Source organism: Snodgrassella alvi, from assembly GCF_002777855.1.
In the GTDB taxonomy this organism is placed as follows: domain Bacteria; phylum Pseudomonadota; class Gammaproteobacteria; order Burkholderiales; family Neisseriaceae; genus Snodgrassella; species Snodgrassella alvi_E.
The window spans coordinates 1-57671 of record NZ_MEIK01000028.1; the positions used below are offsets into that span (position 1 = coordinate 1).

Sequence of the window (57671 nt, forward strand, 5' to 3'; positions counted from 1 at the left end):
CGGTTTCGGCGGTTTCGCGTCCTTGTTCGTCATAGCTGTAGTGCCATTGTCCACCTTGGGTGTCGGTGACGCTGATGAGTTGTTGGTTGTCGTTCCATTCAAATGCGGTGGTGTGACCAAGGGGGTCGATGTAGCGGGTGATTTGGTAGACTTCGTTCCAGTAATGCTGGCTGATGCGTCCCAGGCTGTCTTTGACGGTGGTGAGGCGTTGCTCAATATCGTAGTGAAAGTGATAGTCTTCCTGTCGCTGGCCATCTGCTTCGGTCCAGTGATGGGTGACGCGCCAGGCGGTTTCGGCGGCATCGGCAAAGTAATCCCACTGGTAGTGGCAGTGCAGGCCGGTGGGCAGGCGGTGGTAGATGAGGCGTCGGCCGGTGTCGTAGGCGAAGGTGCGGGTGTGCCGCTGTTCGGCATCGATGACGTGTCGGAGGTCGCCCTGTGCGGTGTATTGGTATTGTGCCAGTACTCGGCTGTGGCCATTGGCCAGTTGTTGTTTGATGGTGGTGACGCGTTGTGGGTGCCGGGGATGCTGATAGTGCAGGGAGAGACGGGTGCTGCGGTCGTTGTCGGTGATTTCGATGATGCGGCTGTGGCTGTCGCGGTAAAGAAGGAGGCGGTTGTCGTTGCGATCCTGAAGTGCGGTGAGGTAGAGGCGGTGGGGTTGGTTGGGGTCGGGCTCGAACAGGCGGTAGAGGCCGTCGTCGTCTTCGATAACCCAGCGGTTGTGCTGGCCACGGCGGATGGTGAGGTTTTCGTTGATGCCGCGCATGCCTTCGCCGGGTTGCAGGGGGTCGATTTCGAGGCGGCGTCCTTGTTCGTTGATATAGATGGCGGCACAGGAGCCATCGGGCTGGGGTGAGATTTCGATTTCGACTTCGAAGCTGACGCTCCATCCGGTGCCGAACATGTTGTGGGTACGGGTGTCGACGCTGCTGTAGAAGCGTTGCCATTGGAGGGGCAGATGGGCGGGAAGGGTGAAGTCGAGCTCTTCGGTGTCAAAGAGGAGTTTGGCGCCGGTGGGGAGGTGGACGGGGTGGCCGCGGGTAACCGCTTGTGCTAGTTTGGCAGAGGCTAAGCTGGTGCCTGCATTACTGGCGATGGCCAGGACAAGACATTTGATTTTGGAACAGATTTTGCGGGGACGTCTTAAGGCTGAAATCACACCAATGAGCTGGGCAACCGGATGTTTGCCGCTTCTGATTTCACGCACGACGATGGGTTCGCCACCGATGCGTACGTTGTTGGATACTTTGACGCCGCCGGCATGGTCGTCGGTGACTTTGGCTTCACAGGTGCTGCGGTCGTTGCTGCGTACAGCCGGCTGGCTGTTGATGTAGACTTTGCTGGAGCCTTCGGCCAGATATTCATCTGTGCCGAACGGATGCGGATGTTTGCGGCAAAGTATTTTGTCGTCATCTCTGGGTTCTGCTCTGGGATCGGGTGAGGCGACTGTTGGCCGAATAAATTCCTGGGCGATTTCTCCGGCTGCGATAAGTATACCTGCTATATCGGCGAAGTTTTCGGGCTGCTGTGGTTCTTCGCTGCTGTCATTTAGTTCAATGCTTTGATCTATGGTACCTGCGGCGCGGGCGGAAGCTTTGCTGTTGGTGCGGGTATTGGGCGAGCCGGTTTTGATTTTGCCATCTTCGGAGGGAGGAAAAAGGCTACTGACCCAGTTGGCGAGGTTGGATACGATGGTATCACCACCTGAAATGGCCATGAGTACGCCGACAAGGACACTTAGGAGTAGTCCGCCGGTGGTGATGGTGCCAAAAATGGCAAAACCTACTGCGGCGGTGATGGCTGCGTAGCATGCTATTTCTACAGCCGCACCAACGATGTCTGCGAGCATGGAGGTGTGTAATAGGATGTCCCCTTCGCGGGCGGCCCAATACGCATTGCCCATTCGTTAAACCCCTTGATGAAAATATAGAAGTGTATTGCTGTGTTTGTTTTTTGAGTTCGATGCTATGTTTGTTGTTTACAATAAAGCTGTAAAATGCATTGTTAAATTAACGTTTAATTACATTTTATCATGTTTGATATTATGTATAAATAAGAATGGTGTTGGTCATGGATAAGATTACTTCTGATAGCCGGCAATTCAGTATTCGCACTTTTGCTAATTTGTTTGGATTAACTCCGGCGACTGTGCGGTATTATGAGAGTTTGGGGTTGATTTCTCCTCAGCGAGGTACGAATAAACGTCGGTATTTTACGCAGAAGGATGTTGAGTGGATGCGGTTTGTGCTGCATTTGAAGAATACGGGTATGAGTATGGCGCAGTTGCAGCAGTATGTGTTTTTGCGCAGTCAAGGGGATGAAACGATTTCAGAGCGCTTGGAATTGTTATTACAGACACGTGCGGCGTTTATGCAGCAGCAGGCTGAGCTGAAGCAACATGTACGGATTTTAAATGATAAGATTGACTGGTATCAGCAACGTAAGCGAGGTGCTTTGGGGGAGCAGGTAAGCTTTGCAGAATATTTAAGCAATATTGGCCATCATCTTTGAATGTTTGTTTGAATGAGGATGACGGGTAAAAAGCTGATTGTTGACAGGATGTATTGGAGTTTTATAGATAAAATTCCAAAATTTTAAATGGTTATAATAATGACTGATATTGTTTACCGTAATGATGTTAAGCCGTCACTGGCTGAAGCTACTGAGCTCTATAGTCACTGTACGTTGGGCGGGCGGCGGCCGATTGGTGATGAGGAGCGTTTTCAGTTGATGCTGGATAATGCTAATCTGATTATTACAGCATGGGACAAGGACAGGCTGGTTGGGATTGCACGTTGCCTAACTGATTTTGTTTATGTGACTTATCTGGCTGATCTGGCGGTGGACGAACGATATCAGAAGCAGGGAATCGGTAAACAATTGATTCGTGAAGTTCAGCAGCATACGCGTGCTGATGCGCAGGTTGTGTTGATTGCAGCGCCACAGGCAGTTGATTACTATGGGCATATTGGGTTTTCTGCTCATCCTTCGGCATGGACGTTGAATAAGCAGTTGAAATAATGTAAATACGTTTCCTGTGCTGTGGTCTGTGGGTGACGGCAGATAGTTTAGCTAGCGGGAATGGTTCTCTGAAATGTTTTATTTTTGATGCTGGCTATCAGTTTTGTTACTGTATGGGTATGCAAAGTGGGTGAAGAGTAGTTTTAGATTAATCTGGATGGTTTGAGTTTATTTTTAGTTTTTTTGTCAGTTGCTATTTTTGTATGTGCTGCTAATTGATGAAATTAGGGTCATTCTTAGGTGTGGCTGTTTATTTAGAGTTGGGTTTGCTGCAATTGGTCTGATTTTCATGATGGCAGGATAGAAATGAGCTTGCCAAGTCTGCGCAGCAGCCGCAGCAGGTAGCGACACCAAGTTGTGCTTGTAAGTCTGTCAGACTGCTTGCACCGGCAGCGACGGTTTCTTTTATCTGGCGATCAGTGATGGCATTGCACAGACAAATATACATAGTTTTTTTCCTTTGAGTGTGACTTCTTTTTGTGGATAAAGATGATAGTGGATTTCATTATTATTATCAAGTAATGTGTGACAATGAATTATTAATTCTGAATTTATTTGGACAGGTAAAATAAAACCGACTTTTAAAGTCGGTTTTATTTTGGTTCACTGGGATAATCAGTTGTCGTGCGTATCCAGTGTATCTATTTCAGTATTGCTGTTTTCTTCTGCTTCGGCAATCCGCTCGAGGCTAACCAGTTTTTCGCCTTCATCGAGGTTGATGAGTTTGACGCCGGCAGCAGCACGGCCGGTGGCGCGTATCTGATCTACTTTGGTACGGATGAGTACGCCACCGCTGGTAATGAGCATCAGATCGTCGCTGTCGGCTACGAGGGTAGCGGCAACCATGTCGCCATTTCGTTCGCCGGTATCGATGGCAATTACGCCCTGAGTACCACGGCCAGAGCGGCGGTAGTCGTCTACGATGGTGCGCTTACCATAACCATTGGCAGTGGCGGTGAGTACCAGTTTGTTGCCATCTTCTTCTGCATCGTAGGCCAATAAGCTGATCACCTGATTGTTTTCGGCCAGTTTCATGCCGCGTACACCGCGAGCGCTACGCCCCATTGGGCGGACGTTGTCTTCGCTGAAACGTACGGCCTTACCACCGTTGGAAAACAGCATGATATCGTGTTTGCCGGCAGTTTTAACGGCGCCGATAAGGTGGTCGCCTTCGTCGAGTCCGAGGGCAATAATGCCGGCGGTGCGCGGGCGGGAGAAATCGATAAGCGGGGTTTTTTTAACGATACCCTGTTCGGTACACATGAAAACGTATTCGTTTTCGCTAAATTCACGTACCGGTAGTATGGTGTTGATTTTTTCGCCTTCTTCCAGCTGAATTACGTTGTTAACCGGACGTCCGCGGCTATTGCGGCCGCCTTCAGGCAGTTTGTACACCTTTATCCAGTGGCATTTGCCTAGGCTGGTAAAGCACAGTAGGTAATCATGGGTGTTGGCAACAAATAGGGTTTCAATGAAGTCTTCATCTTTGGTGGCAGTGGCCTGTTTGCCACGGCCGCCGCGTCGTTGTGCCTGATAATCGTCTGCCTGCTGAGTTTTGATGTAGCCGCCGTGGGTGAGGGTAACCACCATGTCGCGCTGCGGTATCAGGTCTTCATCAGCGATGTCGCCACCAAAAGCGTTGATTTCGCTGCGGCGTTCGTCTCCAAACTGTTGCTGAATGGCGGTCAGTTCGTCATGAATGATTTGGTTGATACGTGCTGGTTTGGCCAGGATATCAAGCAAATCTAGTATGTTATCGAGTACGTTTCTGTATTCCTCAACAATTTTATCCTGTTCTAGTCCGGTAAGGCGTTGCAGACGCAAATCTAAGATGGCTTGTGCCTGAGCGTCAGACAGGAAGTAATCATTGCCAATGAGTCCGGTATTGTCGGGTGCATCCTCTGGTTTCACCAGCTGCACATCGATGTCGCTGCGAGCCAGCATGTCGGCTACGAGACCAGATCGCCACGGACGTGAGGTTAAGGCTGCTTTGGCTTCAGGTGGTGTGGCAGAAGCTTTAATGAGGGCGATGATTTCGTCAACATTGGATAAAGCAACGGCCTGTCCTTCAAGGATGTGTCCACGTTCGCGTGCTTTGCGCAGGGCAAACAGGGTACGACGAGTAACGACTTCGCGACGGTGACGCAGGAATTCGCTCAGTATCTGTTTGAGATTGAGCAGTCGTGGCTGGCCGTCTACAAGCGCTACCATGTTGATGCCGAAGCTGTCTTGTAGCTGAGTTAATTTGTACAGCTGGTTAAGAACGACTTCGGCATTTTCGTTGCGTTTCAGCTCAATTACCACGCGCATGCCGGATTTATCGGATTCATCGCGCAAATCAGAGATGCCTTCAAGCACTTTGTTGTGTACGAGTTCGCCGATTTTTTCAACGAGTCTGGCTTTATTGACCTGATAGGGGATTTCATCAATGATGATGGCTTCACGGTCGTCGTGCTTACCAATGGGCTCGATGTGGGTTTTGCCGCGCATGATGACGCGGCCACGGCCTGTGCGGTAGCCCTCACGTACACCGGAAAGGCCGTAGATGATGCCGCCGGTAGGAAAATCCGGTGCGGGAATTAAGTCGATCAGTTCGTCAACGCTGAGGTTTTCGTTGGCCAGCAAGGCTTTGGCGCCGCCAATTACTTCGTTGATGTTGTGAGGCGGGATGTTGGTGGCCATGCCAACGGCGATGCCCGATGAACCGTTCACCAATAAGGCTGGAATCCGGGTAGGCAGTACAGCCGGCTCGTTTTCGCTGCCGTCGTAGTTTGGAATAAAATCGACGGTTTCCTGATCGATATCAGCCAGTAGTTCGTGCGCGATTTTTGCCATGCGGATTTCGGTGTAACGCATGGCAGCGGCACTGTCGCCATCCACGGAACCAAAATTACCTTGTCCATCCACCAGCATGTAACGCATAGAGAAATCTTGTGCCATGCGGACGATGGTGTCGTAAACAGCGGTATCACCGTGCGGGTGGTATTTACCGATAACATCGCCGACGATACGTGCTGATTTTTTGTAGGCACGGTTCCAGTCGTTGTTGAGTTCGTGCATGGCGTAAAGAACGCGGCGGTGAACCGGTTTGAGGCCATCGCGTACATCGGGAAGGGCTCGTCCTACAATTACGCTCATGGCGTAATCGAGATAGGAACGGCGCATTTCTTCTTCTAGAGATACTGCTATGGTTTCTTTGGCAAAAAGTGCATCTGACATAATGGCTTTATTACTATAGAGAGCATTGTTTATTTTACCATAGCGGCTAATGGTTTCTGACTATTTTTCTTTTTGGAGTTGTTTTGCTGTAAAAAACCTTGTTGTTAAAGGGTTTAAAGATATGCCCACAATATTTGTGGATAAATCTGTGGAAAATGAAAGTCTGGCTTGCATAATTGCCTATAAATCAAGACTTGCATGGGCTTGCCTAAAAAATAAGCCTAAAATAAATTTCTTTTAAAATCATATATTTAAAAAATATGTTTGTAAAAATTAAAGCCATTCAGATTTTTTACAGACTTTAGCATGACTGGTTTAATTCATGTGGATAAAATCGTTTTGTCAAGTCTGTTTTTATCTTGACAGATGGGAAATTGTCGATTTTCTGCGATGAATCCAGACTTTGGGTAAGGAATTTTTAATGTGTAGTAAGAATCAATCTGCAAATACGCTTCCGGATGATTTGGTTGCTGAGACGTGGGTATTTGTCCGAGTAATTGATAATTTTGGTGATGTGGGCGTGGGCTGGCGTTTAAGCTGTCTGCTGGCAGAGTATTTCTGTCTACGCGTACGTCTGTGGATTGATGATGTGAAAGCTCTGAATAAGCTGGTACCGGAGTGGGAAGGGTATTTGCCCCATGTGCTGGTGGAAGTCTGGCAGGATGAGCAGCTGATGCAGCGACAGCTGGCTGAGGCTAATGATCCGGTACTGGTAATAGAAACTTTTGGTTGTACGTTACCTGACGCAGTGCGGGCACGAATGATCCGGTGTCGGCCTTTGTGGCTAAACTGGGAATATCTGACGGCTGAAGACTGGGCGTTGGATTTGCATGCTATGCCGTCCTTGCAGGCTGACGGACTGAAAAAGTATTTTTGGTTTATGGGTATGGATGCAGCCAGTGGCGGCCTATTGTGTGAAAAAGATTATCTGACTAACCGTGCTGTATTTAGGCAGCAGCCTCAGTTACAGCAGGCATTCCGACAACAGTATGGTTTGCCTGAGCAGCATAAAGGCCAGTTGTGGCTGGTATTTGCCTATGCTTCAGTGTGCTGGCCACAATGGTTGACCATGTGGCAGCAGGGTGGTACGCCGGTGACGTTGTGGCTGGCTGGTGGGCAGGTGGTGGAAAGTTTGCGTGCGGCTTCGATTGTGCCGACAGATGCCTTGCGTGAAGATGGTGCCATATATGAGTTGGATAATGTCACAATGGTGCGTATTCCGTTTGTACCACAGGTGGCGTTTGATCAGCTACTGTGGCTGGCTGATGCGGCAATTGTGCGGGGAGAAGACAGTTTTGTGCGTGCTTTATGGGCCGGTTTACCTTTTTTCTGGCATATTTATCGGCAGAACGAGAATGCGCATGTGCAAAAACTGCATGCTTTCTGGGCAAAGGCTACGACAGGATGGCCAGTAGAGCTGCAAAGGGCGTTTATGGCTTTGTCGGATGATTTAAATGGAGCTGGCAAGCTGGATGAGTTAAGCCGTGTGGTGGCGTGGCAGAATTTGTATGGAAATTGGCAAAGTTGGGTAAAAGCGGCAGCCGCGTGGTCTGAAATGCTGCATGCGCAGGACAATGCGCTTGAAAAACTAGCCAGATTCTGCCATCTTCCGCTAAAATGATGTACTTATTATTTGCTGAACATTTTTGGAAGTTAGATTAAAGATGAAAACCGCACAAGAATTGCGCCCGGGTAATGTATTTATGGTGGGCAATGATCCAATGGTGGTGCAGAAGTCCGAATACAATAAATCCGGTCGTAATGCTGCCGTGGTGAAAATGAAACTGAAAAATTTGCTGACTGGTGCTGCTACGGAAACAGTTTATAAAGCCGATGAGAAGTTTGATGTAGTGGTACTGGATCGTAAGCAATGTACTTATAGCTATTTTGCTGACCCGATGTATGTGTTTATGGATGATGAATTCAATCAGTATGAAGTGGAAGCTGAAAACATCGGTGATGCCATCAAGTTTATTGTGGATGGCATGGAAGAAAAATGTGAAGTGACTTTCTATGACGGCCGTGCCATTTCAGTGGAGCTGCCAACTATTATCGTGCGTGAAGTGGAATACACGGAGCCTGCGGTAAAAGGTGATACTTCTGGTAAAGTGATGAAGAATGCCCGTTTGGTAGGTGGAGCTGAGATTCAGGTAGCTGCTTATATTGAAAATGGCGATAAGGTGGAAATCGATTCGCGTACTTTTGAATTCCGCAAACGCGCCTAACTGATTTTCTGGCTGGCAGGCTGTCTGGAGAAATTCAGGCAGCCTGTTTTATTGTTTGCTGCGCGGTAACAGGCTGCTTGATGGCTGTGATGGTTTGCTGTCTTTTATTGTTTGTATTGTTTAAGTTTGTAGGTGAAAGATGTTGTTTGAACTGAATCTGCATGGACGTGGTGAATTGTGGGCTGAATGCCGCAGGTTGTTGCGTCTGGCGTTGCCGATTCTTGTGGCACAGGCAGCGCAGGTGGGTGTTGGGGTAGTGGATACGGTAATGGCTGGCCATGCCAGTGCCAATGATTTGGCTGGGGTTGCTCTGGGCTCGAATGTGTTCATTACGCTTTATATTACGTTTCTGGGGGTGATGACGGCTTTGCAGCCGATTCTGGCACAGTTGTATGGCGCCGGTAAAACCACAGAAATCGGTGAGCAGGGTCGGCAAGGACTGTGGTTCGGTTTGTTTCTGGGCATATTGGGCATGTTGCTGCTGTGGGCGCTGATTAAGCCGATGCAGCACTGGCTGAATATGGGCACCTATGTGGATGGTGTATTTGGTCAGTTTGTGTTCTTTATTGCCTTGGGTATGCCGGCAGCGATGATTCATCGAGCTTTTTATGCATTTGCCTCTTCTTTAAACCGACCAAAACCGATTATGGTGGTGAGCTTGATTGCGCTGCTGCTGAATATTCCACTCAATTATATTTTTGTTTATGGCAAGTATGGAATGCCGGAGTTGGGAGGGGCAGGCTGTGGTCTGGCTTCGGCTATTTGTTTTTGGTTTAATGCTATTGTGCTGGGCATTTATGTGGTTCGTCAGCGGTATTTTGCACCGTTTGCGCTGTTTGCTCGATTTGAACGTCCGCGCTGGCGTGTACAGGCTTCGCTATTGCGATTGGGTATTCCGATTGGGATGTCGTTTTTCCTTGAAGTGAGCCTGTTTACATTTATCAGCTTGCTGATTGCGCGTTTTGGTGTGACTCAGGTGGCGGCTCAGCAGGTGGTAATTAGTATTACGTCGCTGATTTATATGTTGCCGCAAAGTGTAGGTATTGCGCTTGCGGTGTGTGTGGGACAGGCGGTAGGTGCGCGCAAATGGCAACGCGCCCGTTTTGTTTCTGGTGTGGGTCTGAGTATGGGACTGCTGGGTGCGTGCTTTACCGGTGTGCTGTTGTTATTGTTTCGGCACTTCTGGGTGGGTTTGTACACAGCTGATCAGGAGGTCGTATTGTTGGGCGGCACACTGCTGATTTTTGCGGCCGTTTTTCAGTTATCCGATGCTACGCAGACGATTGCTTCGTACGCGCTGCGCGGCTATAAGCTGACCAAGATTCCGATGCTGATTCATGCGTTTAGTTTCTGGGGTTTGGGTCTGGGTTTTGGATGTCTGTTTGGCTTGTATTTCGGTATGGCTTTGTATGGTTTCTGGCTGGCTTTGGTACTAGCGCTAACCGGTGCGGCGGTGGCTCTGGTATGGTATTTGCACCGGCAGAGTGAGCGATTTGCGCTGATGCAGGCGGAAAAGGAATCATGATGGATGTGACAGAATATGCTGATTTACAGCCGCTGCATACTTTTGCGTTACCGGTACGCGCACGCTGGTTGGTGTCGCTGACTGATGTTGAACAGTTGCCGAAAATCATGGCTTTACCCCAATTTGAACCCGAGCGCGTGCTATGGCTGGGCGGTGGGAGTAATATTCTGTTCTGTGCTGATTATCCGGGGCTGGTGGTGCGTGTAGCCAATCGTGGTATTGAGCTGGTGGCGGATGATGGAGACCGTGTGGTGGTTGAAGCAGCCGCGGGTGAAAACTGGCATGATTTTGTACAATATACGCTGGCTCAGGGTTGGTGTGGACTGGAGAATCTAAGTCTGATACCCGGTACGGTGGGGGCAGCACCGGTACAGAATATTGGCGCCTATGGTGTTGAGGTGCAGTCGTGTATTGAGGCGGTACAGGTTTACGATTTTAAAACAAATGAGCTGTGCTGGCTTGACTGTGATGAGTGCGGTTTTGCTTATCGCGACAGTATTTTTAAACATGCTGAGGGACGTTATCTGATTGTGGCGGTGCGGTTTGTGCTATCGCATGTGTTTAAAGCGCAGCTGCGTTATGGTGATTTGGCACAGGTGGCGTCAGAACTGGCACAGGGACAAGCTTTGACCGCCAGTATAGTGGCACAGGCTGTGTGCCATATCCGCAAGCAAAAGCTGCCTGACCCGCAGGTGCTTGGCAGTGCCGGCAGTTTCTTTAAAAATCCAGTTGTGCCAGCTACACTGGCTTCTAGCCTTTTGAAACAATATCCATCCTTACCGCATTACCCGCAGCCGGACGGACAAGTGAAACTGGCAGCTGGCTGGTTGATAGACCAGTGTGGCCTGAAAGGATTTCAGTTGGGTGGTGCTGCGGTACATGAGCGGCAGGCGCTGGTTCTGGTAAATAAAGATCATGCCTCAGCTGCTGATGTGGTAGCGCTGTCTGAATATGTGCAGAATTGTGTGGCACAGCGTTTTCAGGTGCGGCTGGAGCCTGAGCCCATATGGCAGCCTCAGTAACGGCGACCAGTAGTCTGATAAAAATGCCGTTAGTATGATTTGTGCGGTAAGAGACAGCATAATCTGAAAGAAATGAATATGGTGAAAGAATCACGCCCTAATACTTATAATCGTATTATTGATGCTAGTCTGAAGCTGTTTAATGAGGAGGGTGAACGCAACATCAGTACGAATCATATTGCTTCTTATTTGGGCATCAGCCCGGGCAATTTGTATTATCATTTTCGCAATAAAGATGAAATCATTATGCAGCTCTTTAAGCGCTATAGTGAGGAATTGCTGTGCTATCTGCAGCAAGTGGAGACGCCGCAGGATACAAATGCCATTAAGAATTATATGTTTGGTGTGTATGATGTAATGTGGCGATACCGTTTTTTATTTAGTGATTTGAATGCAATGCTGTCGCGAAGTGCTGAGCTTCTGGGTGAGCACAATAATTTTACCCGTGTAAGGGTGTCACCGCTGCTGCAAAATTTGTTGCAGCAGCTGACAGATACCGGCTTTATTCAGACCGATGAAATTGCTCGTAAGGAAATGGCTGTAAATATCTGGCTAATTACAAAATACTGGTGTGATTATGACAGTGCGCTGTATGAACGTAAGCTAACTGAGGACTCTAAATACCGCGGTACTCATCAGACATTGACTTTGCTGCGTCCGTATGTAGCGCCGGCCTATCGGGAAGAATTTAACCGGATGATGGCTGATTTGCGCAATCACATATAAGATAAAATCAACCCCATTCAGAAGAATGGGGTTGATTTTTTTATATTATCCGAACCTTAGTTTTAGTGTTTTATTTGCTGTGGCCAGTGAAATTTTTCAGAAGCATGAAACGGTTTCTGTTATTGGGGTTAGGAAGAGGTTATTGGGCGGCTGTCCCCCATTTTGATGCTTTCAAAACATTCGGGTAATAATCCATGCCGAACTCTGGCTGCGGCCAGTAGTTGGGGTGGTTCATCCAGCGGTTCATCGGCCAGTTCGAAAGCGCCCCAGTGCATGCCTATGGCCTGACGGCAATGCAGAATATTAAATATGGCTACAGCTTGTTCGGGATCAATGTGCTGATTATGCATAAACCAGCGAGGTGCATAGGCTCCGATCTGGATAGCTGCCATGTCTGTGGAGGTAAAGTGCTCGGCAATCTGGCGGAACATGATTTCACTGAAACCGGTGTCCCCACTGAAGTAAGTATTGCTGCCTTCAGGTGTTTGCATCATCCAGCCACACCATAAAGTGTGATTGCGGTCTAACAGGCTGCGCTGGCTCCAGTGATGTGCCGGTACGGCATGAAAGCGGATATTATTAATGTTTGTTTGTTCCCACCAGTCTAGTTCTGTTACGTTGTTAATGCCCAATTGGTGTAGTTTTCGTTTTAGTCCTAAGGGGACGACTGCGTTGATATTGGGAAAACGTGCGGCCAGTTTACGAATACTGGCTGTGTCTAGGTGGTCGTAATGGTTGTGAGAAATGGCAATGACATCTATATGGGGTAGCTCGGCAATGCTTGCAGCTGGCTGTGTACGGCGTTTTGGTCCGGCAAAGGATACAGGCGATACCCGTTGCGAGAATACAGGGTCGGTAATAATCATGCATTGATTCAGGCGTATGAGTAATGTGGCATGACTAATCCACCATAGGCGATTGCCGGAGAGGGTGAAATCTGGTGACTGCGTCCACTCACGGGCAAAATGTGCATAACCTTGCTGAGGTGGCTTGGGCAGATGGTGGATGTGTCTTTCTAAGCTCCAGCGATAGACGTCAAGCTGTTTGATGGTTGTTGGTTCTAAATTACAGAATCCGTAAGGTGTATGATGCGATTTCTTTGGATTGTAGTAGGGGTTTTTTCTTTTAAATAGCATTATTTGCCTTCTTTCTGCCAGTCCAACACTGTTTGTACCATAATGCCCCTATTACAGGTAGAACTTAAATCAGTGCTTGCTCTGCTGGTGCCACAAGCACTGAAATAAATCGCGGCTTTAGGTGGTGAAAGTTATTGAGTGGCCAGTATTCTGTTCATTTCATAAAAATCACCACTCATCTGTGACCATAGTTTTTGGCGTGTTTGATTAAATTGTTCTTCGCGAGCAAGCAGTTTACCTTCGGTATATGCGGTATATTTTTTGGGTACGTTTCCATCAAACCAGTAATAAGTCTGTGATGAAGTTGTTTTTGCACGGTAGTTGCGATTTAGGGCGTACAGGCCTCTGGTGTGTACTTCAGCCATCATTTCTGCTTCATTTATAGTTTTGACACTATATTTTTTGAAATAGAAATCTTTATACACATCTTGATTGACCATATTACCGTGTTCATCTGCCACCTGTTTTGATCCGACACGCAGATTTTCATGGAGGTTTTGGGTTTCAATATTTTCTTTATACTGTTGAAACTGGCCGCGGCTCATGCTTACATCAATCACTAAATTGGCGGCACTGGCATTATCGACAAAATTAACATAATTTTTTTGTAATGCGGAACGTATGTTATCAGCCAGATAGCTGTTGCCGCGGACGAAAATTTGTATTTGTCCTTTTTGCGCATACATACTCGCCAGTTTGGTAGAATTTTTATAGGTATTGCCATATGGGCTGTATACCTCGCTGGCAGCACGGTATAAGGTAGCAGCTTCGCGATATTCACTCAGACGCTTTGCGCGGCGAATTATGGTTTGTGCCTGCTGGTAATGTTTTTCTGCTTCAATGGTGCGCCATTTTTTTTCATAAATGTCTGCTTGTTTGGCGCTGTCTTTATAATTGCCTAAAGGCAGATATACTTCATGTGCTTTGCGGAAGTTTGCGGCTGCCTGTTTATAATTGCGTTCTCGTACACCGTCCTGTGCCTCTGCATAAAATTCCTGTGCTGCGGTTTTATAGTACATTTTCTGATTATCTTCAGCACGTTTGAGAATATCTTGATAATTAAAATATTCATAACCCTGACGGTATAGTTTTGCTTTGCGCAGATAATCATCACTGTAGGCAGGCACAATTTCGTTGGCCTGCTGATAAAACTGTTTAGCCAGTGATTCTTTTATTCCATTTATTGTGTACAGGCTGAGATATTTTTCTATATATGGACTATAGCTTTTATCTCCGAGCTCGGTTTTTAATGCCAGCAGTAGCTGATAATTTTTAATTCGTTTTTCATAATCGGTTGGTGCTGCCTGCTGAATGTTTTTCTGAGCCATTACAGTCAGTTCTGCTACTGTTGCTTGTAAATATAATATGTCTTTATCTTTCCATGGTTTATTTTTCTGTTGCAGCTTTTGGCTTTTTGCATTGAAGTTATTAGCCAGAATTTTTACTCCCCCGATATAATCACCGGATTTGAATTTATCTTCCGGTTTTACAGATACTACACAGCTTGCCAATATCAGACACAGAAAAGCCAATAGTATTTTTCTCATTTATTTCTTTCCTCGGCTACGTAAACAAAAAAAAGATAAGATATAAAATCAGCATATTAACATTATCAATACTGAAGCGTAAGGAATTATAAGTCTACCAATTATGCAAATTTGAAATGATATTGATATGCTTTATTCTATTTATCTGGCTATTACTGTGAAGTGAATGGAAAGCTCTAAGCACCCTGACTTTTTTCAACGCTTTTTTAGGAGAAAAAATATTTTATTAATAGTTCTGACTAGCTTTGGATAATTGAACAGGAATGATGTAAGAAAACCTGAACTGGCTGTTAGCAATTCAGGTTTTCTTTTGACCAGCTAGCCAGATGTGATGCCTTGATTTTCAGAAGCTTTGATGCTGGCTGTTGTTTCAGTTTAGTTTCGTGGCGTATATGCGTAGACGGTGCTGTTTTGCCAAGCGCCTATATAGTAGCGATTCTGATGATAGGCTAATGCCACAGCTCCTGGTATTGAGTTAACTAAGGTGTTTACAGTTTTTGTTTTGACGTCTACTGTACGCACCATGTCAGCCCCGTTGTCAATCACAGCAACGACGTTTGGAGAAACGGTAACAATGCCTACGCCCGGACGGTTGAATTCTTGACCCAATTCTGTCTGGTTGCCATCTGGTGAGATTAGGGTGAGTCGACCGCTATACTGGGATACAACTAAGCTGTTATCCGGTAATTGGGTGACGCCCACTGGTGTGGTTAAACCCCGGGCAATGATTTCTTTGCGGCCGCTGTTTAAATCCAGTGATACGATTTCTCCAGTGGAACGGTTGGTAACCAACAATTTGCCAGTGTTGGAAAAAGCAATACCTGTAGGGGTATGATAGCCATCTGAAATTTTTTCAGCTTTACCGTTGGCATTGATTTTTAAAATGTAATCTCCATCGTAGGATGATACATAGATATTATCTTGTGCATCAATAACAATACCAGCTGGTGCTTCAATATCGGCATAAACGGTCTCACGTTTGCCGTTGGTGTTTATTTTAGTGATTGAGTTACCTGACCAGTTTGTAACGTACATTGCGCCTTTAGTGTCGAAGGCAATTCCTGTGGGGGCGTTGAAAGAAGAGCTGATGGTCGTTAATCCTTCAGTGGTGCGTGCGCTGGTTTGCTCGGTTGTTAATCTGGCCATATTATTCCTTCCGTATAAATATAGTGTGCTTAATGTAAGAAAAACAAAAGCCATTGCATAGAAAAATTTTTTTTTCAACATGTGTACCCTAGTGTGAGCTGAATGAATAGTGGATGGGCAGTATTTTATTAAAGTGCGTAAAGATTCGGCTGTTATCAGTGTTTTCTATCAGGCAGTTGATCATTGCTTTTCAGTCTGAAGAGCATCATTCTGCTTTTGTCTGACGGTAGAATCTGTTTTGATTATTTAGTTTTTAATATCCCCTATGGTTCATGTGAATAAATAATTTAATGATGCGATTGCTGAATTAAGCGTACTTAAAAATCAGGAAATACAGAAATACGAAATTAGCGATATGAAATAAATATCAGGGATTGGAAGCGCATTGTGCCGGAAGAGCATATATAAGTTCGGCTGGTTAACACAGTTTTGGGCATAGGTATGCTGGCAGTTTGTACAGTTTGCTTGGTTCTAAAGTGCTGTTGTCGCGATAGTTGTGTTACTGCTGCCATGCCTGATAAATCAAGTGTTATTATGCTTATGATGTATATTCGGCTGACTTATGTTTTTTCATGCAAAAATTGATGTATCTCGGTATGCTGTGCAGCGAAGTAAATTATAATCGTTAGCGATAAAATAAATGCGGCGTTTGCTGCTGGTGTTAGTTCAACGAAAGGGATTTTTATGTCGCAATTTTTGCTGGTGCCTACTGGATCACAGGCTGGTTTGACCGGTGTGGGTCTGGGTGTGGCGCAGATATTTTTACAAGCCGGACAGGTGCCGCTGTACTATAAACCAGTTACCGCAAGTACAGCTGCGGATAATACCGTTGCACTGGTGCAGACGGTATTGCAGCAAACTTTGCCTGAACCACAGTCGCTGAATGCTTTGGATGAGCGGGTATATCAGGGACAAGCAGATGATGCTGTGGAAGAGTTTGTTGCTGCTTTTCATCAGCTGGCTGAGGCAAAACATGATGTGGTGGTGATTGAAGGTGCGGTTCCGGAAGCAGGTCGCACTTATCTGCCGGCACAAAATGTGAAAATTGCGGCAGCGCTGAACGCACGGGTAATTCTTGTGGCAGCGATTGCAAATCGTACTCCTGCTTTGGTTGCAGCGCAGTTGTTGCTTGCTGCGCATGATTATGCGCATGGCCATACAGAAATTAGTGGCTTTATTCTGACTGCTGATGCCGAGCATGCTCCTGCAGCTGGTTTTGCTGCCGAGGTACAGTCTGAACTGACCGCACATGGCTACAAACTTGATTGTCTGGGTGTGGTAACTGCTCTTCCGGCGGAAATTGATGTGGCTCAGGCTAAAGATGTAGCCAGTGCAGTGGCTGCGCAATTGAATGCTCAGCTTTTGAGTGCAGCACAGGCTAAACCATTGACAGAGCATCTTGCGCCGGCAGCATTTCGCTTTCAGATGATGGCGCGTGCCCGTGCGGCCAATAAACGTATTGTGCTGCCGGAGGGCAGTGAACCGCGCACGGTTGCCGCAGCGGCCATTTGTGAAAATAAAGGAATTGCGCGCTGTGTATTGCTGGCTAAAAAAGAAGAAGTGGAAGCAGTAGCACGGGAAAAAAATATTCAATTACCGGCTTCACTGGAAATCATTGATCCAGACACAATTCGTGAACGCTATGTTGCACCGATGGTAGAACTGAGAAAAAGCAAGGGTCTGACACCTGAACAGGCTACTGAGCAATTGCAGGATACGGTAGTGTTGGGCACGATGATGCTGGCAACCGGTGATGTGGATGGTCTGGTGTCTGGCGCAGTACATACTACGGCCAATACCATTCGTCCTGCTCTGCAATTAATTAAAACTGCTCCGGGTGCCAGTCTGGTATCCAGCGTATTCTTTATGCTGATGCCGGATCAGGTGCTGGTATATGGTGACTGTGCTGTTAATCCGAATCCAACTGCTGAGCAGCTGGCAGATATTGCCATTCAGTCTGCAGATTCTGCTAAAGCATTTGGTATTGAGCCTAAAGTAGCGATGATTTCTTATTCTACCGGTTCATCCGGCAGTGGTGCTGATGTGGAGACGGTGACAGCAGCTACTAAGTTGGCACAGCAAAAACGTCCTGATCTGCATATTGATGGGCCTTTGCAATACGATGCGGCCAGTGTGCCTAGTGTGGGCAGACAGAAGGCGCCGGACAGCAAGGTTGCTGGGCAGGCTACTGTGTTTGTATTCCCGGACTTAAATACCGGTAATACTACTTATAAGGCTGTGCAACGCAGTGCGCATGTACTGAGTGTGGGACCAATGTTGCAGGGTCTGAATAAGCCGGTAAACGATTTATCGCGAGGTGCACTAATTGAAGATATTGTGTACACCATTGCTTTAACGGCTATTCAGGCAGTACAGATGGGCTAGCCCATATTATTCTTCGGCAGATTATTACTGCTGATAGACAGGCAGATGATATGACAATCATCTGCCTGTTTTGTATTTATGGCAATAAAATTAATTATTTTATTTTTTAGAAGCAATTTAAAATTAAATGTTTATTATAAATGGCATGATTATTGTCTTTTGATACGATAACTTTACGAACTATTGCCAAATCTGTGTTAATAAATTACAGTCTGTAACTGGACATAACGTCTGATAAATTAGCCAAGAATACAAAGGGATAATCTTAAATTAGAGGTATTATGCAGTAATATACTCGCCTGCAGTTTTTTTGCAGGCGGTTTATTTTTTTAAGGCTTAAAACACTACTGCGATATTGGCTGGCTTTTTAAAGCATGAGCTTTATTGTTCTTTTTTATGTTTTGTTGTTTCCAAATCTGGATTGAGTTGGTTGGGGAGATAACGATGAAACTAATCGCATTCACTAAGCTGGTACCAAAATGGATCAGCGTATCTTTTTATGTTTTATTTCTGTAAAATAATTCTCAAATTAAAGTAATGTTTTTACAATAATATTTAACTTGATATTTTGTGTGATTGAAACAGCTTGGAGTTTAGCCAGTGCCTGCGATGCTCTTTAATTTATTCTGCTAACGATGGACGAAATAAATCAGGTTTGAGTAGGTTTTGGCTATTGGTCTGTGTTGAAGATAGGTTTTGTCAATCTGGACTAGTTGCAGTGATATCAGGATAAGATTATTTTTTTAACGTTAGTTTGATATGCGGTTTGTGCGGTTTGATTTCTTTTGCTGATGGCTGGTTAGAAGCGGTAATTTGTTTGCGTTGTGTTTCCGACAGCAACCCGGACCAATCACCCTTAAGATACCATTGTGCACCGAAATCCTCGCACGGATGCGGAATGCGGATACTACCATTGCCGCATTGTAAATCATCGGCACGACAGTATTTATCACACCCCCAGCAGATTCGTTCGGGGTGTTTAGGATGCAGAGGGAAAACCTTGGCCATGGTAAAGTCTATTGTTGAGGAATATCTGCGGTTATACCCGCTAAAGCCGGTTTGTTCAAGCGGGGGAAGACTGGGTGTGGTGTAATGTTTTGTCGGAAAAATATTTTTGCCAAAACAAACTATGCTTGACTCAGGAACAGATAAAAATTCAGTTTAATATGACAGGTGCGCAATGAAACAATATGATGTTGCAGTTTTGGGTGGTGGGTTGCTGGGACGTCTGACTGCGTGGTTACTGGCAGAACAGGGCTCTAAAGTGGTGCTGTTCAATGCCGGTAATCGAAATGGAGAAGGCAGCGCTGCATTTGCGGCGGCAGCGATGCTGGCGCCTACAGCTGAAGCGGTGGAAGCCACGCCGTTGGTGGTTCAGTTGGGATATACCAGCCTGCCAATCTGGCGTAAGTGGGTGGATACATTTCCAACTCCGGTATTCATGCAGCAGAATGGATCATTAATTGTCTGGCATCCACAGGATCGAGAGCTGGCTCAGCAGTTTACACGAGATTTACAACGGGCTCATCAGGATAGCAGTCGCTGTCAGCATTGGCACAGTCAGCAAATTGATGAACAAGAACCGCAGCTGGCTGGCCATTTTCAACAAGGGCTGTTTTTACCAACAGAAGGCCAGTTGGATAATCGTCAGACACTGCTGGCACTGGCAGATGTGCTTGAGCGCCGGCAGGTAACCTGTTATTGGGAACGCGTTAGTGAGCCGGCTGAATGCGCAAAACTAGCTGAATGGACGCTGGATTGTCGTGGTTTTGGCGGTAAAAAAAGCTGGAACAATCAGGCAAGTAGCCGTCTGCGCGGTGTTCGAGGAGAAGTGCTGCGTATTCATGCTCCAGATGTGACGCTTCACCGGCCGGTACGGGTGCTGCATCCACGCTATCCTATTTATATTGCGCCGAAACAGAACCATTTGTTTGTAATTGGTGCTACTCAGATTGAAAGTGAAGATGACAGCCCGCTGAGTGTGCGTAGCGGGCTGGAGCTGATGTCTGCTCTGCATTGCGTTCATCCGGCTTTTGGTGAAGCACGAATTCTGGAAAGTCTGGCGCAGCTACGCCCGACACTCAATCATGAAAATCCGGAAATACGCTATGATGCACAAAATCGTTTGGTAGCTGTTAATGGATTGTTTAGGCATGGGTTTATGATTTCACCCACTGTTAGTCTGGCTACTGTACGGGTTATGCAGGCGTTGATGCAACAGCAGCCACTTCCGGATGCAGACGCGCGCTATCACATAGACGTTGTGCCGGTAAGCCAGAATGGAGAATCAGTAAAATGAAATTATGCGTTAATGATGAGGTAATAGAGTTTGCTGGCCGCACGCTAGGTGAGCTGGTTGTGCATATTAATCCTGAAACACCTTTTGCAGTGGCCGTAAACACTGCTTTTGTTGCCCGTAAGGAATATGGTGGCTATGTCTTGCAGGAGCAGGATAAAGTGGACATTGTGAGTCCGGTAGTGGGTGGTTAGTATGGTAGCAAAATGGTTGTCAGTAAACCCTGTATGCATACAGGGTTTTTTGTTGCCCGTCTTTGGCCGTGCTGGCTGATGCTGAAGCGGGTAATTTGTTCACTTTTAAATAAAGCAGTAAATTTCAGGCTAAATATCCCATAAAAGTAATAGTATTTTATTTGTCGGTAATATCAATATGCTGAATAATCTTTAATGCTATTATAATAATTGATTATGTCATATATACTGTTTTGGATAACGCAGAAGGGTAAATTTGCTTGATTTTGCCTTTAATCTACATTTACACTTGCGCCCCTGTTTTACATGAATAATACAAATTAATAGTTGATGTTAACATATTAAGAGGGCGTTAATTATGTCTAATCTGTTTGCTCGTACCGAACCGGCCAGCCGCAGTTTTGGGGTGGCTTTTTTTGCCGGTATTATGGGGGGGCTGATTTCGGCTTTTGTGAAATCTGGTACCGAAGGTATCATGCCACCGCGCACACCAGACCGTGTGCCGCCTCCAATTCAGATGATTCAGGATATGGGCATTGATATTCACAATATGGTTTACACTTATTCCGACCAAGTAGTGAACTGGGGTGGCAGTCTGATACACATCCTGTTTTCAATTGTCTGGGCTGTCATTTACTGCATGGCAGCAGAAATTTTTCCTAAAGTAAAATTATGGCAGGGAATGGCCTTTGGTATTGGGGTAACTATTTTGTTCCACGGTATTATGCTGCCAGTCATGAATTTGTCGCCTGCTCCGTGGAATCTGCCTTTTGATGAGCTCTTTTCTGAACTGATTGGTACCTTGCTGTGGATGTGGACTATTGAAATTTTCCGCCGCGATTTGCGTAACCGTCTGACTAAAAAACCAGACCCAGAATTTCAATAGACTAAAGTAATGATGGCCGGATGCAGAATTTCTTGATATTCCGGCTATCAACAGAGATAGTTTTTTGTTTTTGCCCATGTTTATCCATATAATGAAGTGTCAGTATGACGCTTGATACTGGATAAGTGTCATGGGCATTTTAGTATTTGTGTCTGAACTCTGCTCTGTTGTACGGTTTATTTCTAAGTTTGATTATTTTATGCATAATAAATAATGAAAATTAGATAAATATTCAATCGACTGCCTGCTTTTTCATTATGTACTAACTGATTTTTTCTATTAATTGAAATCAGATGCAAAGATATTGTTCTGGTTATAAAATCTAGTCTTTCTTCTTCTGGACAGTGCTTGGCGGCTGTTTGGACAATATTCGATATTACTGTTTTGCGGAAAGAGAGCTGATGGCTTTACAACTATATAATGAGCAGTTTGAAAGTCGTTTGCTGCTGGGAACCGCTGCTTATCCCAATCCGGAAATACTGCGGGCAGCAGTTAGAAAATCTCAGCCGGCAATGATAACGGTGGCTTTGCGCCGGCAGGGTGCTACTTCGGCAGAGCATGGTCAGGGTCTGTGGGGATTGCTACAGGAACTAGATTTGCCTATTTTGCCTAATACAGCCGGCTGCCTGAGTGTGCAAGAGGCAGTAACAACAGCGCAGATGGCACGCGAAGTTTTTGCCACAGACTGGATTAAGCTGGAGCTGATTGGCGATGACCATACTTTACAGCCGGACGTGTTTCAGTTGGTACAGGCGGCCGATATCCTGATTAAAGATGGCTTTAAGGTACTGCCCTATTGTACGGAAGATCTGATAGCTTGCCGCCGTTTACTTGATGCCGGCTGTCAGGCTTTGATGCCTTGGGCAGCACCGATTGGCACCGGACTGGGACCCGTGCATGAATATGCCCTGCATGTGCTGCGTGAACATTTACCTGATACTCCATTACTTGTGGATGCGGGGCTGGGATTGCCTTCACATGCGGCAGCTGTAATGGAATGGGGTTTTGATGGGGTGCTGCTGAATACTGCCGTTTCACGCAGTGGTGCTCCGGTGTTGATGGCAGAAGCTTTTGCTCAGGCGGTAAAGGCCGGCAGACTGGCTTATGAAGCGACGCCGGTTGTACCGCGGCATAATGCACAGGCTTCTACGCCACAACTAGGTCAACCTTTCTGGCATTATCCTGACTATAACGATTAAAAATAAAGTGTGTACGCACGTTATTTTTATTATTCTGTCCTGTTTTGGCGTAGTGGCTGCATTAAAACAGGACAGATTTTTTGTCGTTAATGGTTGTGCTTTGAATCGGTATAGGAAATGCGTTTTTTCAATTGCTGCCTATACAGAGGCAAAAACAGGGTCAGCAGGATAAACCAGACCGGAGTGGCTACCAGTCCGGTAAGCGTATCTTTGTCCTGACTAAACAAATACAGCACAAACGCAAAAAATATCAGACACACATAACACATCGGAATGCCAAACGGCATTTTATAAACGGAGCGCGCATGTGCTTCTGGGAAAAGGCGACGATAGCGTAAATAGGCAATTAGGATTACTGCCCAGACAAAGATGAAGCAGATGCTGGAAACGGTGGTCACAATGGTAAACACTTTCATGACATCACCTTCGGCATAAAGCAGAAAGACGCCAATCAGCAATAGTGCACAAGAATATAACAAACCGTTTTGCGGTACGCCGGAGGCCGACAAACGGGCAAATACCTTCGGACCTACCCCGTTGCGGGATAGACCGTACAACATGCGGCCAGTGGAGTACATACCGCTGTTGGCTGAAGAAAGCGCGGAAGTCAGTACAACAAAATTAATAATTGTAGCGGCCGCGCTGATGCCAATGAGCGTAAACATGTTAACAAACGGGCTGCGGTCTGGTGCCACCATACTCCATGGTGTGACGGTCATGATGATAGTCAGAGCCAATACGTAGAAAACAATCACACGTACCGGTATTTTATTGATGGCTGCCGGTAGTGTAGTGGTGGGATCGTCAGTTTCGGCTGAAGCAGTACCAACAAGCTCTATACCAACAAAGGCAAATATTGCAATTTGGAAGGCTGCAAAGAAACCAGACCACCCATGTGGCATCCAGCCTCCGTACGACCACAGATTGCTGATTCTGGCTTGAATACCGTTGGTGCTGACAAAACTGGTTATGAGCAGATAACCGCCACAACCAATTAAAGCAAGAATGGCCAAAATTTTAATCAGCGCAAACCAAAATTCTAGCTCGCCAAAAAGCTTCACAGATAGCAGATTGAGCGTTAGCAGAATGATGATGCAGATGATACCGGGTAGCCACAGGGGTACCTCCGGCCACCAGAATTGGGTGTAGCCGGTAATAGCGACAATATCGGCCATGCCAATCACCACCCAGCAAAACCAGTAAGACCACCCAACATAATATCCAATAGTAGGGTTGAGAATATCCGTTGTGAAATCAACAAAAGATTTGTATTGCAGGTTATGCAAGAGTAATTCACCCATGGCCCGCATGACAAAAAACAGAAATGTACCGATGATGATATAGGTAAACAGTACGGAAGGGCCGGCCAGACTGATGGTGCGGCCGGATCCCATAAACAAGCCGGTGCCGATTGCTCCGCCGATGGCAATCAATTGTAAATGTCTGTTTTTCAGAGTCCGTTTTAATTCGGGCGGCCGGTTCATGTTTTATCCTCTATAAACTTGAAAACAGGAAGTAAACTCATGGTGTGATTTTGACGGATGAATGTAGAGTAACGGGTTATCTTAAGCGGATGTATTTTCATCACTAACAGGCTGTATCACAGCCGTAGCAGTACGTTATTTGTAGGATACAGCACCCAATGATTGGGTAGCGTAGACAGCCTAATGTCCATTACTGTATCACAGTTTTTTACAGTTGCTGGCAATATCTCAATGTAGTGGTTGTATATGGAAAGATGTTGTATTAATGTTGTGGTTTCAAGGTATATTGTATGCGTTTCAGGTTAACTTTAAAAATAATAATTAAACTAATTTTAGGGAGAAATACTCCATGCGCGCGATCCTGACTGGATTGGTGGTAGGCTACGGCTTTATGGTGATGTTTATCAGTACGGCTATAAAAGGTGTCTACCAAATTAATTTTACCGGTCTGGTGCATCATTATGGTGTTGGTATTGAGGCAATGGCTCTGGCTGGCGGTTTCTTTGGTTTGGCGCAAGGGGTGTTTTCAGCAATGGTCGGAAAGTTGTGTGACCGTTGTGGTGCCAGCTATGTACTGCTCTCTGGCATGTTGTCTGCTGCGTGTGCATTTTTGTTGTTTTCTTCTGATAATAGTTTTTTGACTTTTTTGCTTGGTTTTCTACTATTCGCCGCATATGCAATGGCGGCTTTGACTTTTGTACCAGTTAGTATTCTGATTGATATGTATGTGATGCCAGAACGGCGTCAGCTAGCCTATGTGCTGGCCACAAATGGTATAGCCGTAGGGCTGATGGTTCTCTCGCCGATTTGGATTTATTTGGAAGGCTATCTTTCATGGCCCATGCTGTGCTCAGTGCTGGCTGCAATATTTGCCTCTCTGGCTGTTATACCAGCGTTGCTTAACTGTCTCGGACGGACTCCGGTGAAAATACCAGTAGCGTTACGTGCTGTAACAGCTCCTTTAACCCAGCCAAATGCACAGGCTGTCAAACATACTACGCTAGCGTCTCTGCCGCGATACTGGTATTTCGACCGCAGGTTCTTACTGGCTGCACTTGCTTTTTCAGGCTGTGGTACGTCGATGATTTTTATAGATGTGCATTATGTGCCCGCTATTCAGGAAATATTGCAGCATCGTACCGCTGCTAATCTACTGACCGGTTTTTCGCTTAGTCTGCTTGGTTTATCTGAGGCACTGGGAAGTTTGCTGATTGGCTATATAGTGTCGAAAAAAGTATCGCTGCCATTGCTCTTGGGTATGTTGTTTCTACTGCGCTGTGCCACACTGATGGCGTTGGTATTGTGGCCTGAACCAATGATGGTGCCGTTGTTTGGTATATTTTTTGGCATTACCTATATGGGTACCGTGATTATTATCTCGCGTCTGGCCGGTACTATTTTTGGATACCGCTATAAAGGATTTATTTTTGGTGCCTTCTTCCTAATTCATCAGCTAAGTGGTTTGCTTACAGCATGGCTGGGCAGTTTGCTGCGGGTTTATTGTGGTAGCTATTTTCCGGTTATCTGTTTTGTTGCGGTATGGCTGGCCTTATCAGCAGGAGCGTCTTTACTTCTATCGATTATGAAAAATAATACAGATGCTGGTACAGACACTGGGAATGATAGTCGGTTTCAAGTTAAATACGAATAATAGTTCCTGTCTGGAATGAGACAGTCTTGATTGTGGCCTTGTTAGCCGTAAAATAGACACAACAAATTTAAATAGTAAGAGTGTAGACAATGAGTGAAAATAAAGTGGTGCATTACCTGAAAGATTATCAGGCTCCCGATTTTGCAGTGGCAGAAATTGATTTGACCTTTACGATAGAGGAAGCTTATACCCTTGTGCGCAATCGCATGATGATTGTTCCGCATGAGGTAGGTAGACCATGTGTGCTGGATGGCAGTGCTGAATTATTGCAAATTGTGCTGAATGGAAAATGTCTTTCTCCGCATGAATATGCGATAGCCGATGAAAAACTGACGATACATACGGTACCGGATACTCAGTTTGAGCTTGAAATTACCACTAGGTTGTATCCGGCGCAGAATAAAACGCTGATGGGGTTGTATGAATCGGGCGATAATCTGTATACCCAGAATGAGCCGGAGGGTTTCCGTAAGATTACTTATTATTTTGACCGGCCTGATGTGATGAGTCAGTTTACCACTACCATTATCGGTGATAAGCGGCGCTATCCGGTAATGTTGTCCAACGGTAATCTGATTGACAGTGGTGAATTGGATAACGACCGGCACTGGGTTTGCTGGCGTGATCCGTTTGCTAAACCCAGCTATCTCTTTGCTCTGGTTGCCGGACAATTGGCGGTGTTGGAAGGTAATTTTACCACTCGCAGTGGGAAAGAAGTGGCACTGAAATTTTATACCCGTCCAGAAGATCGGGAAAAAGCAGGTTTTGCGCTGGAATCTTTGAAACACGCCATGCAATGGGACGAAGACCGCTTTAATCTGGAATATGATTTAAATATATTTATGGTCGTGGCTGTGAGCGATTTCAATATGGGTGCCATGGAAAACAAAGGCCTGAATATATTTAATACTAAATATGTGCTGGCTAGCAGTGATACGGCAACCGATGCTGATTTTGAAGCCATTGAAGGGGTAATCGGTCATGAATACTTTCATAACTGGACCGGTAATCGTGTCACCTGTCGCGACTGGTTTCAGCTCTCTCTGAAAGAAGGGCTGACTGTTTTCCGTGATCAGGAATTCTCTGCTGACCGCGCTAGCAGAGCGGTGCGTCGTATTCACAATGTTAGGGTATTGCGCAGTATGCAGTTTGCTGAGGATGCCGGCCCAATGGCGCATCCGGTACGGCCGGCTTCGTATGAGGAAATGAACAATTTTTATACGCTCACAGTATATGAAAAAGGCGCTGAAGTCGTACGCATGTATCATACTTTGCTGGGCGAAGAAGGTTTTCAGAAAGGTATGCAGCTTTATTTTCAGCGGCATGACGGTCAGGCCGTGACTTGTGATGATTTTCGTGCAGCAATGGCGGATGCCAATGGTGTGAATTTAGACCAGTTTGCATTATGGTATAGTCAAGCTGGCACACCGCAGATTAAAGCGCATGGCGACTATGATGCACACAATCAAACTTTCAGCCTGCATCTGCAGCAATTCATTCCGCCTACTCCGGATATGGCCGATAAACAGCCGATGGTGATTCCGGTAAAAATCGGCTTGCTAGACAAAAATGGTGCATCTGTCGCTTTTAAAATGTCCGGTACCGCAGATAAAACTGAGGAAACGGTTCTGGTATTCAATCAAACAGAACAAACGTTTGTATTCCATGATGTAGCGAAGGAAGTCGTACCTTCAGTGCTGCGCGGATTTAGTGCACCGGTACGACTAGACTATCCTTACCACGATGCCGATTTGATGTTGCTGCTGGCACATGACAGCGATTCTTTTGCGCGCTGGGAAGCGGCACAAACTTTGTATCGTCGTGCATTTGCTTCCAATCTGGATGCACTGGCTTCTGGCCAGCCACTTCCACAACATGTCGAACTGGCACAAGCGCTAACTTCAGCTTTGAATGCCGATATTGACCCAGCGTATAAAGCAGTCTTGCTACAGGTACCGACAGAAGCAGAACTGTGGGAAGATGTGTCTTCAATTAACCCTGAGCAATATGTATGTGCGCGTCAGGCTTTGTTGCAGAGTCTGGCCTGCAGTATGCAGGATACGCTGACACACTGGCGTGAATGGGCGGATGAACAGGAGCGTAACAGCCGGCATCAGGCACCGCAGGAGTATCATCCTGATTTGGCTGGTGTTCGTAGTTTGCGTAATACATTACTGCAATGGGGTGTATTGGCCACTGCAGATTTGCTACACAACATAGTAAACGAATTCAGTCAGCGTGCTACTAATATGACCCATGAATACGGAATGCTTGCGGCTATAAATCATTTGTCTGATGATAAACGCAATGACTTGCTGAATCAGTTTGGCCAGCGGCATGCGCAGGACGATCTGGTAATGGATAAATATTTTATCCTTATCGGTAGTAGTCAGCGTCCAGACACATTGCAGCAGGTTGAAAAGGCTTTGCAGCATCCAGCTTTCAGTTTGGAAAATCCGAATAAAGTGCGCTCATTATTAGGCAGTTTCAGTCGTAATATCCCTCATTTCCATGCTGCTGACGGTAGCGGCTACCGTTTCTTGGCGGATTATATTCTGCGTATTGATGAATTTAATCCCCAAGTGGCTTCACGGCTGGTGCAAGCATTTAATCTGTATGACCGGCTAGAGCCCCAGCGCAAAACGTTGATGGCTGAACAATTGCAGCGCATTCAAAAACATGAGGGTTTATCTAAAGACAGCCGTGAGATTGTAGATAAAATTTTGCATAGCTGAAATATGTAAATTTATTTTACTGTTGTATATTTATTAAGAGCACTACTGCTAAACAGTAGTGCTCTTAATTATTGGGGTATAAACAACTGAACCATAAATGACGCTGGATTTGAGTGTAAGGCTTCAGCTTTCCAGTAGCTGTTTGCCCAGATAGTCGTTGTCTCTGGCCATGCCTGGCAGGACAAAGTAAAAGCCTCCACCAAAAGGTTTGATATACCGCTCGAGGGGTTCTCCGTTCAGGCGGTTTTGGGTATCGATAAAGCCTTTTTTCAGGTCGTTCTGATAGGCTACGAAAATCAGTCCCATGTCTAGTTGACCGCTGGGTAAAACGCCAAGGGAATAGCTGAAGCTGCGTCGGCGCAGTTTGGCTACGTGCCGTTCGGGAATACGTGGTTCGGCACGACGCATATGTGAGTCAAATAAGATACGGTCGCCATGCGGGTCTCGTTTCATTTGCGGATCATCCATCTCATGCTTCATGCCAATAGGGGCGCCACTGGATTTGTAGCGGCCAAAATCGTTTTCCTGATCTTCTAGCGGTGTTCTATCCCAAAATTCTAGGTTGAAGCGAATCAGGCGGATGGCCTGATAACTACCACCCAGACACCATGCTGGTTCGTGATTATTAGCAGTGACCCATACCAGCTCGTCCATCAGTTTACTATCGGTAATGGCTGCATTGCCGGTGCCGTCTTTAAAGCCAAACAGATTGATGGCGGTGCTGTGATGGTCAATATCCCTTGCCGGTAAAAATCCGTCCATTTTCCAAAGCGGTACCATGTATCGATTACAGTGGTGGATGATGTCGCGCAGGGCATAGATAACACTTTCACGGCTGTTGGCGCAGAACTGGATTGATAAATCTCCGCCACACCAAGATTTCTCCAGCCGGTCGTTGGGGAATCGTGGCATGGGAATCAGTTTTTTTGGTTTCTGCTGAGCCAGACCGAAGCGTTGATCGAATAGGCTGGCGCCAACGGCAATAGTGATAGTGAGGGAATCGGGTGCGAGATTGTGTCCAAGCAGACCGGACTCGGGCGGAGGAAGCTGGTCTGTTTTGTCTGCACTTAAGGTCTGAGGACGGGTAAGAAAGGCAATGCGCTGAGAAATAAGCTGGAGTAATTGTTGCAGCTGAGTTTTGTCTCGTGCGGTAACGTTAAAAGCGACAAAAATAGCCTCTTTGGTATCTGGTGTAATCACTCCGGCCTGATGTCTGCCCCAATAGTCTACGGCTTGATTGTAATCGTGGCTACAGGTTGCAGCAGCGCTAGCTGTGTTGCTGATACCTAATCCTGTCATTCCTAAGCTGCCGGCCAGCAACATTTTCATGCCATGGCGACGGGCAGGACTAGCCGGATTGTCTTTTGCTGTGGTAGCTGTTTCAGATTGTTGAGTTAAGGTATTTTTGTTCATAACTGATATCAATGAGGATATTTGTAGTAAACCTTTACGCCCAGCTGCGCACGTAATTGTGCCAGCCTGCTGCTTTGGAGGCTAAGCAGAGAATAGAGGCGGTCGTGGTCTGTTTGGCTCAGCTGACTGAAGCTCTGAAACTGATTATTGGGTAATTGATAGTGCTGTAGGACGGCAAAAATCTGCTGATATCCACTATCAAGTGACATGCGTTGTTGTGTCGAAATAAAGGGAGTCAGATATTGAACAATTTGCGCTGAGCCAGCTACATTGGCCTGAATATCGGCCAGATCGCTGTGACTGTATTGATTTTCTTTACCGGCTAGCTTGGTTTGTAAAATCATTTCTAGAAAATCGGCTGCGGACTGGACAATTTTGGCGATATCCAGTTCATCGGCAGCTACACGTTTTTGTAGGTCGATGATTTCGTATTGCAGATTGGCAGCTTCAGCCTGTGCCTGTTGCATGTCTTTAAGCACAAATAAATCATATTCCAGACGATGAAAACCGCTAAAAGCAGGGTCGTTAATGCCTTGCAGATAATAATCAGCGCGCGAGTTGATGTTTTCGTCGGCATTGCCAAATAATCTAACAATAATTCGGATCTGTTCGTAACTTTGGTGCGCGCGGATATAGTCCAGCTGAGCCTGTGCCAATTGTTTGTTACGGCAGGCTGCGACGATGGCGTCAAGGTATTGCTGGGTGGTTTTCAGCTGTGTAACGACCTGTTGCTGATAAGCCTGAATGGCCGCATGATATTTTTGCGGGGTGGGAATGTCGCCTTTGGCTGCAACGGCATTGCTATCGTCGATAATGGGGGCTAATAATCCATGTGCCTGAGAGAAAGACGGCAGTAATAAGGCACACAGACAAAGAGTGTGAAACAGACGCCGTATCATTTGGTTTTTTTCCTTAAGAACAATAGAGCCATTATTATCCAAAATAAACCAAAGGTGATCACGCTGATCCACATAGGCTGCGAACGATAGGCAAACAGTGATGAAGCAAAGCTACCGAAAAGGCCGCTATCGTCAATGACATGAGAGGTATCCCAAGCCGGATTGATGAGAAAATCAGGGATGGATACGTCGTGTTCGAGTAACATATTGGTCCCGTCTTCAACAGCTTTCAATAATAGTGAAATGGAAAGAAATAACAGCACAACACCGGTGATGGTAAAGAATTTTTTCCATTGGATGAAGCGGCTGGTGAGGATAAATACATAAAAGGTAAATGCGGATACAATGATGCCGATTAGTACGGCCATGAAGAAGCCGGTGTAATTGTGGCTATTGAGCTGCATAATCTGACCGGATAGAAAAACAACTATTTCACTGCCTTCACGGGCAATAGCGATGGCAATGATGAAGAGTGCTCCCCACCATGAGTTGCGCGCTACCTGCTGCGCCATTTCTTGTTCGAGTGTGGATTTCATGCTTTTGGCATGGCGGTTCATCCAGTACACCATTTGTACAATTAGTATGCTGGCTACTGCGGACATGGCCATCATAAACAGGGTTTGATGGTCATCGCTGAGCTCTTTGAAGACGCCATTGATAATTAAAGCGAGTATGACTGATATCAGTACGCCAAGTCCGATGCCGCCAAACAGATAGCGCATGCCGTTACTTCTGTCGGGGTTGCGGTTAATCCATGAATAAATAATGCCGACTACGAGCAGTGCTTCGAAACATTCGCGCCAGACAACAAAGATGACTTGTCCCATTATATATCCTGTTGTTATTTTACGATTAGCTGCCCTTTGGGCTTATTCAGATGAAAGTCGTCAAAAAAGATATAGGTGCCAGGTTTTTTAGGCGATATGACTACTACTGAAGAGGCGCCGGGTGCCAGTACTTTTTCTTTAACTAGCTGGGTGCTTTCAAATTCCACTGGTCCTTTGCCAATGTTGGTGACCTTGATGCGGATTATTTTATTGGCCGGTGCATTGAGGGTGAGAGGCATCATGTCGCCATCTTTCATTTTTAATTCCAGTGTGACTTTGTCTTCAGCGCTGGCTAAACAGGAAAGCATGAGGCAGACTGAACTGAGCACAATAAGAAAAATTTTTTTCATGATGTTTGCGCTTGTGGCTATGGTGTGCTGATGAAAAGCAGGAAAGGATTATTCTGCCGGTTGAGACCAGAATAATCCTGTCCGTACGACTTAATTCATTAATAACTGCCTTTGCGGCCTACACCGGTGTAATCAAAATCCCAGCTAACTTCAAATGGTTTGAACCATGGTGCTACGCCGGTTTCTTTATCAATATGACGTGCCATTTGATTGGCAGTAGGTGGGGAGATGCGGTAGGTAACACGGTATTTACCATGGCCATCCAGTTTGATGTTGTCGCCATAGTGCGGACCGTCATTGGCCACCATAGACATAAATTTACCTGAATGTTCGAATTTGCCTTTGTTTAGCTTGGTGACGGCATACTCAACATTTAGGTTGGGAATCCAGTCTCCTTCAGCAAAGCCATTGGGGTTGCCTTCTGTGGCATGAATATCGGCTTCCATGTGGACATCGGATTTGCTGGCCGGCAGATGCATATTGCTGTGATCCATTCCATCAGTATCCATGGTGATGGGTGGGAGGTAGACACCGGAAATTTCCATTCCATTTTTGATGATGGGTTTACCCATCGGATATTCTTGAGCAAAGGCAGCCATGGACACTAGGGCTGCGCTGGCGATCGCAATTTTTTGTAACAGCATGTCTGATTTTCCTATTTATAGTTATGCTGAATCGGTAAGAGACAGCATGACTAGATTAAATTGATAAGTATTATCAATATACTCTTTTTACGAATGTTAGAAAACCATTAAATTGTGTTTTTTTGCGCTGGTTTAGTGTTATTTATTGCTATGCTGAAATGTCTGATTTTTGATGGTTTTTTTATTAGACTGGGCTGAGTTCTGTCTGTTGCTGAATAACTCTCTGTATGATGATTTGATTGATAAATGAATGATTTGTGCTGAATCATTTATCTGCCGGAGCTTTGAGCAGTATTTGTTTAATCAACATTGGTATGAAATTGTGATTTTGTGGCTAAATGGTATAAATAATTATTGTTGCAGTGTGCACAAGCTATTGATATATAAGTTAAGTAATGTTAAATTATCGCTTCGGCCGAATAGGCTGCTGGTGAAGGATTTGCTGGCAGCGTTTATCGATCATATTTGTTTGTGGTTTAACTTTCGGAAATATGTTCTGGCTGAAATCTGTGCAGTCTGATGTGGCTGCCTATGGTGTGGTCACCATAGGCAGGATGTGACTAGGATTTTTGTAATACTTGCCAGATTTGTTGCGCGATGGGTTCGATGCCGTTCCACAGCAAAGGATTCCAATTGCGCTGTTTGCAAAATGAAAACACCATGGTTTCGGCACTGAGGATACTTTTACAGGGCCTGAAAACCAACAATCCGCTGTCCTGCCAGTCTGAATCAGCTCTGACGATATAAGGTGACAGGATATAAGCGGTATATTCGGCTGCTTCATCTGGTTCATTGAGCCATGGACTGCCGATTGGTGTGGTTTGTTGTAGATAGTAAAGGGCATAGGGATGCTGCAATTGTATGTTGTCGTGCAGTGCAGTGGACAGTGTGTTCTTGTCTGGTGCAAGAAGTTTCATTGTCTGTCTCCCTGTGTATGGTTTATGTCAAATACATTATTTGTATTTGTCATGTAATATATCTGTGTGTCTTGACGATATCTGATTGTGTGGTGTGTTTGCGCAAACAGGTGATGTGGCAGATTGTGATGGGGGAGATTCGCTTTGTAGATGTTCATATTATTGCCTTTCTCTTTGGTCCAGAAGCCGCAAATGTGCTGTCAAACACAGATGGCGGCAGACAAATGGCAGGGTTGACAGACCGACAAAGAGAACCGGCAGGCGCGAAGCCTCCCTGCCACTGTCCACCATGAATGAGGAGGAGGCAATGGATATTTACAGACAAAAAAGCTACTCCGTGGGTGAGTAGCAGGATGTCTGCCTCTTTGATCAGCCTGTCAAAGCTGGTTGCGCTATTGAACGCAACGTCTTTATCTTGCCGTTAAAGCTTGGTACTGTCAAATATTGCCGTGTACCAGATGTTCCGGTTGTTTGCTGTGTGTTTTCAATCGGGGTAAAAGAGGAGTTTTTACCGTTTTTCTTTTGTCTCCTTGGTAACCATAATGATCCCCTTTAAGGTTTTTTGATTTGCCGGCATGTTGGGCTGAATACCGTTCTTTAAACGGTATGTACAAAGAGTAAACTGACTGATTTACTGTTATATGATGAGTATACCCCTTAATTTTTTTTCTGAAGGTGCCTAAACAAGCTTTGATAGCCGTGGGCTATAAATTCGACGGAAATGCGACATTACTGATGAGTATTGTTGTATTTGAGGAATGTTGCTGTGCAGACAGACTGTATGAAGTTAGTTATGCAAATTATGACAATATTTTATTTAAAGTGTTGTTTATTGGTTGCAAAAGGGTATTCGTAAATCTAAATAAAAGTTGCAGATTAGGGTTCTGATTTGTATGGGAACACGATATTTAAATATTATTGCTTATTTATATGAAAAATGGATAATAATATAGATTAGACTGGTTAGTTATTTTAATTACCTGATTAAGAGACTCATGATTAATGTTGAAATGATAGTCATGTCTGAATTGGTTGCTGAGTAAAGTCTGTGCTTTTTCAGACTTTTTTTGTTTGATCATTCTTTATGATGTCTGCTTGAAATGTAAGCTTGTCGGCTAGTTTAAAGTTATATGGATGGTGCTGAGGTTATCAATATAATCTGAGTTTTGGTATAGTAGATATCTATCTTTTTGTCATGATTAGAACCAATTCGGTAATTTAGGTTTTGTGTTACTGTCAATATGATGATATTACTTGTTGGACTCCAGGTATGATGGAATGGAAATAACAGAAGGCTTTTTTACTTGTAGATAATTGGGTTTTATCAAAATGTTGAGTGAATAACAGTGAAGTGTATGTTATTTATTGATTAGAATTTTTTGTATAAAAAATCGGGCATACATTAGTATGCCCGAGGCTTATGCTGATAATTCAGCTGTTACCATTTATAGCCAACACCTGCGTTGAAACCTGTTTCATGGCCGGTGGTGGATACGCCTGCACCCCATGAGAATTTACCGGTGTTATTGGTGGCTTTGTAGTTGATGCCGACAGCGGTATAGCCATGGTATGAACCCATACCTACGCCTACGGTCTGTTCACCTGCATTAAGCTGTGGCAGATAGGCGCCAGACAAGGCCATGGCCAGTGCGGTACCAGAGTAGGCGCGACGTTCGACGTGCTGAACGCGATCGTTGACGTAACTCAGGTTACGGTTGATGTTTTCCATCTGGGAATTGACACCTTTAAGCTGGGCAACGTTGACTGCATCGGTGTCTGCTGTACCGGCAGCCACGCCAGTAATCTGGCGGTAAACGCCTTTAGATGCATCTCCCACGGACACAGCTGCTTCGGTGCTGGTGGTGGCCATAATGGCTCTTGCCTGCTGTCCGGTAGCCGTTACGGGTATATAACCGCTAATGCCGCCTGCTGTGCTGGCTACTGAGTTGGCTCCCAGTGCGATACCGCCTGCCTGTGTGACACTGGCATGGTTGCCGATGGCCACGCCGCCAGCTGTGCCAGCTGATGCTTGTGACCCAATGGCTATGGCGTCATTACCACTAGCTGAGGCTGCGCCACCGATGGCAACTGAGTTGGTGCCACTGGCTGAAGCGACGCTCAGGGTGGAGTTAACTTTGGCGTATTTGCTGCCTCCGTTGTACAGATTGGTTAAGGCATCACCGACATTATTGGCAGTTATTGTGCTGCCATCGGCGGCTGTGGTGCTGTAGCTTGGCGCATTGAAGCCGCCGTTACCGGCACGTGTAACCGGACTGTAGCTGGCATTGCCTCCCAAGCTGGCAGCCACGGCAGTCAGTGCATCTGCTGTTGAAGTAGACAATTTTTCGGTGTCTGCAATCGCTTTGTTGGCTTTATTGGCAGCTTCCGCGATGGCTGCATTATTGCCGCTGCCGCCCTGATTGGTTAGCTTCTGGTCAAATGCTGTCGACAGGGACTGAATATCGTCCTTAAAGTCATTTCGCATCTTCCACAACTGGCTGCCATTAACGGCGTCTTTGGAGTCCTTATTCTCATCACCAACTGCTACATTGGTAATTTTCTGACCGCTAGACGAGCCACGACCTGCATCGTATACGGTACCATTCCATTGTAATGCGTTTTTCTGCAATGTTTCCAGTGAAGTGGATAATCCAGCCGGTACGTTGCCTGTAGCAATAGTTAGCTGATCCTGAAGGCTGGAGAGACTAGTTGATGTGCTTGTAGACAGGGAGTATAACTGCCGTCCATTTACTGCCTGATTTGAGTCGGCAGATATGGTGCCATCTGCAACGTTGCTGATGGTTTTTTCATTTCCGGCTCGGGTCAATGAATAGAGGCTATTGATCTCGTCATCGTACATTACGGCGTGTTTTTTTACATATTCCAGTTCAGATTTGGTATCAGAGAGATCTGAACTTACAGATGCAATTTGTTTGGATGTGGTGGCCATATTTTCCTGAGTGGTGGAAATTAAGCCCTGAACGGTCTGCATTTTTTTGTTGACTTCATCCAGATTCAATTTGTTCTGACTGGCAATATTTTCCACAGAGGAAGATACTGAACTCAGGATAGAGGATGACAGGCTGAATAGCTGTCCGCCGTTGACGGCATCGGTTGAGTTTTGGTTAACATCACCTGAAGCCACTTGGAGAATTTTCTGTGCAGTACCGGAGCCATGGCTGGCATCGTAACCTGAACCATTCCACATTAGGGCGTCTTTTTGCAAAGTACTGAGGCTGTTGGCTGTGGTGCTCAATCCTGTAGCCAGACTTGAGATGCTATTGCTGATATTGGTGAGGTCAGTGCTGTTTCCAGATGCAATGCTGGACAGGCTTTCACTGAATGAAGATGAAAGCGAGAATAGCTGGCTACCGTTGACAGCATCAGTAGAATCTTTACGGACGCCACCGGCTGCTACATTGGTAATTCTTTGGGCACTGTCTGAACCATGGCTGGCATCGTAAGCATTACCTTTCCATTGCAAGGCATCTTTCTGTAATGAATTGATGTTGTTTGCTGCGGTAGACAGACTATCGGCCAGTGTCGAGGTGGATTTGAATACATTATCAATGCGTAAATTGGTTGTACTCAGGCCGGTGGAAAAGGTATTAGATAAAGTATTAGACAGATTATCCATTCCACTGATGGTAGCTGTGGAAAGAGAATATAACTGTCCGGCATTGACAGCATTGGTGGAATTTTCGCTTACGTCACCGGCCGCTACGTTAACAATTCTTTGAGCATTGCCAGTGCCATGGCTGGCATCATAAGCAGCACCATTCCACTGTAAAGCATCTTTTTGCAATATGCTAATGTTATTGGCTGCACTGCTAACACTTGAGCTTAGTTTGGAGAGGTTGTTGTTAGTGGTGTTTAGATCATTACTGTTTCCAGCTGCCATGCTGGTCAGACTATCATTGAATGATGATGACAGTGAATACAGCTGACTGCCGTTTATGGCATCAGTAGAATTACCATTGACGTCACCTGTTGCCACTTTGGTAATCTTTTGTGCCGAGTCTGTGCCGTGACTGGCATCATAAGCGTTGCCATTCCACTGCAGAGCATTTTTCTGGATAGTACTGATGTTGTTCACGGCAGTAGATAAACTTCCGGCAATGGTTGAAGTGGACTGAGATATCATATCAATGCGGGTTTTAGCATAGCCGAGGCCGGTAGAAAGGCTGTTACTAAAACTATAAGCAAGATTATCTATATCGGTGGTAGTAGACGTAGACAAAGAGTAAAGCTGTCCACCGTTTACGGCATCGGTAGAGTCTTGGTTGATGTCGCCGGCTGCCACATTAATGATTCTTTGAGCAGTACCGGAGCCATGGCTAGCATCAAAAGCAGTACCATTCCACTGTAACGCATTTTTTTGCAGGGTACTGATACTGTTTACGGCAGAAGACAGATTGCCTGCAATGGTTGTCGTAGAATGAGATACTGTGTCAATACGGTTACTCGCTGTATTCAGGCTGGTGGTCAGAGTATTTACTGCATTATTCACTTGCCCCAGACCGCCAGAAGTAGAACTGGAAAGAGAATGCAGTTGAGCACCATTAACGGCATCAGAGGATGTATCGGTTACATCACCAGCAGCTACGTTAGTAATCTTCTGTGGATTACCAGAACCATGGCTAGCATCGAAGGCGGTACCATTCCACTGTAAGGCATCTTTTTGTAAGTTGCCGATGCTATTGGCAGCAGAAGAAAGGCTCCTGGCAATAGTCGTAGTGGACTGAGATATTGTGTCAATGCGTCCTTGAGTGGCAATTAAAGATGTACTTAACTGATCGATTGTATTGTTGATATTTCCAATATTACCGCCTGATATGTTGTTGATGGTATTGCTAACCGTAGTGGAAAGAGAATAAAGCTGTCCGCCATTGACCGCATCAGTAGAATCCTGACTTACGTCACCGCTAGCGACTTTGATAATTTTCTGTGCAACCGATGAACCATGGCTGGCATCATAAGCGGCACCGTTCCATTGCAGAGCATCTTTTTGCAAAATAGTAATGCTGTTGTTGGCAGTAGACAGATTACCGACAATTGCTGTGGTGGACTGAGATAAATTATCAATGCGAGAGATTACTGTACTCAGATTACCAGAAACGGTGCTGGAAAGAGAAAACAATTGTCCGCCATTTACGGCATCGGTTGATTCTCTAGTCTCTTTACCTGCTGCTACCATGGTGATTTTTTGTGCATTGCCAGTACCGTGACTGGCATCATAAGCATCATTATTCCATTGCAGCGCATTTTTCTGTATGTCTGTGATATTGTTTATGACACTGGATAGATTAGTCTGAATCTGGCTGGTGGAATTGGAAAGAGCATTAATCTGTAAGTTGGTGTTATTTAGTGCTCCGGTAAGATTATTCACCGAAGTGGACACCGTATTTAGGGAGCTATTGGTGCTATATAACTGACTACCATTCACCGCATCGGTAGAATTCTGATTGACATCACCTAGGGCTAGATTAGTAATTTTCTGCGGACCATCCATACCACGGCTGGCCGTGAAATTGCCATCTTTCCACTGTAATGCATTTTCCTGCATGGAGCTGATGCTGGTATTAACAGTACTTAGATTGTTTGACAACATAGTAGTTGTACCACTAAGTGTGTCGATACGATTAATCGCACCATTTAGTTTTCCGGTCAAATTTCCGACGGAGCTGATGATTGAGCTTACACTGAGGTTGGTATTGTATAGTTGTCCACCAGTTACTGCATCGCTAGAATCTCTATCAATTTTTCCAATAGCTAGATTGGTGATTTTTGTATATTTAGCATCATAATTGTCACCGTTAATTAGTAAAGCATTTTGCTGCAGGCTATTAATTTTGTCCGTAGCAGTGGATAAACTGCCGGAAATTCTGGAAGTGGAATCTGCGATACTGTTGATTCGTATAGCGTTGTTGTTCAAGCTGTTGGTTAAATCAGCCATCGAGTTTGTGATGGCAGAAATTTTTGTATTGGTTTCAAAAAGCTGACTACCATTAATAGCTTGGGTTGAAGTAGGTGATACATCTCCATTATCAATATTTATTATTTTCTGTGGTTTACCATTTCGTAGCAGATCGTAAGCACCGTACTCAGTATTCCATTGAATAGAATCGTTTTTGAGTGTACTGAGATTATTATTAGTTGTGCTTAGGCCTTTGTTTAAGGCATCGATATTATTTGCCAGAGCATCAATTTTGCTCGTGGTATTCCGAACAGTGCTGATTGTGGTAGACAAAGAGCTGATACCAGTTGAAGCCGAGCTAGACAACTGAAATATCTGGCCAGCATTGACTGCGTCGGTAGAATTGGGAGCCAAAATGCCAGTTTCAATGTTAGTGATTCGTTGTGGTGAACCGCTATCGTGACTGGCGTCATAGGCAATACCATTCCATTTTAGTGCAGAAGACTGCAATGTATTCAGACTAGTACCAACTGTGGCAATGGAATTATTTGCCTTTTCCAAAGTTGTATTGGTTGTATATAACTGCGAAGCATTGACAGCATCGGTAGAATTTGCGCCTAAAGTACCATTACTCACATTGGTAATCTTTTGTGGTGTACCAGAATCATGGCTTGCATCATAGGCCGCCCCATTCCACTTCAGTGCAGAAGTCTGCAATGTGCTTAGACTGCTTGAAATGTTATTTATGTTATTGTAATTGTTAAAATTGGATGTAGAAACCGAAGACAAAATAGAATTAGTGGTGTAAAGCTGACTACCATTAATTGCTTCATAGGAATTAGCTGCTAGCTGTCCGGGAGCTACATTAGTAATCCTTTGCGGAGCCCCTGAATTATGACTTGCATCATATGCAGACATTAATTCGTTCCACTGTAGGGCATTGTTTTGTAATTTGTTTGCAGAAGCAGTAACTATATTTAGGGAGTCGCTAACTGTAGATAGGCTAAAGTTAGTGGTATATAACTGGTTTCCGGTAACTGCATCTGAAGAATCAACATTCAGGGTGCCGTTTGCTAAATTGGTGATTTTGTATCTAGCACCTTGGACGCCGTGGCTGGCGTCATATCCAGCCGTTCCATCCTGATAGCGCTTCCATTGCAAGGCATCTGTCTGCAAATTATTAACAGTTGTAGATACATTATTTGCAGATGATGATAATGAAGTGAGGATGGAGTTGGTTGTAGACAGCTGACTGCCAGTTACTGCGTCTGTAGAACCGGCTAATAATGAACCGGCTGCAACATTGGTGATTTTTTGCGGTGCACCGGAACCATGGCTGGCATCATACGCATTACCATTCCATTGCAGGGCGTCTTTTTGTAAAGCAGAAACATTGGTATTTAATGTGTTGATGTTGTTATTGACGTTACTAAGGTCACCTGCTTTGCTTAAGGTAGTAGAGAAAGAATTCAGTGTGGTAGAAGTTAAGGTAGAAATACTGTAAAGCTGTCCGGCATTAACTGCATCAGTAGAATTGGCTGCCAGGTCGGATGCAGCAATATTCGTAATTTTTTGAGCGGTGCCCGAATCGTGACTCGCATCATAAGAAGAGCCATTCCATTGCAAAGCATCTTTTTGTAGGTTAGTAATTTTATTGTTTAGGGTACTAATGCTCGTGTTAGCGGAACTTAAATTAGTGCCTAAAGATATGACGCTGTTGCTTAAAATGCCAATGTTGGAATTAACATTACTTAAATCTCCGGCACGCTCTAATACAGAGGAAAGGGTACTTAAGCCGGTCGAGGATGATGTAGAAAGAGTATAAAATTGTGCACCATTGATCGCATCTGTAGAAGTAAAGGCTACAGAACCGGCAGCAATATTAGTAATTCTTTGAGCTGAAGTAGTGCCATGACTTGCATCATAAGCATTGCCGTTCCATTGTAGGGCATCTTTCTTCAGACCGGAAATATTGTTGGTTATGGAGCTGATATTGGTATTGATATTAGTCAGGTCACCGACTTTGCCTAAGGTTGTAGACAGCGAATTCAGCGTTGTGGCAGTAGAGGATGAAATACTGTAAAGCTGCCCGGCGTTGACTGCATCAGTAGAATTGGCTACTAGTTCGGCTGCAGCGACATTGGTAATTTTCTGAGCGATGTTTGTACCATGACTGGCATCATAGGCAGTGCCATTCCACTGTAAAGCATCTTTTTGTAAATTACTAATATTGGTGTTCAGGGTGCTGATGCTGGTATTAGCACTGGTCATTCCGGTGTTTAAAGTAGAAATACTATTGTAAGCTGAGCTTAGGCCGGTAGATGCAGACGAAGACAAAGTATAAAGTTGCCCACCGTTGACAGCATCTGTGGAAGATGATGTGACAGACCCAGCAGCAACATTAGTAATTTGCTGAGCAGCATTCGTACCATGGCTGGCATCATAGGCAGTGCCATTCCATTGGAGTGCATCTTTCTGCAGACCGGATACATTTGTGCTAAGCGTGCTGACGCTATTATTCAAAGGGGTTAAATCGGATGCTGCATTGATTGCAGTAGACAGACTGGTGAAGCCGTCCGAAGTATAGTTTGCAAGATTTTTTAATTGGGCAACGTTAACCGCATCTGTATCGGCTGTACCAGCTGCCAGACCGTTAATCTGGCGGGTAATCTGAGAAGTTGAGTTACCGATGGCAACCGCAGCTGCAGTACTTTTCCATGTTGCAGACTGATTAGTGGTGTTAGTATTTTTTCCAGAGGGGTCAAAGCCAACAACACCGGCATCGGTATTGGCCAGAGAATCACTACCCAATGCCACAGATTTTTCCAGAGTGGCATTGGCATTGGCACCTATAGCAGTTGCGCTATCTTTCTGTGCCACACTGCTCAAACCAACTGCTACACTGCCGATACCATCGGAAGTTGCTAGTGACCCCAGTGCTACTGCTGAAGTGCCGGTAGCCTGTGAACCAACGCCCATTGCTATTGAGGTTATTCCAGAGGCCAGAGCTGCGACTCCATATGCCTGTGCGCCACCGGCTGTAGCAGTGGCATTATTCCCGAAAGCGGTTGAGTAGTTACCTGTGGCATAAGATCCGCAGCCAGTTGCAAAAGAATAGACGCCGTAAGCCAATGGCATAATATTCGAGTCTCCTCCGGTAGGTGTACCCATGAAACCGCTTGAACCGTTTGTTATTCCGTTTGTTACGCCGTCACCATTCCAGTTTTGTTGACCGTTACTCGTGCCGTAAGGATTAGTGGTTACAGTACCTCCTAACACGGTTTTGCCGGTAAAGGATGTATTTTGCACAAAACGCAGGTATTCTTCTTGCGCTGAGATGCCTGTTTGACCTATATTTCTACGGCCATTCACTTTGTCTGCACCACACCAGTCATCATCGCCTGAAAGAACAACGCTACCATGGCTTCCATTTGAATATAATACACCTGCGGTGGTACTGCTAGGACTTAACGAACCTGTAATGGCTACGTTTGCTGCAGTAGCTGGTGTAATGATATGCAATTGCAGCATAAGTGCGGTAAGCGTAATGCTGACAATTTTTTTCAGTCCACATTTATTTAGTAATCTTTTACACAAGGGAAGGTCAGAGACGATATTCGATTTTGTATGGCTATTCGCTAATTCTGATGCTGCTACCCATGTTTGTGTGTGTTCATTCCAGACATTACGGTAAACCTTGTTCATAGGTGACTCCTGATTTTGATTAATTAACTAACAAACAAACTAAACCTCTTATTTAAATTTCTTTTTCTGCGGTGTTCTGTTGATACCTACAAATAAAAACTGTAAATCTGAAAACAAATTGCCTGTATTTCTATCCATTAATCATTAATTAATAATTAATGGCAGCTGTGATGGCAGATTACGCTTGAAAAAAAGATGCTTATAAGTTCTTAATTTTTAATTATTTATATTTTCGGAAGAGTGGTTGATTTAACCTAATGATGTAACTATTTAATATAATGGTATTAATTTAGACTTAAATTTAATATTTAAATTAATTAATTAACAAATGTGGGTATTTAAAAAGGGAAATTAGAATAGATGAAGTTTTTATGGTTATGCTGACATTGATTAATGTTTGATTTTGCAGACTATCTATATGAATGTTTGTAAAAAAATATTACTTCTAAAAATAAATATTCTAAACATAAGTTATGTTTTTTTGCGTGTTTTGGTGTTGTATTCTTAAATATTTTAGATTTTTTATAAATGATTTAATGTATGAGTTGTTTTATGTCAAAAGGATAATTTATTACTGTTTTGTGAATTTTTTTGTTTCAGTTGTTAGCTTGTTTTTGTAAAGAACGGTGTTCTATAAAGTATTCTGTGTAGTAGGTTATCTGCATCAATCTGCTTTTGGCAAAATATGATGGTATTTAATTGTTTTGTTATTGACCACTACAGGATAGATATTAGTAGATGATATGCCAGCAGTTTTGCTGTCTGCTGGCGCTGTATTTTGCAGCTAAACACCTAGTGTGGCTCCGCCATCTACCACAATTTCCTGCATGGTTATCTGAGCTGCTTCTTCGGAAAGCAGAAAGAATACGGTGTTGGCTATGTCTGCGGGCTGAGCTAGCTTTCTGAGCGGAATACCGAGGCGATATTGGCTTAAATCGCCATCAATAATGCTGGCCGGTGGCTGGTTATCTGGCCAGAGTTGCTGCTGCATAGCAGTGAGGGTGGAGCCGGGGGAGACGATGTTGACGCGGACGTAAGGGACGACTTCGAGTGCCAGATTGCGACAAAAATGGCTGAGCGCGGCTTTGGTGGTGGCGTACAGACCGAGCTGGGTACGAGGCATGCGTGCGCTGTTGGAGCTGATGGTGACGATGCTGCCTTGCTGCTGCTGATAGAAATGGCGTGCCATATGCTGGCTGATGGATACGGGGCCAAGCAGGTTGACATTCAAGCTGGTTTGCCATTGTGCCTGTGTGGCGTTGAGTAGTGATGTGAGAATGAGCATGCCGGCACAGTTAACGAGTCCGGTGATGTGGTGTTGGACGATGAGGGTGTTGAGTAGGATCAGGGTTTCTTCACAGGCACTGATATCTTGACTAATCCCAATCCAGCTGGGTTCATAGGGCGGCTCAATCATTTGCTGTATCGGCCAGCTTGCTGGCACCGGCTGTTTGTCGATACCGATTACTTTGTAGTTTTGCTGAAGAAGCCGGAGGGCTACAGCTGCACCGATGCCCTGTGCGGCACCGGTGACGATAATGGTTGGTTGCATGTGGTTCTCCTTGCGTTATTAAAACTGAAATACGTTGAGCATGGTTTGCATTTTGGCTTCGGTTTCAAGCCATTCGGTGGCGGCATCGGAGCCCACTACGATACCGGCTCCGGCATAAAGGCGAATTTTGTTTTGGTTGAGCAGGCCATTACGGATGGTGACGACCCATTCGCCGTTGCCTTCGGCATCCATCCATCCATTGAGCCCGCTGTAGTAGTGACGGTTGTAGCCTTCATGGCTGAGGATAAATTGTTTGGCTACTGGGGTGGGTGTACCACAGACTGCCGGTGTTGGATGCAGATGCAGTGCAAGATTCAGGGCATCAGGGGCGCTGGGTTGTAGCTGTCCCTGAAATACCGACGACAGGTGAAACATGGTAGAGGTGGTAAGAATGTCTGGCGTTTCTGAGGCGCTGTATTCATTGCAGTATTTGCTAAGCTGATGGCGAATGTTGTCGATGACAAACTGGTGCTCGTACCGATCTTTGGCTGAGTGATACAACTCATTACGGATGCGGTTGTTTTCTTCTGTATTGCTGCTGCGCGGACGAGAGCCGGCTAGTGGGTTGCTGCGAACTTGTTGCTGCTGGCGTGAAAGCAGGAGTTCTGGGCTGGCGCCAAAGATGTACTGGTTATCTTCAACAGGTATCAAAAAGCTATAGGCATCGGGATTTTGTTGTGTGAGAGTGTTGAACAGTTGTTCAGGGCTGTGCTGTTGGTTGAATTCGAATTCTGTGGCCTGTGATAACACAATTTTCTGTATATTCCCGCTGTTCATGGCTTTTAAGGCTAGCTTGACGCTGTGTTCAAATACCGGACGTTCAACCAGTTTTTTCTGATGCAACATGGTGTTGGGTGCTGCTGTGTGTGCTGGTTGTTGAGCTGAGTTTGGTGTGGTCTGCTCAAATTCGCTGTAGAAATTAAGGGTGGCATTTTGGTTGGTGTCAAAGGGGATGGCACCGATAAGAATGGGGTGAGGATACCCTTGGGCTTTGATGAAATTGAAACAGTCAGTTATCTGCTGGTTAAAAGGGGTATCGGAATTAACGGGCATATGGATTTGGTGAATCAGATGCTGTGCATAGATGTGGTGATTTCTGCTGGCGAAACAGGCCAGTTGATTCTGATAATTTGAAATCAGGGACTGGGAAGCGCTGGATTTTTGTGTCGTCATTTGGGTTACCTGTGGGGTTGATACTGGCCGGGCTGTAATTAAAAATTCAGAAAAATCAAGCTATGTAAGTTTTGTTATATTAATGCAAACAATTATCATTATCAATTGATATGTGTTTATTTAGCAGGTTTGATTGTGTTTGAAGAAAAACTGCCACAGGTTGGTATCAGATGCAGGCGAGGGTGATGATTTCCTGTTGGCTGAAGCGGTAATGGACAATAGCCAGTTGCGGTGCTGCTGGCTGTGCGTGTACCTGAAAAATAAGCTGGTGGCTATCGGCGGTTTGGTAAGTAATGGCACTGAAACTGATGAGGTGCTGATATCGGTGAAACCAAGCTTTGATGACGCTTTCTTTGGCCGAAAAGAGTAGTAGTGCCTGCTGTGGGCTAATCTGCGTGGCAATGAGCTGCTGTTCGCGCGGATCAAGAAAAAGATTCAGCCTATTTTGGCGAGTATCTAGGTTGTGTTGATGTTGCCGGTGTTCGATGTCGATACCCATATAGGGCTCTGCAGGCTGTATTTTTTGTACGCTGGCTACGGCTGTGCAGTGCTGGGCATAAATGCTGTGGCTGATACTGCCTTGGAGTGTTTTAGGAAAAAGCGGTTCTCCGCAGGTACCAGTGGCAAGGGTGATATGCCGATAGCCAAATGGCTGTAATGCATATTGTGCCGCCAGCCGTCCAGCAACGAATTCGAGTTGGCGTTTGGGTCGGCTGTGGCGGATGGGTTCAGGCAATAAAATGCTGTGTGACTGGCATAGCTCATGTAGTACCGTTGTATCCAAAAAGGGTATGCGAATCTGATGGATGACACTGTGGCCGATGTTTAAGGTGCGATGGCTGAACTTTATCGTGGCAGAGGTGTTCCTTCCGGACGCATTTGTGTTGCTGAAAGTATTTTCTTCTATGTGCATAGGGCTCAGCTTTGCTGGATGTTAATCGGCGCTGCATTTTTTAAAGCCTATTTCATCCATCGCTATCAGGACATATTCAGTGTCTGTGTAGGCTGCCACGGGGCAGAGCTGCGATGAGACACGAATATTAGGGTAGTGCATTGTTCAAGTATGGTGTTTATCAGTTGCTCTTCAGTATGTTCATCCAGAGCTGAGGTGGCCTCGTCGAGTATCAGTATAGGAGCGTTTTTAATCAGAGCGCGGGCAATGGCCACGCGCTGCTGCTCGCCGCCAGACAGGGCTGAACCTTGTTGACCAACGCTTTGATTAATGCCGGTTTCTGCACGGTCTATTACGGCACCCAGCTGGCATTTTCTGGCAATGGCCTCGATTTCGGCTTCGCTGGCTTCAAAGCGGCCGATACGGATGTTTTCTGCCAGTGTGCCGGTAAAGATGATTGGGTTTTGGGCAACATAAGCCATGTTGTTTACCAGTGTTTGAAAGGTTAGTTGTGGCAGGGGGATGCCGTCCAACCGGATTTCGCCCTGTGTGGGATCGTCAAATCGCATGCACAGTTGCAGCAAGGTGCTTTTGCCGCTGCCGCTGATACCGGCTACATGTAAACGTGCACCGGCTGGTATATCTGTAGTCACTGCTGTGGAGCTGGGGGTGGCAACGATGTTGTGCAGGCTGATGCGGGGCTGGTGTGGTGTGCGGGTTTCGGCTGCTTCAGGCAGTACTGGCGGATGAGTAAGCTGCTGGAAATGGCGTAGCGTGGCGATTAAGTCGTTGATACTTAATCCGGCCGTGGCCAGTTCGCTTAATGGTGCGCCGGCGCGTCCCATCAGCAGTATGGTGGCCAGTATCAGGCGTTCATCACTGATGCCGGACAGGATGCAATACAGTGCCATGCCGGCCATGGGCAGGACGTTGGCAATAGTGGCTATCAGGCTGGCCCATGCGGCGCTGCGGTTGATTTTATTCAGTAGGTTTTCCTGTTGTGTCCATTTTTGCTGAATGGAATCGAGTGCACGGGCTGGGCTGGCGGCGGTGCGCAGCAGGGTGAGGTGCTCAACCAATTCGATGGTGGCGGTGGTGCTTTCTAGCTCGGTCTGATGGCGGCGGGCATCAGTTTTGTTTAGGTCATACTGTGCCCACAACTGAATAGCAAAAGCGATGGCAATCATGGTTAATGCAACCAGCATGGTACCGGCATCGGCTACAAACGCCAGCCCGATGCAGATAAATAGGGGCAAACAGGGGGCATGCAAAAATGTTTGTAACTGGTGCGCCGGTATGCTCATGAAGTTGGGAATTTCCTGTCCGGCGGTTTTGCTGAGCACGGCACGGCGCTGGTCGTTAAACCAGGACAGTTTGGCGCTAGACAGGGCGTGTCCCAGTGCGGCAAATAAATCACCGGCTAGCCGTACGCCGGTTAGAAAACCGTTGCGGGTGACTACGATGGTGATGATGCTGGCCAGCAGAGCGCTGCAAAGTACCCATTTAGGCGATTGCTGGTTGACAATGGCCAGTGCCAGTAAGGTATAGGCGTAAGCTTCTGCGGCGGCAGCCAATATCCAGCCGATGCTGACAATCAGCAGGCGAGGTCTGGTGGCCGCGGGAATCACTTCTAGTAGATGTGGTTGCTGCGTAGTGGTGGTGTTCATGCCGCGCTCCTGCCATGAGGTAATACCAGTTGTGCATCTGCCTGTTCAGCCAGTGCTTGCTGATGGGTGACCACAACGATGGTTTTGTGTGTGCTGTGTGCCAGTTCGCACAATGATTGAAAAACTGCTTGTGCATGTTGCTCATCAAGGGCGCTTGTGGGCTCATCCAGTAAAATAACGCTGGCTGAGCTGAGAAAGGCACGAGCTATATTCAGACGTTGTTTTTCTCCTCCAGATAGACTGCTGGCTGGTGTGGCTAAATCTGTACTCAGCTGTGCTTTGGCTAATGCCTCTTGCATGGCTTTTTGGCTGGCTTGCGGTGCGGTAAGTGCTAAGTTGGTGTGTACGCTGCTGTTAAGTACGTCGTAGCCTTGCGGAATCAGCAGTATGTGTTGGTGAATGGTTGTTTCATGTAGGGCGGTAATATCGGTCTGACCCAGTTGAACGGAACCGGCACTCAGGGTGACTAGTCCAGCCAATGCATTTAATAAGCTGGTTTTTCCGGCGCCACTGGGGCCAGTGATAGCGGTAAGGGCACCGGCGGCAAAGGTATGGCTAAGATCCTGCCATACTGGCTGGTCTTGCTGGAGTAGGGTGGCATGGTGAATAAGCAGTATGGGCGGGTTTTTAATTGCGTGGATTTTGCCGCGCGGCAACAGTGGCTGTTGCAGAAATTCTTTTAGACGTCCGGCAGCAGCACGTCCAGTGCGTATATAGTCGACGCTATGTCCGAGGCGTAATACCGGAGTGACGATAGCCAGACTGAATAGTAGGGTGGCTGCCAGTGTGGTGGTATCCGAGGTGTAGCTGACCCAATAGGCAATGGCAAAAGTAGCTACGGCCTGAAGCAGAGCCACGGCGATGGCGGCCGGTGTAGCGACTTTGGCGACCCAGCGCACCATGTCATGGGTGAAGCGTTCGGTGGACTGTGTATAAGCAGTGAGGGCGCTGGAGTGCTGGCCGTAGATGCGGTATACGGGAATGCCGCGTACATATTCATCGGCTTTGTTTATGATATCCAGCATGACTTGCATGCGGGCATGTCCATCACGACGGGTCATGTAGGGCAGCAGAAGTAGATAATACAGGGAGGCGATGACACCGGGCAGCAGTACCCAGATGGCGGACAGGCCGTTAAAGTAAAACAGGACAATAATGGATAACAACGGGATAACGGTAAAAACTGCAATTTCAGCCGGCAGATGCGCAAGCATATGGTGCAGGCTGCCAACGTCGTTGGTCATCAATTGTTTGAGTGTCTGCTCGTTCTGTCTGGCCAATGTGTTTATGGGTAGGCGGATCAGATGCTGCGCGATACTGCGGCTTAAGACAGCGGCAAAGCGGCTTTCTGCTTGATGGGCTATCCAGGCAGACCAAGCTGTGAATACGGCACCTGCTGCCCAGCATAGTAGTGCGTATTCGAGCCAGAGCCAGCGGCTATTGCCGATGAATTTCACCACAAACCATAATGCAGCTAGCATGGCAATACCAGCCATCACCGCGATGGCGGTACCACCAATGAGACCGGGTAAGGCAACGCGCCATTGCTGAGCCAGATTCGGGGGCGCATCATGGCCAGACAGGTATGAATCATTCATGATTTGGTTTCCTATGGCTGTTTGCCAGTGTTTTGCTAGTGTGGCTAGAGGTTTTAGACCATGGCTGCGGTTTGCTCTGCTTCAATCAGGCGCCACCAGTTGTTTAGTGTGGGCTGCTGTCCCAGTGCTTCGAAGCCGATATGGATGTTGTGTTGTTTGAGTTCGGAGGCAAACTGCATGATGCGTAATGAATCCAGTCCATACAGAATTAAGTTTTCTTCGGGGTCTATCGGTTCGGACGCTGTTTCGAGCAAGGTCTGAATTCTGTGTGTCAACCATGCACGTGTCAGCCCGTCGGTTTCGGGTAGTAAGGCGGCAGTGGTGGTTACCTGCCCGCAGCAACCAGCTACGTACTCCAGTGCATAGAGCTGTTGTTGCAGGGAAAAATCAGCTAAGGCATCAGCCACAAAAAAAGGCTGAATATCCTGCATAAAGGCTTCGGCAGCAGTAATCATGCAGCCGATATGCGCGTATACGCCACCGATAATCAGCTGGTCGCGCTGCCATTGCTGCATCAGAGTATGTAATTCGGTACGCTGAAAGGCGCTATAGCGCCATTTGGTCAGTACGGTATCTTGCGGCAGTGGCGTGAGTGCCGCCACGATGTGCTGTTCTTCTGCCGCGGCGGTGGTGATACCCGGCCCCCAGACATCGGTAAGAAGCGCACGCTCCTGCGGGCTTTGTTGGTGTGGCTGGGCGGTATAGACTACGGGTATCTGCTGTTGTGCCGCCCAGCTGCGCAGACGGTGTAAGTTCTGAATCATTGACTGAATCAGCGGACTGTCAGGCTGATAGAAATTCAGAAAATATTTTTGCATGTCGTGGATTAATAGCACCGCGCGGGAGCTGTCTGGCACCCAGGTGGTTTTATTCTGCGGCAATTGGGTGGCTTCAGGCATGGGATAATCGGTAATTTGTCTAATCGTCATACTGTTTCTCTCGTTCTCTCAGGATTAAATCATCAGGCTGGATGATGCTGTAGGCTTTCGCGCAGGCGTTTTTTATCGGGTTTACCCACGGCTGTGAGCGGCAGGCTGTCTATCATGCACACCTGATCGGGCAGTTTGTAGTGGGCAATGCCCAGATTGAGCAGATGTCGTTTCAGGCTCAGTGCGGATAACTGCGGATTGTGTGACACAATAAAGGCACAGCTTTTTTCACCAAAACGCTCATCGCTGACGGCCACCAGTGCCGCGGCGCTGACATCGGGATGGGTAATCAGCAGTTTTTCGATTTCCTCGGCGGCTATTTTTTCGCCACCGCGGTTAATTTGATCTTTTACGCGTCCGACCACTTTTATATAGCCATTAATGTAACGTTGTACTAAGTCACCCGAGTAGTAGAAACCTTCAGCATCAAAAGCCTGAGCGTTGTGCTCTGGACTTTGATAATAGCCACGAAAAGTATAGGGACCACGTGTTTTGAGCATGCCGGTTTCACCGTCCGGTACGTCGTTGCCGTCTGCATCCACTACGCGTACTTCATCATCTGGACTGATGGGACGCCCCTGTGTGCTGACAATCAGCTCCTCGGTGTCATCCAAACGTGTGTAATTTACTAATCCTTCTGCCATACCGAATACTTGTTGCAACTGGCAGCCAAATACATGTAATACCTGCCGTGCCACAGACTCTGGAAAGCTGGCTCCGCCTACCTGAATGAGCTGCAATGAACGGGTTTTCAGCCGTTCTTGTTCTGGCCGCTGCATCCACAGGGATATGGCACTGGGCACAAGGGCGACCATGTTGATCTGATGCTGCTCAATCAGTGCAAAGCAGTTGGCCGGTTCGGGACTGGGTGCCATCACCACGCAGCCGCCGGCATGAAATACGCCTAGTGCGCCGGGTGAGCTGAGGATGTAATTGTGCGGAGCCGGCATGGCACAGAGAAAACGTGTGTGTGCGCTGAGGTGACAGATTTCGGCACTGGCGCGAACGCTGTAATCGTAATCATTATGGGTGCGCGGAATGAGCTTTGGCGTACCAGTGCTGCCTCCAGAGAGCTGGAAAAAGGCAACTTCATCCGCCGGCGTGGGGGCAAATTGGCTGTAGGAGGCGGGCGGATTGCTGTACCAATCGGCTAAATTTTGGTCACTCTCAAGCGCGTCCTGCATTAGCACCAGTTCGGGAGACAGGTGTTGAGCGGACAAGTGTTGAAGAAACTCGTTGTTGTTGAATACTTCATGTCGGCGGGAGGCAATCAGTAGTTTGGGTTTGATCTGGTGGCAAAAACTGCCCAGTTCATGTTGGCGATGGTTGTACAGAGCATTCAACGGCACGATGCCGGCTTTAAGCAGTGCGAAAAACACAATATAAAATTCGGCGCAGTTCGGCAGCTGCACCAGCGCTGTGTCACCGCTGGCTAATCCTTGTTCCATCAGTCTGGCGGCCAGAGTATCTGAATAATGATTGAGTTCCTGATAGTTGATGCGGCGCTCTGCACAGATAATGGCGGTGGCTAATGGTGACCTTTCTGCCGTTTGGGTCAGTACACGAGTTAACGGTTGATCCAGCCAGTACCCTTGGTCTCGGTAACGGCGGGCAAATTCTTCCGGCCAGTGTGTGAAGCTAATCATTTATCAGCCTTTTGTGCTTAACCGGCTAAAGCAGGCAAAGAGTGTTGATTTATTGTTACTTTATTGCTGCTGCAACGTTCTGTTGACTGTCTGCTCAGCGGTTTCTGTTGATGAGTTTACTTTTGTTTTTAATTAAACAAATGAAACTGGTAATCATTTTCATTTACATGTATCATCGTCAAAAATCGTAAATTTGTCAACAGAGTAAAGAAATAATGCGTGAACTTACTTCAATGCAGGCTGCATGCTGGTTTGGGCGGGCGCATGGTGCCATGCTGGGTGGTGTGGCTGCTCATTTGTATACCGAATTCAATGGCAGCCATATCGATGTAGATAAACTCAGGCATGCTATCGAAAATCTGTACCGGCGGCATGAGCTGCTGCGCCTGCAACTTAATGCGGCGGGAGAGATTAGTTTCCGGAATGAACCGCCAGAAAATGTTTTGGAAATAGATGATTTTTTACATTTATCTGCGGCACAACAGCAACAAATGCTGGAACACAAACGTCAGCTTTGGACGCATCAGCAGCTGAATCTGGCAAAAGCGCAGACAGCGCGCTTTTCGCTCAGTCTGCTGGGCGCTGATGCGTTCCGTCTGCATATCGATACCGACATGGTTGCGGTAGACCCGTCCAGTTTTTGTATCCTGATGGAAGATATGGCGCAGTTGTATGCAGATGGCGGAGCAGTGTTGCCGCCGCCCGCGTCTTTTTACGATTGGCGTTATAAGTTGCAGCAAGACTGGTATGAACAGCAACAGCAGCAGCGTGCCCGTGCATGGTGGCAAGCGCGCATCACTACACTGGCACCGGCACCGACTTTGCCGTTGAAAGAAGCTGCTGAGGCGGCGGTGCAGAGTACGCGGCTGAGTGCCACCCTGGACGCGGGGAAGAATCTTCAGTTACGGCAACTGGCGCGTCAACATGAGTTGACTTTTTCGGCACTGATGCTTGGGATTTTTGCCTATACACTGGGCAAAAAAACCGAAGATCTAGCTTACCGGCTGAATGTGCCATTTTTCTGGCGCGAACCCATTGTGCCTGATATTGAACGCACCATCGGTGATTTTGCCGATATGGTGTTGCTGAACATTGATATGACTTCTGCCACCAGTTTGTCTGCATTCTGCCGGCAGGTGGCAGCAGAATGGCGTCAGTGTCTGGATCACCGGCAGTTTAGCGGCGTGAATGTGATGCGGCGTCTGTCGCGCCATCACACCACCCCGCAAATGTCACCGGTCGTATTTACTGCCGCAGTGGATATGCCTGAAAAAAATCTGTTTTCCAGCCGTGTACATAAGCTGTTTGGCAGCATGGACTGGTGTATTTCTCAAGGGCCACAGGTAGCGTTAGACGCTCAGTTTGTCCAAATACAGGATAAGCTCCTGATAAACTGGGATGTGCGTTTAGAGGCCTTGCCGGAAGACTGGGTAAATGAACTATTTACGCGCTGTTTAACTCTGCTAAATACCTTGATTGCGGAGCCAGAGCGCTTTACCCAGCCGTTGCCAGCACTCAAACAGCTGCTGTATCCAGATGAAAAGAATGATAATGTCATTATTCTGAATCCTTTGCAAAAAGCCTATTTACTGGGGCGCAGCACCACATTTGCGCTGGGTGGCGTGGCTATGCAGGAATTTCGTGAATATACCGGTACATTGGATTTACCGCACTTTCGTCAGCGTCTGGCTGATATTGTGCAGCATCATGCCAGTCTACGCACCTATATCGATGCCAACCGTTGTGTCCAGCGAGTCAGCCAGCAGGCAGTGATAAATCTCACTGAAATCAATTTGTGTGAAGACGAGCCAGCAGAGGCTACAGCAAAAATCGATGCCTTGCGCCAGCACTATCAGCAGGCCATATTTGATTTAAATGAGTCACCATGGGATATCACTCTATTTCAGTTAAAGCATGAGCAGTTTGTGCTGTTTGCGCGCTTTGATGCATTGATTCTGGATGGACGAGCCATTGCTGAATTGATGCGGGAATTATTTACCACGACGCCCTTGCCGGATATTGGCATGTCAGAAAGTGTAGCGCTGCCGGATAAACACAAGGTGGCTCAGGATGCAGCCTACTGGCAGCAGCGCCTGCAAGCTATCCACTCAATTGCGCAACTACCATGGAAACAGCCTTTGGCTACACTGGTGACTTCCCGCTATGCGCGCCAGAGTGCAGCTGTATCCGAACCCGTCTTTCGCGCCTTATGCCGCATGGGCGCTCAGCAGGGGCTATTTAAGAATTCCTTACTGACGGCGCTGATACTGGCGGTACTGTCCCGCGGCCAGCAAACAGCAGAATTGCTGTCTGTGGCGGTACCGGTGTTGCCCTTATATGAGGGTGAATTGTCTAATCAGTCCACATTTATTGTCTCCACATGGGAAGCAGAAGCCGGATTCATCGAACAGGCCGAAAAATTACAATCCGATACGCTCGAGGGTTTGCAGCATCTGGCGTTTTCTGGTGTGGAGCTGGCGCGTTTGCTGTTTGAGCAGCATGGACAGGCACCGGTTTTGCCGGTAGTGATTACTAATGGTCTGTCATGGCCAACGCTTCCGGCAGATATTCCACTTCACTTTGTCAATGGTCTGACCCAAACACCACAAGTAGCCATAGATATCCGTTTTATGCTTGGCGCGGATGGCGCATTGGTGTTTAACGTTGACTATGCTCAGGAAGCCATCAGTGATGCAATTATTGCAGACTATCTAAAAGCATTAGTTAGTGTTTGCACTCAGGTGGCAGCTAGTGGGCTGATAAACATCGAATCCATTTTGCCGTCGCCGCATTTTCTGAATGCACAACAATCGGCTGTTATCACCGCGCAGCATCAGCAACTGATGCATATCTATCGTGAAACTCTGAATATTGCTCCAGAGTGCGAGATACAAATCTCGCAATCATTCACCCAGCTGGGCTTGCGTCCGGCTCATGTGAAAGCCATTACTGGCCAGATAAATCAGACATTCGCACTGGCTTTGAATCCACGTCAGCTCATTGGCTGCCGCAACATTGAGGAAGTGGCGCAACTGATTAATACAGCCATGGCCATGGCGTAAAGATAATACCCGCAGTAAACATTTGAATATTGTCTAGTTAACATAGGGATGAAATAAACATGGATATGAAACAAACCGATCTGGCTGGTATTGGTATCGGCCCTTTTAATCTGGGGTTGGCTGCTTTATTGTCACGTCATACCGAAGTCAATGCAGTGTTTTTGGATAAAACCCCCACCTTTCACTGGCATGCGGGACTATTAATACCCGGTACCACCTTGCAAGTGCCGTTTCTGGCCGATTTAGTGACCATGGCCGATCCGTGCCATCCCTTAAGCTATCTCAACTACCTGCATCAGCAGCAACGGCTGTATCTGTTTTGCTATTACGACCGCTTCCTGATTCCGCGGCAGGAATATGATGATTACTGCCGCTGGGCAGTCAGCCAGCTACCGTCCTGCCATTTCGACGCTTGTGTTACCGCGGTCAATTACGACCGTCAACAGCAGAAATTTATTATTGAAAGTGAATCTGCCGCAGGCGAAAAACAAACGTATTGTAGTCAGGATATTGCTATCGGCGTGGGTACTCGGCCTTATGAACCAGACTGGTTGAAACAATCCAACCATCCTTTAATTCAACATTCCGCCCACTTTCTTAGCATGCAGGAGCAGTTGCAGCAATGTAAGCAAGTTACCGTAGTTGGAGCAGGGCAGAGTGCCGCAGAATGCGTGCTGGCGCTGTATCGCGCCTTGCTGCCGGAACAAATCAAAGCCGGTGCCTCTATCCGCTGGATTACCCGCTCTGCCGGCTTTCATCCGATGGAATTTTCTAAGCTCGGACAAGAATGCTTCACACCGGTGTATATGCAGTATTTCCAGACGCTAACCGCACAGAAACGGCGGGAAATCAGCGCCAATCAGGGACAACTATACAAGGGCATCAGCTTTACCACCATTGGCGACATTTATAATTTGCTGTATGAACGTACCATTGCTGGTGCGCCTGCTGGTCTAAGCCTATATTCCAATTGTGATGTGCAATCGGTGGAAGTACAGCCGTCTGGCGTGATAAACATGACTTGCCTGCACACCCAGCTAAATCAGCACAAAACCATCCAAACCGATGCCATCGTTGCCGCTACCGGCTACAGCCATCAATGGCCGCAATGGTTTGAAGAATTGAAAGGTACTGTTTTACAAACTGATGATCAGAATGATTATTTGATCAACGAAGACTTTACCGCCGTTCGCTGCGATGGTGGCAAAGGAAGAATTTTTATTCAGAATGCTGAAATTGCCAAACAGGGTGTTGGGTCGCCTGATTTAGGTATGGGCGCTACCCGTAATGGCGTAATTGTCAATCAACTCTTGGGTAAAAACTACTATCAGGTACCTGAATATTCAGCTTTTCAGCGCTATGGTTTACCAGAATAAAATTCATAGCCAAAAAAAATCGCCTGCGGGCGATTTTTTTTGGCTGGTAGGAAATCAGAAATCGTATGAACCAGATACATAGAATGTACGTGGTGCCCCCAGCGATAGATTCGACAGGCGTGGCATGCCCCAATAAGCTTTATTGGTAAGATTCTTCACTTCTGCGCGTACCGTAAACGGATGGCCGGATACTTTAGCGTTATAGCGGGCACCCACATCATAGACAGTATGACCGCCAACAGATAAGGTATTTTCCTGATTTAGGTATTGCTTGGATACAGCGGTGGCGTTGGCAGATAGGGTCACAACACCAGCAGCGGCACGGATATCCCATTCTGCACCCAGCTTGCCCTGAACCTTGGCCACACCAGTGGCCATATTGCCTTCATTGTCTCGCTTGGCTAGCCGAGTGAGCTCCGGTTTAATGTAGCTGGCACCCCCCATCAGACGAACATTTTCAATCGGCGTGGCAATAAAGCTCCACTCAATACCACGGTTGCGCTGCTGGCCGCCAGAGGTAAACATATTGGTGACCACATCCGTATAGCTGCTGGGTTTTTTAATGGTGAACAGGCTGATTGTTTGTGACAGCTTGTCGTAATCAAATTTAATTCCCAGCTCAGCCTGCTTGGTTTTATACGGTGCAAATACTTTCGGGTAGTTGGCCGCCGTAATTGGCGCTGAATCACCCTTAGTCAGCCCTT

General features: G+C 46.4%; 40 protein-coding genes (1 of these 40 running past the window's edge). 17 read left to right on the top strand and 23 right to left on the bottom strand.

From position 1 onward, the window contains the following. Positions 1-1906, bottom strand: a 1906-nt coding sequence (locus tag BHC43_RS03405) for a DUF6531 domain-containing protein (RefSeq protein ID WP_218966455.1), incomplete at its 3' end; no start/stop codon positions are given. Positions 1907-2073: 167 nt separating this feature from the next. Here BHC43_RS03405 and BHC43_RS03410 point away from each other — a divergent pair. Both BHC43_RS03410 and BHC43_RS03415 read left to right on the top strand, forming a co-directional pair. Further along, positions 2074-2514, top strand: a complete 441-nt coding sequence (locus tag BHC43_RS03410) for a MerR family transcriptional regulator (protein ID WP_180297416.1) — start codon at positions 2074-2076, stop codon at positions 2512-2514. 99 nt (positions 2515-2613) lie between these two features. After that, positions 2614-3024: a GNAT family N-acetyltransferase gene (locus BHC43_RS03415; RefSeq protein ID WP_100140780.1), complete on the top strand. Its 411-nt coding sequence runs from the start codon at positions 2614-2616 to the stop codon at positions 3022-3024. A gap of 250 nt (positions 3025-3274) precedes the next feature. Here the strand turns inward: BHC43_RS03415 and BHC43_RS03420 are convergent, their stop codons facing one another. Both BHC43_RS03420 and gyrA read right to left on the bottom strand, forming a co-directional pair. Then, entirely contained in the window at positions 3275-3472 is a 198-nt protein-coding gene (locus BHC43_RS03420) for a (2Fe-2S)-binding protein (protein ID WP_100156511.1), read from the bottom strand. A gap of 167 nt (positions 3473-3639) precedes the next feature. After that, the gene (gyrA, locus tag BHC43_RS03425) at positions 3640-6243 is read right to left on the bottom strand and encodes a DNA gyrase subunit A (protein WP_100151922.1); all 2604 of its coding nucleotides are present in this window, start codon (positions 6241-6243) and stop codon (positions 3640-3642) included. Positions 6244-6664: 421 nt separating this feature from the next. On the opposite strand from gyrA, the gene earP reads away from it, so the two are divergent. The 5 genes from earP to BHC43_RS03450 all read left to right on the top strand — a co-directional run bounded on the left by earP (position 6665) and on the right by BHC43_RS03450 (position 11741). Continuing rightward, positions 6665-7864, top strand: a complete 1200-nt coding sequence (gene earP / locus BHC43_RS03430) for an elongation factor P maturation arginine rhamnosyltransferase EarP (protein WP_100156512.1) — start codon at positions 6665-6667, stop codon at positions 7862-7864. A gap of 43 nt (positions 7865-7907) precedes the next feature. Continuing rightward, a complete protein-coding gene (gene efp / locus BHC43_RS03435; RefSeq protein ID WP_025331610.1) occupies positions 7908-8468 on the top strand; it encodes an elongation factor P in 561 nt (186 codons plus the stop codon). A 139-nt stretch (positions 8469-8607) separates the two neighbouring features. Then, positions 8608-9993, top strand: coding sequence for an MATE family efflux transporter (locus BHC43_RS03440; protein WP_100140775.1), 1386 nt, complete (start codon positions 8608-8610; stop codon positions 9991-9993). Further along, entirely contained in the window at positions 9990-11015 is a 1026-nt protein-coding gene (murB, locus tag BHC43_RS03445) for a UDP-N-acetylmuramate dehydrogenase (protein WP_373885630.1), read from the top strand. The genes BHC43_RS03440 and murB overlap by 4 nt, the downstream gene beginning before the upstream one ends. A 72-nt stretch (positions 11016-11087) precedes the next feature. Beyond that, positions 11088-11741: a TetR/AcrR family transcriptional regulator gene (locus BHC43_RS03450; RefSeq protein ID WP_100140773.1), complete on the top strand. Its 654-nt coding sequence runs from the start codon at positions 11088-11090 to the stop codon at positions 11739-11741. A gap of 128 nt (positions 11742-11869) precedes the next feature. Here BHC43_RS03450 and BHC43_RS03455 read toward each other — a convergent pair whose 3' ends face one another. The 3 genes from BHC43_RS03455 to BHC43_RS03465 form a co-directional block, all read right to left on the bottom strand. Continuing rightward, positions 11870-12877, bottom strand: a complete 1008-nt coding sequence (locus tag BHC43_RS03455; protein ID WP_100156514.1) for an MBL fold metallo-hydrolase — start codon at positions 12875-12877, stop codon at positions 11870-11872. Positions 12878-13008: 131 nt separating this feature from the next. After that, positions 13009-14424: a hypothetical protein gene (locus tag BHC43_RS03460; protein WP_100156515.1), complete on the bottom strand. Its 1416-nt coding sequence runs from the start codon at positions 14422-14424 to the stop codon at positions 13009-13011. Between the two features lie 375 nt (positions 14425-14799). Then, a complete protein-coding gene (locus BHC43_RS03465) occupies positions 14800-15570 on the bottom strand; it encodes a Vgb family protein (RefSeq protein ID WP_100156516.1) in 771 nt (256 codons plus the stop codon). Between the two features lie 684 nt (positions 15571-16254). On the opposite strand from BHC43_RS03465, the gene pta reads away from it, so the two are divergent. Then, positions 16255-17955 (top strand): phosphate acetyltransferase, encoded by a 1701-nt coding sequence (pta, locus tag BHC43_RS03470; protein WP_100156517.1) that lies wholly within the window; start codon positions 16255-16257, stop codon positions 17953-17955. Between the two features lie 735 nt (positions 17956-18690). Here pta and BHC43_RS03475 read toward each other — a convergent pair. Beyond that, the gene (locus BHC43_RS03475; RefSeq protein WP_100156518.1) at positions 18691-18963 is read right to left on the bottom strand and encodes a DUF3079 domain-containing protein; all 273 of its coding nucleotides are present in this window, start codon (positions 18961-18963) and stop codon (positions 18691-18693) included. Between the two features lie 172 nt (positions 18964-19135). On the opposite strand from BHC43_RS03475, the gene BHC43_RS03480 reads away from it, so the two are divergent. The 4 genes from BHC43_RS03480 (at position 19136) to BHC43_RS03495 (ending at position 22530) form a co-directional block, all read left to right on the top strand. Further along, positions 19136-20254: an FAD-dependent oxidoreductase gene (locus BHC43_RS03480; protein WP_100156519.1), complete on the top strand. Its 1119-nt coding sequence runs from the start codon at positions 19136-19138 to the stop codon at positions 20252-20254. Further along, positions 20251-20445 (top strand): sulfur carrier protein ThiS, encoded by a 195-nt coding sequence (gene thiS, locus BHC43_RS03485; protein WP_100156520.1) that lies wholly within the window; start codon positions 20251-20253, stop codon positions 20443-20445. Before BHC43_RS03480 ends, thiS begins: the two co-directional genes overlap by 4 nt. Before the next feature lie 358 nt (positions 20446-20803). Continuing rightward, positions 20804-21331 carry a YagU family protein gene (locus tag BHC43_RS03490; protein ID WP_180295836.1) on the top strand — a complete coding sequence of 176 codons (528 nt, stop codon included), beginning with the start codon at positions 20804-20806 and terminating at the stop codon, positions 21329-21331. A gap of 401 nt (positions 21332-21732) precedes the next feature. Then, a complete protein-coding gene (locus BHC43_RS03495; RefSeq protein WP_100156521.1) occupies positions 21733-22530 on the top strand; it encodes a thiazole synthase in 798 nt (265 codons plus the stop codon). A gap of 86 nt (positions 22531-22616) precedes the next feature. Here BHC43_RS03495 and BHC43_RS03500 read toward each other — a convergent pair whose 3' ends face one another. Further along, on the bottom strand, positions 22617-24014 hold the full coding sequence (locus BHC43_RS03500; protein WP_100151913.1) for an amino acid permease: 1398 nt from the start codon (positions 24012-24014) through the stop codon (positions 22617-22619). A 349-nt stretch (positions 24015-24363) separates the two neighbouring features. Between BHC43_RS03500 and BHC43_RS03505 the strand changes: the two genes are divergently transcribed. Together BHC43_RS03505 and pepN are read left to right on the top strand one after the other, a co-directional pair. Then, a complete protein-coding gene (locus BHC43_RS03505; RefSeq protein WP_100156522.1) occupies positions 24364-25665 on the top strand; it encodes an MFS transporter in 1302 nt (433 codons plus the stop codon). A gap of 89 nt (positions 25666-25754) precedes the next feature. Continuing rightward, positions 25755-28400, top strand: coding sequence for an aminopeptidase N (gene pepN, locus BHC43_RS03510; RefSeq protein WP_100156523.1), 2646 nt, complete (start codon positions 25755-25757; stop codon positions 28398-28400). A 123-nt stretch (positions 28401-28523) separates the two neighbouring features. Here the strand turns inward: pepN and efeB are convergent, their stop codons facing one another. From efeB to BHC43_RS03540, 6 genes are all read right to left on the bottom strand, one after another. Further along, complete coding sequence (efeB, locus tag BHC43_RS03515; RefSeq protein ID WP_100156524.1) at positions 28524-29813, bottom strand: iron uptake transporter deferrochelatase/peroxidase subunit; 1290 nt, start codon at positions 29811-29813, stop codon at positions 28524-28526. An 8-nt stretch (positions 29814-29821) separates the two neighbouring features. Further along, a complete protein-coding gene (locus BHC43_RS03520; RefSeq protein WP_100156525.1) occupies positions 29822-30712 on the bottom strand; it encodes an EfeM/EfeO family lipoprotein in 891 nt (296 codons plus the stop codon). Then, on the bottom strand, positions 30709-31539 hold the full coding sequence (locus tag BHC43_RS03525) for an FTR1 family iron permease (RefSeq protein WP_100156526.1): 831 nt from the start codon (positions 31537-31539) through the stop codon (positions 30709-30711). Before BHC43_RS03525 ends, BHC43_RS03520 begins: the two co-directional genes overlap by 4 nt. Positions 31540-31553: 14 nt before the next feature. Then, complete coding sequence (locus tag BHC43_RS03530) at positions 31554-31889, bottom strand: cupredoxin domain-containing protein (RefSeq protein WP_100140757.1); 336 nt, start codon at positions 31887-31889, stop codon at positions 31554-31556. 98 nt (positions 31890-31987) lie between these two features. Next, entirely contained in the window at positions 31988-32533 is a 546-nt protein-coding gene (locus BHC43_RS03535; RefSeq protein WP_100140756.1) for an iron transporter, read from the bottom strand. A 560-nt stretch (positions 32534-33093) separates the two neighbouring features. Then, positions 33094-33450 (bottom strand): hypothetical protein, encoded by a 357-nt coding sequence (locus BHC43_RS03540; protein ID WP_100140754.1) that lies wholly within the window; start codon positions 33448-33450, stop codon positions 33094-33096. 71 nt (positions 33451-33521) lie between these two features. Here BHC43_RS03540 and BHC43_RS03545 point away from each other — a divergent pair, with 71 nt between their 5' ends. Continuing rightward, positions 33522-33743, top strand: a complete 222-nt coding sequence (locus BHC43_RS03545) for a hypothetical protein (RefSeq protein WP_143558393.1) — start codon at positions 33522-33524, stop codon at positions 33741-33743. 1145 nt (positions 33744-34888) lie between these two features. Here BHC43_RS03545 and BHC43_RS03550 read toward each other — a convergent pair. The 8 genes from BHC43_RS03550 to BHC43_RS03585 all read right to left on the bottom strand — a co-directional run bounded on the left by BHC43_RS03550 (position 34889) and on the right by BHC43_RS03585 (position 52529). Continuing rightward, a complete protein-coding gene (locus BHC43_RS03550) occupies positions 34889-43072 on the bottom strand; it encodes an ESPR-type extended signal peptide-containing protein (protein ID WP_100156527.1) in 8184 nt (2727 codons plus the stop codon). 784 nt (positions 43073-43856) lie between these two features. Further along, positions 43857-44624: an SDR family NAD(P)-dependent oxidoreductase gene (locus BHC43_RS03555; RefSeq protein ID WP_100156528.1), complete on the bottom strand. Its 768-nt coding sequence runs from the start codon at positions 44622-44624 to the stop codon at positions 43857-43859. Positions 44625-44642: 18 nt separating this feature from the next. Then, positions 44643-45797 carry an isochorismate synthase gene (locus BHC43_RS03560; RefSeq protein WP_100156529.1) on the bottom strand — a complete coding sequence of 385 codons (1155 nt, stop codon included), beginning with the start codon at positions 45795-45797 and terminating at the stop codon, positions 44643-44645. A 166-nt stretch (positions 45798-45963) separates the two neighbouring features. Next, a complete protein-coding gene (locus tag BHC43_RS03565) occupies positions 45964-46710 on the bottom strand; it encodes a 4'-phosphopantetheinyl transferase family protein (RefSeq protein ID WP_100156530.1) in 747 nt (248 codons plus the stop codon). A 65-nt stretch (positions 46711-46775) separates the two neighbouring features. Next, a complete protein-coding gene (locus BHC43_RS03570) occupies positions 46776-48356 on the bottom strand; it encodes an ATP-binding cassette domain-containing protein (protein WP_100156531.1) in 1581 nt (526 codons plus the stop codon). Next, complete coding sequence (locus BHC43_RS03575) at positions 48353-49954, bottom strand: ATP-binding cassette domain-containing protein (RefSeq protein WP_100156532.1); 1602 nt, start codon at positions 49952-49954, stop codon at positions 48353-48355. Before BHC43_RS03575 ends, BHC43_RS03570 begins: the two co-directional genes overlap by 4 nt. Before the next feature lie 53 nt (positions 49955-50007). Next, complete coding sequence (locus tag BHC43_RS03580) at positions 50008-50883, bottom strand: isochorismatase family protein (RefSeq protein ID WP_100156533.1); 876 nt, start codon at positions 50881-50883, stop codon at positions 50008-50010. A gap of 32 nt (positions 50884-50915) precedes the next feature. After that, positions 50916-52529, bottom strand: a complete 1614-nt coding sequence (locus tag BHC43_RS03585; RefSeq protein ID WP_100156534.1) for a (2,3-dihydroxybenzoyl)adenylate synthase — start codon at positions 52527-52529, stop codon at positions 50916-50918. Between the two features lie 215 nt (positions 52530-52744). Between BHC43_RS03585 and BHC43_RS03590 the strand changes: the two genes are divergently transcribed. Both BHC43_RS03590 and basC read left to right on the top strand, forming a co-directional pair. After that, positions 52745-55591, top strand: coding sequence for a condensation domain-containing protein (locus tag BHC43_RS03590; RefSeq protein WP_180297417.1), 2847 nt, complete (start codon positions 52745-52747; stop codon positions 55589-55591). A gap of 59 nt (positions 55592-55650) precedes the next feature. Further along, positions 55651-56967 (top strand): putative histamine N-monooxygenase, encoded by a 1317-nt coding sequence (gene basC / locus BHC43_RS03595; protein WP_218966456.1) that lies wholly within the window; start codon positions 55651-55653, stop codon positions 56965-56967. A 54-nt stretch (positions 56968-57021) separates the two neighbouring features. Here basC and BHC43_RS03600 read toward each other — a convergent pair whose 3' ends face one another. After that, on the bottom strand, positions 57022-57671 hold the end of the coding sequence (locus tag BHC43_RS03600) for a TonB-dependent receptor (RefSeq protein ID WP_180297418.1). 1615 nt of this gene lie beyond the right edge of the window; only the last 650 of its 2265 coding nucleotides appear in the window; the start codon falls outside the window, past its right edge — the gene reads right to left on this strand; it ends in the stop codon at positions 57022-57024.

What these genes read in the sequence shown, in the direction of transcription:
- BHC43_RS03410 (WP_180297416.1), top strand. Translation starts at nt 2,074, where the DNA reads ATGGATAAGATTACTTCTGATAGCCGGCAATTCAGTATTCGCACTTTT.
- BHC43_RS03415 (WP_100140780.1), top strand. Translation starts at nt 2,614, where the DNA reads ATGACTGATATTGTTTACCGTAATGATGTTAAGCCGTCACTGGCTGAA.
- BHC43_RS03420 (WP_100156511.1), bottom strand. Translation starts at nt 3,472, where the DNA reads ATGTATATTTGTCTGTGCAATGCCATCACTGATCGCCAGATAAAAGAA.
- gyrA (WP_100151922.1), bottom strand. Translation starts at nt 6,243, where the DNA reads ATGTCAGATGCACTTTTTGCCAAAGAAACCATAGCAGTATCTCTAGAA.
- earP (WP_100156512.1), top strand. Translation starts at nt 6,665, where the DNA reads ATGTGTAGTAAGAATCAATCTGCAAATACGCTTCCGGATGATTTGGTT.
- efp (WP_025331610.1), top strand. Translation starts at nt 7,908, where the DNA reads ATGAAAACCGCACAAGAATTGCGCCCGGGTAATGTATTTATGGTGGGC.
- BHC43_RS03440 (WP_100140775.1), top strand. Translation starts at nt 8,608, where the DNA reads ATGTTGTTTGAACTGAATCTGCATGGACGTGGTGAATTGTGGGCTGAA.
- murB (WP_373885630.1), top strand. Translation starts at nt 9,990, where the DNA reads ATGATGGATGTGACAGAATATGCTGATTTACAGCCGCTGCATACTTTT.
- BHC43_RS03450 (WP_100140773.1), top strand. Translation starts at nt 11,088, where the DNA reads ATGAATATGGTGAAAGAATCACGCCCTAATACTTATAATCGTATTATT.
- BHC43_RS03455 (WP_100156514.1), bottom strand. Translation starts at nt 12,877, where the DNA reads ATGCTATTTAAAAGAAAAAACCCCTACTACAATCCAAAGAAATCGCAT.
- BHC43_RS03460 (WP_100156515.1), bottom strand. Translation starts at nt 14,424, where the DNA reads ATGAGAAAAATACTATTGGCTTTTCTGTGTCTGATATTGGCAAGCTGT.
- BHC43_RS03465 (WP_100156516.1), bottom strand. Translation starts at nt 15,570, where the DNA reads ATGGCCAGATTAACAACCGAGCAAACCAGCGCACGCACCACTGAAGGA.
- pta (WP_100156517.1), top strand. Translation starts at nt 16,255, where the DNA reads ATGTCGCAATTTTTGCTGGTGCCTACTGGATCACAGGCTGGTTTGACC.
- BHC43_RS03475 (WP_100156518.1), bottom strand. Translation starts at nt 18,963, where the DNA reads ATGGCCAAGGTTTTCCCTCTGCATCCTAAACACCCCGAACGAATCTGC.
- BHC43_RS03480 (WP_100156519.1), top strand. Translation starts at nt 19,136, where the DNA reads ATGAAACAATATGATGTTGCAGTTTTGGGTGGTGGGTTGCTGGGACGT.
- thiS (WP_100156520.1), top strand. Translation starts at nt 20,251, where the DNA reads ATGAAATTATGCGTTAATGATGAGGTAATAGAGTTTGCTGGCCGCACG.
- BHC43_RS03490 (WP_180295836.1), top strand. Translation starts at nt 20,804, where the DNA reads ATGTCTAATCTGTTTGCTCGTACCGAACCGGCCAGCCGCAGTTTTGGG.
- BHC43_RS03495 (WP_100156521.1), top strand. Translation starts at nt 21,733, where the DNA reads ATGGCTTTACAACTATATAATGAGCAGTTTGAAAGTCGTTTGCTGCTG.
- BHC43_RS03500 (WP_100151913.1), bottom strand. Translation starts at nt 24,014, where the DNA reads ATGAACCGGCCGCCCGAATTAAAACGGACTCTGAAAAACAGACATTTA.
- BHC43_RS03505 (WP_100156522.1), top strand. Translation starts at nt 24,364, where the DNA reads ATGCGCGCGATCCTGACTGGATTGGTGGTAGGCTACGGCTTTATGGTG.
- pepN (WP_100156523.1), top strand. Translation starts at nt 25,755, where the DNA reads ATGAGTGAAAATAAAGTGGTGCATTACCTGAAAGATTATCAGGCTCCC.
- efeB (WP_100156524.1), bottom strand. Translation starts at nt 29,813, where the DNA reads ATGAACAAAAATACCTTAACTCAACAATCTGAAACAGCTACCACAGCA.
- BHC43_RS03520 (WP_100156525.1), bottom strand. Translation starts at nt 30,712, where the DNA reads ATGATACGGCGTCTGTTTCACACTCTTTGTCTGTGTGCCTTATTACTG.
- BHC43_RS03525 (WP_100156526.1), bottom strand. Translation starts at nt 31,539, where the DNA reads ATGGGACAAGTCATCTTTGTTGTCTGGCGCGAATGTTTCGAAGCACTG.
- BHC43_RS03530 (WP_100140757.1), bottom strand. Translation starts at nt 31,889, where the DNA reads ATGAAAAAAATTTTTCTTATTGTGCTCAGTTCAGTCTGCCTCATGCTT.
- BHC43_RS03535 (WP_100140756.1), bottom strand. Translation starts at nt 32,533, where the DNA reads ATGCTGTTACAAAAAATTGCGATCGCCAGCGCAGCCCTAGTGTCCATG.
- BHC43_RS03540 (WP_100140754.1), bottom strand. Translation starts at nt 33,450, where the DNA reads ATGAAACTTCTTGCACCAGACAAGAACACACTGTCCACTGCACTGCAC.
- BHC43_RS03550 (WP_100156527.1), bottom strand. Translation starts at nt 43,072, where the DNA reads ATGAACAAGGTTTACCGTAATGTCTGGAATGAACACACACAAACATGG.
- BHC43_RS03555 (WP_100156528.1), bottom strand. Translation starts at nt 44,624, where the DNA reads ATGCAACCAACCATTATCGTCACCGGTGCCGCACAGGGCATCGGTGCA.
- BHC43_RS03560 (WP_100156529.1), bottom strand. Translation starts at nt 45,797, where the DNA reads ATGACGACACAAAAATCCAGCGCTTCCCAGTCCCTGATTTCAAATTAT.
- BHC43_RS03565 (WP_100156530.1), bottom strand. Translation starts at nt 46,710, where the DNA reads ATGCACATAGAAGAAAATACTTTCAGCAACACAAATGCGTCCGGAAGG.
- BHC43_RS03570 (WP_100156531.1), bottom strand. Translation starts at nt 48,356, where the DNA reads ATGAACACCACCACTACGCAGCAACCACATCTACTAGAAGTGATTCCC.
- BHC43_RS03575 (WP_100156532.1), bottom strand. Translation starts at nt 49,954, where the DNA reads ATGAATGATTCATACCTGTCTGGCCATGATGCGCCCCCGAATCTGGCT.
- BHC43_RS03580 (WP_100156533.1), bottom strand. Translation starts at nt 50,883, where the DNA reads ATGACGATTAGACAAATTACCGATTATCCCATGCCTGAAGCCACCCAA.
- BHC43_RS03585 (WP_100156534.1), bottom strand. Translation starts at nt 52,529, where the DNA reads ATGATTAGCTTCACACACTGGCCGGAAGAATTTGCCCGCCGTTACCGA.
- BHC43_RS03590 (WP_180297417.1), top strand. Translation starts at nt 52,745, where the DNA reads ATGCGTGAACTTACTTCAATGCAGGCTGCATGCTGGTTTGGGCGGGCG.
- basC (WP_218966456.1), top strand. Translation starts at nt 55,651, where the DNA reads ATGGATATGAAACAAACCGATCTGGCTGGTATTGGTATCGGCCCTTTT.